Raw genomic sequence first — 47,342 nt, forward strand, 5'->3', positions numbered from 1 at the left:
CGTGGTCAAGGTCGGCGAAGAAATCGAAATCGTCGGTATCAAGATGGACGGCGACAAGCCGCACATCGACAAGACGATCTGCACGGGCGTTGAAATGTTCCGCAAGTTGCTCGACCAAGGTCAAGCAGGCGATAACGTTGGCCTGCTGCTGCGCGGCACGAAGCGTGAAGACGTCCAGCGTGGTCAGGTTCTGGCCAAGCCGGGCTCGATCAAGCCGCACATGAAGTTCACGGCCGAAGTGTACGTGCTGTCGAAGGACGAAGGCGGCCGTCACACGCCGTTCTTCAACAACTACCGTCCGCAGTTCTACTTCCGTACGACGGACGTGACTGGCTCGATCACCCTGCCGGAAGGCAAGGAAATGGTCATGCCGGGCGACAACGTGTCGATCAGCGTCAAGCTGATTGCACCGATCGCCATGACCGAAGGTCTGCGCTTCGCAATCCGCGAAGGTGGCCGTACGGTGGGTTCGGGCGTCGTTGCAAAGATCGAAGCTTAAGCCGGTACCTTAACGGTCCGCGCTTACGGGGGTCAGCTTTTGGCAGCTGACCTCTCTGCTGTTTTAGGGGTATAGCTCAACTGGCAGAGCGTCGGTCTCCAAAACCGAAGGTTGGGGGTTCGATTCCCTCTGCCCCTGCCAAACAACTGTCTGCAAGCTGGAAATGGCGAATTCTCCCGTAGAAACTGTACGTACGACTGGCGATAAGCTGCTGCTGGCTCTGGCCGGCCTGCTGGTCATTGCTGGCGTCGTGGCGTTCTACGCGTTGGAGCAACAAGCACTGTATGTGCGCGTTGCTGCCATCGTCGTCGTTCTGGCCATCGCAGCAGGTGTTGCATTGGCATCGCAAACTGGCAAAGGCTTCCTGGCTTTTGCCAAGGATGCGTATCGGGAAGTGGGTAAGGTCGTTTGGCCGACCCGTAAAGAGGCTGCCCAAACGACCGCGATTGTCTTCGCGTTCGTCATCATCATGGCGCTGTATCTGTGGATCAGCGACAAGACGATTGAGTGGGCAGTGTTCTCTTTGATTCTTGGCTGGAAGTGATATGTCTGATACCGGAGCTGCACCGAGCAAGAAGCGCTGGTACGTCATTCATGCCTACTCCGGCATGGAAAAAAGCGTAGCCAAGCAACTGCAAGAGCGCATTACGCGTGAGGGCATGCAAGATTACTTTGGTCAGATTCTTGTTCCGACCGAAGAAGTTGTTGAAACTACGGCTGGCCATAAGAAGGTCACCGAACGTCGTTTCTTCCCCGGCTATGTGCTGTGTGAGATGGAAATGACGGATGAATCGTGGCACTTGGTGAAGAACACCCCCAAGGTCACGGGCTTTATCGGCGGCACGGGCACGCGTCCGATTCCGATCCGACAAGCCGAAGTCGACAAGATCATGTCGCAAATCAAGGACGGGGTTGAAAAGCCGCGTCCCAAGACGTTGTTCGAAGTGGGCGAGCTGGTTCGAGTCAAGGATGGTCCGTTCACGGACTTCAACGGCTCGGTGGAAGAAGTGAACTACGAAAAGTCCCGCCTCCGTGTCTCCGTCACCATTTTTGGACGGGCAACTCCAGTAGAACTGGAGTTCGGACAAGTCGAAAAGATCTAAGAATAAAATGCGCCGGCGCGACGTCCGGCGCGTTTTTGCGTTGGTGACACCCGTCGCCGAGGAGCGTCAGTAGCCCGTTTTTGGTGAACGCGCGCTATGACTCAACCCCGAATATGCGCCACATATTCGTTCCGGAGTAAACCATGGCAAAGAAAATCATCGGCTTTATCAAGCTGCAGATTCCTGCAGGTAAAGCCAATCCGTCGCCCCCCGTGGGCCCGGCCCTGGGTCAGCGTGGCCTGAACATCATGGAGTTCTGCAAGGCGTTCAACGCGCAAACGCAGAGCCTCGAACCGGGTCTGCCGATTCCGGTGGTGATCACCGCCTTCGCGGACAAGAGCTTCACGTTCGTCCTGAAGACCCCGCCGGCAACGGTGCTGATCAAGAAGGCTGCCAACCTGCAAAAGGGTTCGGCCAAGCCGCACACCGACAAGGTGGGCAAGATCACCCGCGCACAAGCGGAAGAAATCGCGAAGACCAAGATGCCTGACCTTACCGCCTCCGATCTGGACGCCGCGGTTCGCACCATCGCTGGCAGCGCACGTTCGATGGGCATCACGGTGGAGGGTCTGTAATGGCTAAGATCTCGAAGCGTCAACAAGCACTGGCCGCAAAGGTCGACCGCAACAAGCTGTACCCGGTCGGCGACGCTCTGGCCCTGGTCAAGGAATGCGCAAGCGCCAAGTTCGACGAGTCGATCGACGTCGCCGTTCAACTGGGCGTCGATGCGAAGAAGTCGGACCAAGTGGTTCGCGGTTCGGTCGTTCTGCCGGCTGGTACCGGTAAGTCGGTTCGCGTTGCCGTTTTCGCCCAAGGCGAAAAGGCTGAGCAAGCCAAGGCTGCCGGCGCTGAAATCGTCGGTATGGAAGACCTGGCCGAGCAGATCAAGGCCGGCAACATGGACTTCGACATCGTGATCGCTTCGCCGGACACGATGCGTATCGTCGGTACGCTGGGTCAGATCCTCGGCCCGCGCGGCCTGATGCCGAACCCGAAGGTTGGCACGGTCACCCCGGACGTCGCTACGGCTGTGAAGAACGCCAAGGCAGGTCAGGTGCAGTACCGTGTCGACAAGGCCGGTATCATCCACGCCACGATCGGTCGCGCTTCGTTCGAAGCCGCTGCTCTGCAGCAGAACCTTTCGGCGCTGCTGGAAGCCCTGACGAAGTCGAAGCCGGCTTCGAGCAAGGGTGTCTACCTGCGCAAGATCGCCCTGTCGAGCACGATGGGCGTTGGCGTGCGCGTGGACCAGGCCAGCCTGTCGGCCTAAGCGATAAGTATCGCAATCGCAGGGTGATGGCGTCCCCTGCGATGGCTGAGATCCTGGAGATCGACAGCCTGTAGCAAAAGACTTTGGGCGGAAGCGGACTCTTCGGAAGACGCTTCCGGTTATCAAAGACCGTTGGCGGGAATGGGCATTCACTGACGCTCCCTTAATACGCCAGCCAACGCAGATGGCGAACCCGAACAAGTTATGCAGTCACACCGTCGCACGCGGGCAACCGGGCGCGAGGGTTGAAACTCCAGACATGTCGGTAAGCCGTTAGTGGAACGGCATCACCATGAGGTGATGTCAATTTTGGAGGTTAACCGTGGCACTTAATCTTGATGATAAGAAAGCCGTCGTGGCAGAAGTATCGGCGCAAGTCGCCGGCGCTTCGACCATCGTTGTGGCTGAATATCGCGGAATCACGGTTGGCGATCTGACGAAGCTTCGCGCCAATGCGCGTCAGCAAGGCGTCTACCTGCGCGTTCTGAAGAACACGCTGGCACGCCGTGCAGTGGAAAACACTGCATTTGCTGACCTGGCTGAGCAGATGACCGGTCCTCTGATCTACGGTATCTCGACGGATCCCGTAGCCGCTGCGAAAGTCTTGAACGACTTTTCGAAGGGCAACGACAAGTTGATCTTGAAGGCCGGCTCGTACGACGGCAAGGTGATGGACAAGGCAGGCGTGCAAGCGCTGGCCTCGATCCCGAGCCGCGACGAACTGCTCGCGAAGTTGCTGGGTGTCATGCAAGCGCCGGTTTCCGGCTTTGCTCGCGTCCTGGCTGCCGTGGCAGAGAAGAAGCAAGCGGAAGCTGCTTAATTCTCTCCCCGGTTACACGATCGCTGACTTCGGTCCGAACACAATCTAGGAGTTTTACAAATGGCAATCACGAAAGACGAAATCATCGAAGCCGTAGGCGCGATGTCGGTTATGGAACTGAACGACCTGGTCAAGGCGTTCGAAGAAAAGTTTGGCGTGTCGGCTGCCGCGATGATGGTCGCTGGCGGTGCTGCTGGCGGCGGTGCTGCTGCAGCTGCTGAAGAGCAAACCGAATTCAACGTCATCCTGGCAGAAGTCGGTGCAAACAAGGTCGGCGTCATTAAGGCCGTCCGCGAAATCACCGGCCTGGGCCTGAAGGAAGCCAAGGATCTGGTTGATGGCGCTCCGAAGGCTGTCAAGGAAGGCGTCGACAAGGCTGCTGCTGAAGAAGCCAAGAAGAAGCTGGAAGAAGCCGGCGCCAAGGTCGAAGTTAAGTAATTCGACTCTGCGCGTAGGGAAGGCTGGCGACGAAATGTCGTCAGCCTTTTTGTGCTTTCAGGAGATGTAAATCCCAAAAGCGGGATTTCAAATTCGAAAGCGGGCTTGAAGCTAAGCCAAGTGGTTGAAATTGAAGTGATTTCGCTGTGTCTGGTGTGACTTGCACGGTTTCAAACGGGTGTTCGCCCAATGAAACGAGTCCAGGGACATGCGATAGCGGCCGACGTGCCGCACTGGGGAAGTAAGCGAGAGGCCAAAGAAAAAATCGCGACGGGAAGCGTATTCGATGCGTTATGCATCGGCCCGTGACGGTTTTCTCTTTGTCTTCTGAAGCGACTGCAGAAGGCAAGTTTGGTCGGGCGACGGGCAACACAGGCATCCGTCGCCGTCAGCCAGCGGTTGGTAGCGGCCAACCACCAAGCTCGTTGCTCCGCGGCAAGCCCGCCGTGGGGGACGTCTGGTCTCAGTCGATGAACACCCGTTGGCGATGCCTGCCGTCGTCGTCAGCGTAGTGATTCGGAGATCGTAATGCACTATTCCTTCACCGAGAAGAAACGCATTCGCAAGAGTTTTGCGAAGCGTCCGACCGTGCACAAGGTGCCGTTTTTGCTGGCCACCCAGCTCGCCTCGTACACATCGTTCTTGCAAGCCGATGCGCTTGCATCGGAGCGGAAGCCGGAGGGTCTGCAAGCAGCCTTCTCCTCCATTTTCCCGATCGTTTCTCACAACGGGTTCGCACGCCTGGAGTTTGTCAGCTATCTGCTTGGCACGCCTGCGTTCGATGTCAAGGAATGCCAACAGCGCGGCCTGACCTTCTGCTCGGCCCTGCGCGCCAAGGTTCGTCTGGTGATTCTCGATAAGGAATCGCCGAATAAGCCGGTAGTCAAGGAAGTCAAGGAACAGGAAGTGTACATGGGCGAAATTCCGCTCATGACCTCGACGGGTTCCTTCGTCATCAATGGCACGGAACGTGTCATCGTCTCGCAGCTGCACCGTTCGCCGGGCGTGTTCTTCGAACACGACAAGGGCAAGACGCACAGCTCGGGCAAACTGCTGTTCTCCGCGCGTATCATCCCCTACCGCGGCTCGTGGCTCGACTTCGAATTCGATCCGAAGGACATTCTGTACTTCCGCGTTGACCGCCGTCGCAAGATGCCGGTCACGATCCTGCTCAAGGCCATCGGCCTGACGCCGGAACAGATCCTCGCGAACTTCTTCGTGTTCGACAACTTCAAGCTGATGCCGGAAGGCGCACAGATGGAGTTCGTGCCGGAGCGTCTGCGCGGTGAAGTGGCTCGCTTCGACATCACGGATCGCGAAGGCAAGGTCATTGTCCAGAAGGACAAACGCGTCAACGCCAAGCACATCCGCGACCTCGAGAACGCCAACACCAAGTTCATCTCGGTGCCGGAAGACTATCTCCTCGGCCGTGTGCTCGCGAAAAACGTGGTCGATGGCGACACCGGCGAAGTGATCGCCAACGCTAACGACGAAATCACCGAAAGCGTGCTGCTCAAGCTGCGCGAGTCGGGCGTGTCGGACATCCAGACGCTGTACACGAACGATCTGGACCAGGGTTCGTACATCTCGGCCACGCTGCGTATCGACGAGACCGCCGACAAGACGGCTGCGCGTATCGCGATCTATCGCATGATGCGCCCGGGCGAGCCGCCGACCGAAGATGCGGTCGAGGCGCTGTTCAACCGTTTGTTCTACAGCGAAGAAGCGTACGACCTGTCGAAGGTGGGGCGTATGAAGTTCAACCGTCGTGTCGGCCGTGACGAAGTGCTCGGACCGATGACGCTGGACGACGACGATATTCTCGCGACCATCAAGATCCTCGTGGATCTGCGTAACGGCCGCGGCGAAGTCGACGACATCGACCACTTGGGTAACCGTCGTGTGCGTTGCGTCGGCGAACTGGCAGAGAACCAGTTCCGCGCCGGTCTCGTGCGTGTCGAGCGCGCTGTGAAGGAACGTCTGGGTCAGGCCGAGTCGGAAAACCTGATGCCGCACGACCTGATCAACAGCAAGCCGATTTCGTCGGCCATTCGCGAATTCTTCGGTTCGTCGCAGTTGTCGCAGTTTATGGACCAGACCAACCCGCTGTCGGAAATCACGCACAAGCGTCGTGTTTCCGCACTGGGCCCGGGCGGTCTGACGCGCGAGCGTGCGGGCTTTGAAGTTCGCGACGTGCACCCGACCCACTATGGCCGCGTGTGCCCGATCGAAACGCCGGAAGGTCCGAACATTGGTCTGATCAACTCGCTGGCACTGTACGCTCGCCTGAACGAATACGGCTTCCTCGAGACGCCGTATCGCAAGGTGGAAGACGGCAAGGTCACCGACCAGATCGACTACCTGTCGGCCATTGAAGAAGGTCGTTACGTGATCGCCCAGGCGAACGCGTCGATCGGCGCCAGCGGCGAACTCACCGACGAACTCGTGTCGTCGCGTGAAGCCGGTGAAACGCTGATGGTCACGCCGGACCGCATCCAGTACATGGACGTGGCACCGTCGCAGATCGTCTCGGTCGCAGCCTCGCTGATTCCGTTCCTCGAACACGATGACGCGAACCGCGCATTGATGGGTTCGAACATGCAGCGCCAGGCCGTGCCTTGCCTGCGTCCGGAAAAGGCGGTCGTCGGTACGGGTATCGAACGTACGGTGGCCGTTGACTCGGGTACGACCGTGCAGGCGTTCCGTGGCGGTGTGGTCGACTACGTCGATGCAGGCCGTGTGGTGATTCGCGTGAACGACGACGAAGCCGTTGCCGGTGAAGTCGGCGTGGACATCTACAACCTGATCAAGTACACGCGTTCGAACCAGAACACCAACATCAACCAGCGTCCGATCGTGGAAGTGGGCGATAAGGTTGCGCGCGGCGATGTGATCGCCGACGGCGCGTCGACCGACCTGGGTGAGCTGGCGCTGGGTCAGAACATGCTGATCGCGTTCATGCCGTGGAACGGCTACAACTTCGAAGACTCGATCCTGATCTCGGAACGTGTCGTCGCGGAAGACCGTTACACGTCGATCCACATCGAAGAACTGAACGTTGTCGCTCGCGACACGAAGCTCGGACCGGAAGAAATCACGCGCGACATCTCGAACCTGGCGGAAGTGCAACTGAGCCGTCTGGACGAGTCGGGCATCGTGTACATCGGTGCAGAAGTCGAAGCCGGTGACGTGCTGGTGGGCAAGGTCACGCCGAAGGGCGAAACCCAGCTCACGCCGGAAGAAAAGCTGCTGCGCGCGATCTTCGGCGAGAAGGCTTCGGACGTGAAGGACACCTCGCTGCGCGTGCCGTCGGGCATGAGCGGCACGGTCATCGACGTGCAAGTGTTCACGCGTGAAGGCATTCAGCGCGACAAGCGCGCTCAGCAGATCATCGACGATGAACTGAAGGGCTACCGCCTCGACCTGAACGACCAGTTGCGTATCGTGGAAGGCGACGCATTCCAGCGTCTGGAGCGTTTCCTGGTGGGCAAGACCGCCAATGGCGGCCCGAAGAAGCTCGCCAAGGGCACCAAGATCACCAAGGAATACCTGGCCGATCTGGATCGCTACCACTGGTTCGACATCCGTCTGGCAGAAGACGAAGGTGCGCAACAGCTCGAACAGATCAAGGAATCGATCGAGCAGAAGCGTCACTCGTTCGACCTGGCTTTCGAAGAGAAGCGCAAGAAGCTTACGCAAGGCGACGAACTGCCGCCGGGCGTGCTGAAGATGGTCAAGGTGTACCTGGCGGTCAAGCGTCGTCTGCAGCCTGGCGACAAGATGGCCGGCCGTCACGGTAACAAGGGTGTGGTCTCGAAGATCGTGCCGATCGAGGATATGCCGTACATGGCCGATGGCCGTCCGGCAGACATCGTGCTCAACCCGCTCGGCGTGCCGTCGCGGATGAACGTGGGTCAGATTCTCGAATCGCACCTCGGCTGGGCAGCGAAGGGTCTGGGCTGGCGTATCGGCGAAATGCTGCAAGCGCACACGAAGGTCCAGGAGCTTCGCAAGTTCCTGACGAAGATCTACAACGAGAGCGGTCAGCAAGAAGATATCGACAGCCTGTCGGACGACGAAATCATGTCGTTGGCACGCAACCTGCAGAACGGTGTTCCGTTCGCGACGCCGGTGTTCGATGGCGCGCATGAAGAGGAAATCCGTCGCATGCTGGATCTGGCGTTCCCGGATCACATCGCGAAGGAACTCGGCATGACCAAGTCGAAGAACCAGGTCACGCTGTTCGACGGTCGCACTGGCGAAGCCTTCGAGCGTACGGTCACTTGCGGCTTCATGCACATGCTCAAGCTGCACCACTTGGTCGACGACAAGATGCACGCACGTTCGACCGGTCCGTACTCGCTGGTGACGCAACAGCCGTTGGGCGGTAAGGCTCAGTTCGGTGGTCAGCGCTTCGGTGAAATGGAAGTGTGGGCACTGGAAGCTTACGGCGCATCGTATGTGCTGCAGGAAATGCTGACGGTGAAGTCGGATGACGTGACGGGTCGTACGAAGGTGTACGAGAACCTCGTTAAGGGCGATCACGTGATCGATGCCGGCATGCCGGAATCGTTCAACGTGCTGGTCAAGGAAATCCGTTCGCTCGGTATCGATATCGACCTGGAGCGCGGTTAATCGCGTTCAGGCAACAGGAGAAAGCAATGAAAGCTTTGCTCGATCTATTCAAGCAAGTCCAGCAGGACGAACAGTTCGACGCGATCAAGATCGGTCTGGCTTCGCCGGACAAGATCCGCTCGTGGTCGTTCGGTGAAGTGAAGAAGCCGGAGACGATCAACTACCGGACCTTCAAGCCCGAACGCGACGGTCTGTTCTGCGCCAAGATCTTCGGTCCGATCAAGGACTACGAGTGCCTTTGCGGCAAGTACAAGCGCCTGAAGCACCGTGGCGTGATCTGCGAGAAGTGCGGCGTTGAAGTGACGCTGGCCAAGGTGCGCCGTGAGCGCATGGGCCACATCGAACTGGCTTCGCCGGTCGCGCACATCTGGTTCCTGAAGTCGCTCCCGTCGCGTCTGGGCATGGTGCTCGACATGACGCTGCGCGACATCGAACGCGTGCTGTACTTCGAAGCATACGTGGTCCTCGAGCCGGGCATGACGCCGCTTAAGCGTTGCCAGATCATGACCGAGGAGGATTACTACAACAAGGTCGAGGAATACGGCGACGAATTCCGTGCCGAGATGGGCGCGGAAGGCGTGCGCGAGCTGCTGCGCTCGATCGACATCGACGCACAGGTCGAGCATCTGCGCGCCGAGCTGCAAGCCACGGGCTCGGAAGCCAAGATCAAGAAGTACGCCAAGCGCCTGAAGGTTCTTGAGGCATTCCAGCGCTCGGGCATCAAGCCCGAGTGGATGGTGCTCGAAGTCCTGCCGGTGCTCCCGCCCGAGCTGCGCCCGCTGGTGCCGCTCGACGGTGGCCGCTTCGCGACCTCGGACCTGAACGATCTGTATCGCCGCGTCATCAACCGTAACAACCGTCTGAAGCGTCTGCTCGAGCTCAAGGCCCCGGACATCATCGTGCGCAACGAAAAGCGCATGCTGCAAGAGTCCGTGGACTCGCTGCTCGACAACGGCCGTCGCGGTAAGGCGATGACCGGTGCGAACAAGCGCCCGCTCAAGTCGCTGGCCGACATGATCAAGGGTAAGAGCGGTCGTTTCCGTCAGAACTTGCTGGGTAAGCGCGTTGACTACTCGGGCCGTTCGGTGATTACCGTGGGCCCGACGCTCAAGCTGCATCAGTGCGGTCTGCCGAAGCTGATGGCGCTCGAACTCTTCAAGCCGTTCATCTTCCACAAGCTGGAAGTGATGGGCGTGGCCACGACCATCAAGGCCGCGAAGAAGGAAGTCGAGAACCAGACGGCGGTGGTGTGGGACATCTTGGAAGAGGTGATCCGCGAGCATCCGATCATGCTGAACCGCGCACCGACGCTGCACCGCCTGGGTATTCAGGCGTTTGAACCGGTGCTGATCGAAGGCAAGGCAATTCAGCTTCACCCGCTGGTTTGCGCGGCGTTCAACGCCGACTTCGACGGTGACCAGATGGCTGTCCACGTGCCGCTGTCGCTCGAAGCGCAGATGGAAGCGCGTACCCTGATGCTGGCCTCGAACAACGTGTTGTTCCCGGCTAACGGCGATCCGTCGATCGTGCCGTCGCAGGATATCGTGCTGGGTCTGTACTACGCGACGCGCGACAAGATCAACGGCAAGGGCGAAGGCCTGTCGTTCATCGACGTGTCCGAAGTGCTGCGTGCGTACGACAACAAGGAAGTCGAACTGGCTTCGCGCGTGAACGTGCGTATTACGGAGTACCTGGTCGACGCGGAAACGGGCGAGAAGACGCCGAAGATCACGCTGTATCCGACGACCGTCGGCCGCGCGATCCTGTCGGAAATTCTGCCGCCGGGCCTGCCGTTCTCGGTGCTGAACAAGTCGCTCAAGAAGAAGGAAATCTCGAAGCTGATCAACACGGCGTTCCGTCGTTGCGGTCTGCGCGAGACGGTGATCTTCGTCGACAAGCTGATGCAGTCGGGCTTCAAGCTCGCCACGCGTGCCGGTATCTCGATCTGCGTCGACGACATGCTCGTGCCGACGAAGAAGGAAGAGCTGATCGGCGAAGCGTCGAAGAAGGTCAAGGAATACGACCGTCAGTACATGTCGGGTCTGGTCACGTCGCAAGAGCGTTACAACAACGTCGTGGACATTTGGGGTGCTACCGGTGACGCCGTGGGTAAGGCGATGATGGAGCAGCTCTCGAAGGAAAAGACCACGGATCGCGATGGCAACGTCGTCGATCAGGAGTCGTTCAACTCGATTTACATGATGGCCGACTCCGGTGCTCGCGGTTCGAGCGCCCAGATTCGCCAGCTCGCCGGTATGCGTGGCCTGATGGCCAAGCCGGACGGCTCGATTATCGAGACGCCGATTACCGCGAACTTCCGCGAAGGCCTGAACGTGTTGCAGTACTTCATCTCGACCCACGGTGCACGTAAGGGTCTGGCCGATACGGCACTGAAGACGGCAAACTCGGGTTACCTGACGCGTCGTCTGGTCGACGTGACGCAGGATCTGGTCGTGGTCGAAGACGATTGCGGCACGAGCAACGGCGTGGCGATGAAGGCGCTGGTCGAGGGCGGTGAAGTGGTCGAAGCCCTGCGTGACCGTATCCTGGGTCGCGTGGCTGTGGCTGACGTCGTGAATCCGGAAACGCAAGAGACGGTGTACGAAGCCGGTACGCTGCTCGACGAAGACATCGTCGAGAACATCGAAGCGCTGGGTATCGACGAAGTGCGCGTGCGCACGCCGCTGACCTGCGATACGCGTTTCGGTCTGTGCGCACTGTGCTACGGCCGTGACCTGGGTCGCGGTACGCGTGTGAACGTCGGCGAAGCTGTCGGCGTGATCGCAGCACAGTCGATCGGCGAACCGGGCACGCAGCTGACGATGCGTACGTTCCACATCGGTGGTGCGGCATCGCGTGCGGCAGTGGCCTCGTCGATCGAAGCCAAGTCGAACGGTACGGTTCGCTTCACGGCAACCATGCGTTACGTGACGAACGGCCGCGGCGAGCAGATCGCGATCTCGCGTTCGGGTGAAGTCCTGATCACGGACGATCACGGTCGTGAGCGCGAGCGTCACAAGGTGCCGTACGGCGCGACGCTGCTGCAACTGGATGGCGCACAGGTCAAGGCCGGTGCCCAACTGGGTACGTGGGATCCGCTGACGCGCCCGATCATTACCGAACACGGCGGTTTCGCCAAGTTCGAGAACGTCGAGGAAGGTGTCACGGTTGCCAAGCAGATCGACGATGTGACGGGTCTGTCCACGCTGGTCGTGATCGATCCGAAGCGTCGTGGTCCGGCGTCGAAGAACGTGCGTCCGCAGGTCAAGCTGCTCGACGAGAACGGCGTGGAAGTGAAGATCCCGGGTACGGATCACCCGGTGACGATCGGCTTCCAGGTCGGCGCACTGATCACCATCAAGGATGGTCAGCAAGTGCCGGTGGGTGAAGTGCTCGCACGTATCCCGACCGAAGCGCAAAAGACTCGCGACATTACCGGGGGTCTGCCGCGCGTGGCCGAACTGTTCGAAGCGCGTGCACCGAAGGACGCCGGCATTCTGGCCGAAGTCACGGGTACGACGTCGTTCGGTAAGGACACGAAGGGCAAGCAGCGTCTGGTCATTACCGATCTGGACGGCAACCAGCACGAATTCCTGATTCCGAAGGAAAAGCAGGTGCTGGTGCACGACGGTCAGGTGGTGAACAAGGGCGAAATGATCGTGGACGGCCCGGCCGACCCGCACGACATCCTGCGTCTGCAGGGTATCGAAGCGTTGTCGCGCTACATCGTCGATGAAGTGCAGGACGTGTACCGCTTGCAGGGTGTGAAGATTAACGACAAGCACATCGAGGTGATCGTTCGCCAGATGCTGCGTCGTGTGCAGATCACCGACAACGGCGATACGCGCTTCATCATCGGCGAACAGGTCGAGCGTTCGGACATGCTCTACGAGAACGACGCCATGAATGCCGCGGACAAGCGTCCGGCGCAGTACGAGAACGTGCTGCTGGGTATTACGAAGGCGTCGCTGTCGACGGACTCGTTCATCTCGGCTGCATCGTTCCAGGAAACGACGCGCGTGCTGACCGAAGCCGCCATCATGGGCAAGAAGGACGACCTGCGTGGCCTGAAGGAAAACGTCATCGTTGGCCGTCTGATCCCGGCAGGTACCGGTCTGGCGTATCACAAGGCCCGCAAGGCCCGCGAATCGTCGGATCGCGAGCGTCACGACCAGATCGCTCTGGAAGAGGCATTTGCCCCGATCCCCACTTCGGTGGAAGAGCCGACGGCAGAGTAAGCCGGACGCAGGCGGCGCTGGCGCAAGCCGGCACCGCCGGTTCGGCACTACGCCGTATCGCTGTACCGTTGTACGAAAGCGGCACCCTTTGCGGGGTGCCGCTTTTCTTTTGCGCGACGGTAAAACGTGGCCCGGACGCCCATCCGCGGCCAACTTCCGTCATCGCAATGTCGTTTTAAGTCTTTGAAATGACGATATAATTTTTGCTTCCCTAAGCGATGTGGCGTAACTTTCTACGAACCGGAATATGGCGATATCTCCTGTAATTCTGTGCGGCGGTAGTGGTACCCGTTTGTGGCCTTTGTCGCGAGCCAGCTATCCAAAGCAGTATCTCGCGCTCGCCGGTTCGGACACATTGCTCCAGCAGACGGTCAAGCGCGTCGGTGCGCTCGACGGCGTGGCTGCACCGCTGATCATCTCCAATAACGAGCAGCGCTTCCTCGTGGCCGAACAGCTGCGCGCGATCGACACGACGCCGGGCGCTATCGTGCTCGAACCCGTGGCACGCAACACCGCACCGGCGGTCGCGGCGGCGGCGCTGGTTGCCCTGCGTCAGGACGCCGACGCCACGTTGCTCGTGTTGCCCTCCGATCACGCCATCGCCAACGAGGCCAAGTTCCTCGAAGCGGTGCGTGCGGCCAAGACACTCGCCGACGACGGCTATCTCGTCACCTTCGGCATTCCGCCGACGTCCCCGCACACCGGTTACGGCTACATTCGTCGCGGTGCCTCCACGCAAGTGTGCGCGAGCGGTTTCAACATCGACCAGTTCGTCGAGAAGCCGGACGCCGACAAGGCCGCAGCACTCATCGCCGCGGGCAACTGCTACTGGAACAGTGGCATGTTCATGTTCAAGGCGTCGGCGTATCTCGACGAACTCGAACGTCTCGCCCCGGCGATGCTCAAGCAGGTGAAAGCGGCGGTGGAGCGGGGCGCGGTGGATATCGACTTCTTCCGTCTCGACAAGGCGAGTCTCGAAGTGTGCCCGTCGGACTCCATCGACTATGCCGTCATGGAGAAGGCGAAGCGCGCCGCCGTGGTGGATGCCGACGGTCTGGGATGGAACGACATCGGCTCGTGGTCGGCGGTTGCGGAGATTGCCGAGCGTGACGAGAACGGCAATAGCCTGATCGGCGATGTCGTGACGCACGGCGTGAAGAATAGCTATGTGCGTGGCGAGAGCCGGATGGTCGCGGCCATCGGTGTCGAGAATCTCGTGATCGTGGAAACGCCGGACGTCGTGCTGGTCACATCGAAGGATCACGTGCAGGACGTCAAGCGCGTGGTCGAGACGCTGATCGCCGAAGGCCGCTCGGAGTCGGTATTCCATCAGCGCGTGTTCCGGCCGTGGGGCGACTACGAAGGCATTTGCGTGGGCGACCGCTTCCAGGTGAAGAAGATCGTCGTGAAGCCGGGTGCTTCGCTGAGCTTGCAGATGCACTTCCACCGTTCGGAGCACTGGATTGTGGTCAAGGGCACGGCGCGTGTGGTGAACGGCGACACGACGACGCTGCTGACCGAGAACCAATCGACGTACATTCCGCTGGGCACGACGCACCGCCTGGAAAACCCCGGCCGCGTGCCGCTCGAACTGATCGAAGTGCAGTCCGGCGCGTATCTTGGTGAAGACGATATCGTCCGCTTCCAGGACGACTACGGCCGCACGAAGTAAGTAGGCAGGAAGTATGTAGGAAGCACGCAGGAAGCACGCAGGAAGCACCAAGCAGTCCCGCTCGCCCCGATGAAGGGGCGAGCCGCACGACGAAGGCACGCGCAGCACAGAAGCCGTTGTTCGATAAATGCACGAATGACACGGGGCAGCGATGAGCGAGGGGGCGAAGGCACGAAGGCCAGCGGTGAGTGTGCGCCAGGAGGGCGTGCCGGTCGTCGGTGATGCATCCGCCGCGACGCCCGCACTCGTCGATAATCGCCCTATCAGCCGCGCTCACGCGCAAATGCGTACCACCATCGACGCCAGCCCGCGCACCCGCGCGGTGGCGCAGCGGCAAGCGCTCGCTTCGCCGCCCCCGCCTTCGTCAGCGCCTGCGCCCATCCAGCGCGTCATCAATTTTTCGGCCGACGTCGAGCGCCAGTACACCAAAGACGCCTTTCTGACGAAGCTCAAGCACGTCAGTGCGCTGACGTTCGACGAGATTCGGCGGACATGGATCGCTGCCGAAAACGCCACAGAGCAGATCACACTGCCGGACAACATCGAACTGGCCTGGGCCATGCTGGCGCCGTTCCGGCCGAAGCCGCCGAGACGCCGGGGTGCCAAAGCGCCTGTTCTGCCTCAGTACCCCGAGAACGATGTCCGTCTGCTCGATCAGGCCGCCAGGGCCATTCCGATGACGTCGCGCTTCGACGTCGGCAAACATCAGGCCGCCATCAGTAGCCACTTTCAGACGATTTTTCCGCCTGCGAAAGAGGAGTCGGAGCAAGCGCAGCAGCCCTGGAACCCTGAGGAACCGGGCGAATTCGAGGAGCATTTGTCCACAGTCGACTTCACGACGTGGGACAACCTCGTGCCCGGACAGAAGCGGCTGCTACTGCGGAACCGGAACAATCCGAAGGTGCTGATGCGCGAGCTGAAAGACCTCGTCACCCACACCTCGGACGCCACGAACGACTACCTCATCGCGCTTTACAGTCATCTCGCCGCGTTGCGGGGAGACGCCCGTGCCATAGGCGAGGAGGCGGGGCTGCACGATAAGGGTGAATACCTTCAGACGATCGTCGACATCCGAAGCGGGAAGGCGCTCGGTTCTGAACCGTACAAACCGCCGAAATACAGTCAGGTGTCGTCCATCGACTGGACCGACAGGGACGAACTGGTCGAGGATCATCCGTTCCTGCGTCAGCGAAGCGAGCAGCTCTATAAGCATCTGGATGCGCGGCGCGACAGGAATGCGCTGGACGTTCTCACCAAGTGGGCGTCGCCGGCTACGGGGGTGCAGAAGAACAACGTGGGCATGGATATCGGTCTCTCGGCCAAGAGCCACGACCCGGGACACGCTGGCGACGACATCGCGTTGCTGGATTCGACGCTCGCACGGATTGCGCCCATCGAAGGCACCCTTTACGCCGCCTATCCGAGAAACGATTCGCTCCAGCCGGGCAGACTTTTTACTCAGGGGACGCCACTGAGCGCAAGCGAGTCCGCCGGCGGTACGGTCGCGTTTTCGAAGGGCGGCATGAAGAAGAAAGGCGATCCGATGGATCGCTATCGCATCTACGCCAAGGGCATGAACGGTATTCCGATCAGCCCCGTCGCACCGGATATCGGGCACGGACAACGGGAGGTCGTCTTCCGGGCGAGTGCGACGTTCAAGGTGCTCACCGTTGAGGAGGGCAACTACGGGGCGGGCGTCACACGGCTCGTGACGATGGTCGAGCAAGGCGAGTCGACCTCGCAGATCGATGCCGTCAAGCAAAGTCAGGAAGCGCTGCTCAACAGCAACGACCGGTGGCTCACACGGCTCGGCGACGTTGACGTGGATCAGCGCACGCAGTCGTGGTTCATCTCCAACAGTACGGGCGGCACCGTGGAGGGGCAGCGCGACGCCAGCTTTGCGTTCCCGTACGGGAAGAAGACCGCGCAGGCATGGCACGACGTCATTACCGACAATGGCATCGATATCTGGTCGATCGACGGATTCCGTACGGTGGCAGCGCGTCTGGCGGGAGAGACCCGCAGCGAAGTCGAATTCATCACGCAGGACGACGACCCTTCATTCTGGGGCGCACCGGTGCGACTGACGTCGCCGGAGAGGAAGACGCTGACCGGCCACGGCCTCTCGGTGACGAGCGCGAAGGGTAAAGGCAACAAGGGCCTGTTCAATGTGAGTTACCAGCAGGAAGACAAGGCATCGGCACTCGGTGATCTGCTCGCGCAAAGCAAGGAGGCGTTCGACGCCATTCTTGCCCCGAAGCCCAAACCGAAAGGACGTCGCCGGATCGATCCCGAGACGGAAAAGGAAAACGACATTGCCCGGCTGGCGGCGCGGGTTCAGCAGCAAATCAGTGTGCTGCATCCGCTGCACGATACCAACGGGCGCGTGAGTCGCGCCTATGCGTATCTGATTCTTCGTCGTGCGGGATATGGCGACAGGCCGCTACGGTTGTTCGATCAGGACAAGGATCAGACCACGTCGCGCGCGGATTGGGAAAACCAGTTCGCCAGCTATCAGCCGGAAGAAGATGAAGAAGACGACTGGTTGTCGAGTGCCGGTCCGGTAACGGACATGGGCGGCGCGCGTACTTTTATCGGCACGTTAGCGGGCGGCACCATGCCCCGACGGCTATCGGAGGTCGAGAAGGAGGAAAAGACGCTCAGCGCTGCGCAGGACGTCGAAGACGACGATTTGTGGGTCGAGCGCGAGATGTTGGCGTTTGCGTCGCACCGGCCGCCATGGCTACCGCCCGAGTTGGGGTTGGAGATGGACGCCTTCGTCGCGTCCGACCTGAAGCGCAGGGAGGCGGAGGAGGAAGAGGAGCCGGAGAAGAGGGGTAAGAAGAACAAGAAGAAGCGGGTACGCGCGACGCCGCCGACAAAGCCCAAACGCTATGCCGATGCGGTGGCGCTTCAGCATCGCGTGACGATTGCGATATCGAACAGGATTCAGACCAGTCTTAACCGGAAGCGAAACTTCGACGAGGTCGACGAGCAGGGTGCGTCGGAGGAAGACGCTTCCGACCGGGACGACAACGCGTCGGATATCGAGGACGATGAAGAGACGCACTTCTCGGCGCGTCGTGTGCATGTTGGCAGGCGTGGCCGACGTGGCGGTCGTGACCTTCCGGAGGAGTCGGAAGACACCGATGACGACGCATACGAAGTGGACCACGACGAACAGGACGAGGACGACGAGGAGGAGGACCCGGACTACCGGCCCGGCAACCAGAGGACGTACAAGAAGCCGAGGCACCGTTGACAAAAAAGCCCCGCCGTCGAATCGAAGGCGGGGCTTTGTGCTTACGTCGGCAAACGTCGATCAGAATCCGAAGTGCCCTTGCACGTAGACCATGCGCGGTGCGCCGACCATACGGCCCGCGTTGCCATCGACGTTACGCGTGTAAAAGCGCTTGTCGAACACGTTGTTCAGACCCACGGTGACATCGGCGTTCTTGTAGAACGGGATCTTGTAGCTCGCCTGCAGGTTCCACACGCGGAAGCCCGGCACCTTGCCGTTGCTGCCGTCGGCGGATTCCGCTTCAGTGTTCGCCAGATCCGAGTACTGCGAGCTTTGATGCGTGGTGGAGACGTTGAACGTCCACTGGCCGATCGCGTAGCGCGCGCCAAGGGTGTCGGTGAAGCGCGAGTAGAACGGCACGTCCATACCCGAGGTCGCGCCGGACTTCTGAATTGCCCGCGTGAACGTGAAGTTGGCGTAGACGTTCAGGCCGCGCAGAACGCTGTCGCGATCGAACGTGTAGTCGATGGCGGTTTCGATGCCGTCGTGGTCCGTCGCACCGATGTTCTGGAAGACGGCCGGGTTTGAGCCGGGCACCTGCAGAATCTGGTTGTCGAACTTCATCTTGAACGCCGTCAGTTCAGCCTTCCAGCGATTGTCCGTCCAGCGCGTACCGATTTCATACGTGCGCGCCAGTTCCGGCTCCAGCGGGTTCGTGGCCGACATCGAGTTCAACTGTGTGTTCTGCACCGGGCCGAACGACGTGCTGTAGTCTGCGAACACCGTCCACGCGCTGTTCACGAGATACGACAGGTTCACCGACGGCAACGCCTTGTTGTTGTCCGAACGGAAGGTCGCCCCCGAGGCGTTGTCGACACGTTGCGAATTGATGAATTCGTAACGCAGACCCGGCGTGAAGCGCCAATTGCCCCACGCCATGCGGTCGTCGATGTAGAACGCGTTCGCGCTGGTGTAGTTGTTGAACGTTTGCGTGGCCGAGTTCTTGCCGGTGGCGAGCGTCGTCGTCCAGTTGTTGTCGTCGCCACGCTCGTGGATGTAGCGATAACCCACGGTGACGTCGTGCGCGGTCGGGCCGAAGAACAGACGCTGCGTGAAGCGCGGCTCGATGCCGAACGTCTCGTAGTTGCGCGGCTGATGCGTCGTCGACGTACCGGCTGCATTGATGAGCGTGCTCTGACGGTAGCTCGAGTTGTAGAACGTGCGAATCTCGAATTCCTGCGTCTCCGAGATCGTATTCAGATAGCCGAAGTCGAGCCCCGTGCGATTGCCGCTCCAGTAGTCGTTAGGACGCGTGTTCTGGAACGGATCCGCATTGAACTGCGCGACGCTCAGGCCGCCCGGCGTCTTCGATTTCACGTCGTAGTACGAGAGCTTGCCGTACACCTGCTGGCTGGGCGTGATGTCATAGCGCCACTTGAGTGCGACGTCGTTCACGTGCTCGTCGCTGCCCTTGCGCCAGTCGCGTCCGACCATGCCCGAGTACAGCAACGCCAGACCGAGGCCATTGTCCATCTGCGTGCCGAGGAACGCACCGTACTGCGTATTCGCGCCGCCACCCGCCGTGTAGATGTTCTCGCGCACGGTGGCGTCGGCGGTCAGGCCCGGCGTGTTCGGAATCGAACGCGTCTTGAAGTTGATCACGCCGCCCACGTTTTGCGGGCCGTAGCGAACGGCACCGCCGCTGCGCACGACGTCGATGCTCTCAATGTTGAACAGGCTCACCGGCGCGAACGACAACTGCGGCTGACCGTAAGGCGCGACGGCCATCGGAATGCCATCGAGCAGCACCGTCGAGCGCGGCGAGTATCGGCCGGTGAGGCCGCGTACCCCGATGTTCAGCGAGATGGCGCTGCCCGCCGTGCCGGAGTTGTCGCTCGCTTGCACGCCCGGGATGCGGCGCATGACGTCGCCGATGCTCGTCGCACCGGACTCTTCGATTTGCTCCTTCTTCACGACCGTGCGTGCGCCGGGGAAGGTCTTCGCACTGTTGTCGAGGCCGGTGCCGAGCCAGTCGCCGGAGACGTTCACTGCACCGAGTTCGACGTCGGCCTTGGCTTCGGCCGCCGACGTGGCTTGTTGCGCGTGCGCTGCACCCAGCGTGGTCATCAGCAATGCGGCGGCGCAGGCGGTCGCGCGGGGCAGGCGTTGCAGACGACGGGAGGGAACAGTGGCAGAAATAGCGGCAGGAACAGCGGCACGGCGACTAGCAGACATCTTCATCTTGGCAGACCTTCGTAACTTCGGGCGGTGGCGAGCGAGGCCGCTGAGCGATGTGCGCGTGACGACAAGCACATCTGCGGCGTGCGGATTGTTATGAGTAAGACGTTGTAATAAAGCGACGCGGATTATAAATGCAAATCACTCTCATTTTTAATGGGTGTCGGCGAACGTCTGTCGGTATTGGCGGAAAGGGATTGCGTAGCGACGCTGGCAGTCGGGGAGGCAGCGAGAAATGCGCGACATTGTGCCGAGATATCGTGCAATGTCGGACGGAAACGGGAAGAAGCGATGACAAACACCACCTCCGTGTTTGCTTCAACGGTCGGTTGAGACTGTGGCTTCAGCACCACAACCGCACGGTAGGTGGGGGTTAAAGGGCGATATCGGATTATCCAGTTTTGCTTATCAATCGCCCAAAATCGATTGATTGTTCGTGGCTCGCGTGACGGCAAGAATGGGGGACTATTCAAGACGATGCCGACAACGGAGACCCCCGCGATGCCGAAGCTCGACGCCTCGACCCATCAGGCCCTTGCCCGCGAACTGCACGAAGCCGAGCGTAGCCGCAAGCCGGTGATGCAGTTTTCCCGCCGTTATCCCGAGATGACGATTGCCGACAGTTATGCGATTTCGCAGGCGTGGCTCACGCTGAAGTTCGCCGAGGGGCGTCGCGTGATCGGGCACAAGATCGGGCTGACGTCGCGTGCCATGCAGGTCGCCGCGCAGATCACCGAACCCGATCACGGCACGCTGCTCGACGACATGCTTGTCGCCGACGGCGCAACGCTGGAGGCGTCGCGCTTCATCGTGCCGCGTCTCGAAGTGGAGCTGGCGTTCATTCTCGCCAAGCCGCTCAAAGGCCCGGGCGTGACGCTGTTCGACGTGCTCGACGCCACCGCCTGGGTGACACCCGCGCTGGAACTGATCGACGGTCGTATCGAGCTGTTCGACCGCGACACCAAAGCGCCGCGCAAAGTCTTCGACACGATTGCCGACAACGCGGCGAACGCCGCCGTGATTCTCGGCGGGCGCCCCGTCAAACCGGATGCCATCGACCTGCGCTGGGCGGGCGCGCTGCTGTATCGCAACGGCGTGATCGAAGAGTCCGGGTTGAGTGCCGCCGTGCTGAACCATCCGGGCAACGGCATTGCATGGCTCGCCAACAAGCTGGGCGCATTCGACGAAGGGTTGCAAGCGGGCGAGATCGTGCTGGCGGGCTCGTTCACGCGACCGGTGGCTTGCACAGCAGGCGACGTCTTCCATGCGGACTACGGTCCGCTCGGCGCCATCGGTGTGCGCTTCATCTGACGCTTCTTTTGCACTCGGATGCGGCCATTCACTACATCCGAGCGCCCCTCACATCAGGAATCCCCCGTCATGAAAACACCTCCGAATACCTTTCGTCAGGCGCTCGCACGAGGCGAGCGTCGGATCGGCCTGTGGATGGGACTCGCCACGCCGTACGCCGCTGAATTGTGCGCGGGCAGCGGGTTCGACTGGCTCGTGATCGACGGCGAGCACGCGCCCAACGATCTGCGCACGATGCTGGCGACGTTGCAGGCCATCGCACCGTACCCCGTGCACCCGGTCGTGCGTCTTCCGCACGGCGATGCGGCCCTCATCAAGCAAGTGCTGGAAATCGGCGCAACGACGGTGCTCGTACCGATGGTCGAGTCCGCCGCGATGGCGCGCGATCTCGCGAGCGCCACGCGTTATCCGCCGCAGGGCATGCGTGGTGTAGGCAGCGGGCTGGCGCGCTCGTCGCGCTGGAATCGCTACGAGGACTATCTGCACGCGGCGAATGACACGACGTGCCTGCTCGTTCAGGTGGAGACGGCCGATGCACTCGCGCAGGTCGAAGAGATTGCTGCCGTCGACGGCGTACACGGCGTGTTCATCGGTCCGGCCGACCTCGCCGCGTCGATGGGCTATCTCGGGCAGGCCACTCACCCCGAAGTGCGCAAAGCCATCGAAGATGGCATCGCACGCATTCGTCGCGCAGGTAAGGCGGCGGGCATTCTGTGTGTCGACGAGACGCTGGCGAAACATTACCTCGACCTCGGGGTGACGTTCATCGCTGTCGGTATCGACACCACGTTGCTCGCCAACGCGAGCCGCGCGCTGGCCGCGAAGTTTGGAGACAAGGCATGAGTGATACCCGTTTTGACGTCGCCGGTGTGTTGGTGTCGCCCGACCACTACATCGATGGCCGCCGCGTGGCGTCGGCGGAGACGTTCGAGTGCGTCTCGCCCATCGACCAAACGCATTTGGGCAATATCGCCAGCGGCAACCTCGGGCATGTCGATGCGGCGGTGACGTCGGCCTCGCTGGCGTTTCCCGCATGGGCGGCGCTGAGCGCGGCGCAACGTCAGCCGTATCTTCAGCGCTTCGCCGACGCCATCGGCCGACGCGCCGACGCGTTCGCCACGTTGGAGAGCGCAGACGCTGGCGTGCTGCGCTCGCGTATGGCACACGGCGTCGTGCCGCGCGCCATGCAAAACATCACATGGTTCGCCGAGCACGCGCTGACGTTGCAGGACCGCGTGATCGAGACACCGCAGGCACGCCACCTCGTGCGTCACGATCCGGCCGGTGTCGTGGCCATCATCACGCCGTGGAATTCGCCGTTGATGCTGGCGACGTGGAAGATTGGCCCGGCGTTGGCGTCCGGCAACACGGTGGTGCTCAAAGCGCCCGAGTGGGCCCCGCTGACGTCGTCGCTGCTGGCGGATTGCGCGCATGAGGCAGGATTGCCGCCGGGGGTCTTCAACCTGTTGCAGGGCTCGGGCGCGCAGACCGGGGCGGCGCTGGTCAGCGATGCAAGGCTCGCGCGTATCTCGTTCACCGGGTCGGTGGCCACGGCCAAATGGATTGCGAAGACGGTCGCCGACAACTTGGTGCCGTGCAGCCTCGAACTCGGTGGTAAGTCGGCGTTCATCGTGCTGGCCGACGCCGATCTCGATGCCGCTGCCGCCACCGCCGCACTGATGTACCGCAACGCCGGACAGGTGTGCCTCGCGGGGACGCGTCTGCTCGTGCATGCGGACGTGGCTCCTGCGTTCATCGAAAAGCTGCGCGAGGTCGTCGGGCGTCTCGTCGTGGGCGATCCGCGCGACGCCGTGACCGAAGTCGGGCCGATCATCCATATGCGTCAGTTGGAGCGTGTGCAGGGGTTCGTCGAACGAGCGGTCGCGGGCGGCGCTCGCCTGCTGTGGGGCGGCACGCGACATGACTTCGGTGCGCAGTACTTCGCGCCGACCCTGCTCACCGATCTGCGCCAGCACGACGAGATCGTGCAGCAGGAAGTCTTCGGCCCGGTGCTCACGCTGCAAACGTTTGCGAGCGACGATGAAGTCGTTGGCATGGCCAACGGCACCGACTACGGGCTGGGCGGCGTTTGCTACGGCGAGGAGGCGCATGCCATTGCGATTGCCGAGCGTGTGCGCACGGGTTTCATCTGGATCAACAGCTTTGGCATTCGCGATCTGGCCGCGCCGTTCGGCGGCATCAAACGCTCGGGCGTCGGACGCGAAGGCGGCGACTGGAGCTTTGAATTCTTCTGCGACGTGAAGGATGTCGTCGTGCCGAAACAGCCGTTCAAGGCGAGCTTCAGCCATCGCTGATGGCGCGCGGTCACATCGTCAAAACAATCAGCAAGACAACGGGACAAGAGGAGAGCAGCATGGGACAGATCGTTGGCGCGGCGCTGGTGTCGCATCACCCCGGCCTGATGCAGTGTGAGGAGTTTCGCGTGTTGCAGGGCGCGGGTGCGGATTCGGACCTGATTCCCGGTTATGCGCGGGTTCGCGAACGCATTGAAGCGGTGCGTCCGGACGTCGTCATGATTTTCGATTCGCACTGGTTCACGACCGGCTATCACCTGGTCGACGGCGGCGCGCGTTACTCGGGCATGTACACGTCGGACGAGATGCCGTGGTATCTGCACGGCGTGCCGTACGACTATCGCGGGCACCCGGAGCTGGCACTCGCCATCGACGGTGTGGCGCGTGAGCGTGGCGTGCGTGCGCGCGCAGTACAACATCCGGATCTCGCGCGGCATTACCCTACGATCAACGTCATCAAACAGATGCGTCTCGACGCATGGCCGATCGTCACCGTGAGCTCGTGCCAGAACTGCGAGACGCAGCATTTCCTGCAATCGGGCGAAGTGATCGGCGAGGCGATTCGCCGCAGCGATCTGCGGGTGGTGATGCTCGCGTCCGGTGCGCTGAGTCACAAGTTCAACGGCATCGACTGGAAGCCGAATCATCCGCGCATCTTTCACGAGAGCAATGTGTCGCGTCCGGAGAACATCGAGAGCGACAAGCGCGCCATCGAAGCGTTTCGCGAGGGACGTCACGACCGGATTCTGGCGGACTGGGATACGGACTACCGGAAGCGTCCGTGGGAAGCGCACGGCGCGCACTACTTGCAGATGGTCGGTGCGCTCGGCGGGGCCGAATGCCGTAGCGCGGGCACGGTGCTGTCCGACTACGAGAACGCGCGCGGCACGGGCAACGTGCATATCTGGTTCGATACGATCTGACGAGGCGACATCATGGATTTCGAATTTCCGTTGCGTGAATTGCCTGCGGTGATGCGCGGGCCGCGTGTCGAGCGTCGCCATATTCTGCTGGGTGGCAGCGCGTACTGGGGCACGATGGTCGAAGAGACGGGAGAAGCGCAGGGCATGCTCCGGCTCGACGATGGACGTCTTGTCGACCCGCAAACGGTGACGCATCTGCCGCCGGTGAATCCGTCGAAGATCATCGCCGTGCACATCTCCTATCGCTCGCGTAGCATGGAGACGCGCAACAAGCCCAAGCCCACCGACACGCCGACGTACTTCATGAAGCCGACGACGTCGCTGAACGGCCATGACGGCCAGATTCTGAAGCCGACGGATTGCCGGTATCTGAACTACGAAAGCGAGTATGCCGTGGTGATCGGGCGCACGTGTCGCAACGTGCTGCCGGACGAAGCATGGGATTACATCGAGGGCTTCTGCCCGGCGCTGGACATGGGCTTGCAGGACTTTCGCGACACCGATCAGGGGTCGATGCTGCGGGTGAAGGGCGCGGACACACTGCTGCCCATCGGACCGGGTATCGTGCGAGGCGTGAATCTGTTCGAACAGACGTTGCGCACCTATCGCAACGGACGCGTCGTGCAGGAAGCGCATATCGGCGACGAGACGATCTGGGGCCCGCATTACGTGATTGCGGACATTGCGCGTCACATCACGCTGATGCCGGGCGACGTCATTCTGATGGGCACGCCGTGCCACTCGCGTTCGGTGGATGCGGGCGATCTGGTGGAGTGCGAGATTACGGGATTGGGAAGGCTGTCCGGGCGGGTCGTGCAGATCGATGCGCCGCGTGCGGCGGCGCTCGGTGTGGGACATCCGCCGGGCGACAGTCCGGAAGTGCGCCGTGTGGCGCTGGGTTTTGACGAACGTGTGCCGGAGCGATTCAAGGAGAACTATCGTCTCGCGGCACATCAACCGGAGTGAACGGATGAAGGTGACGATCATTGGCGCGGGCGCCATCGGTGGACTGATCGGGCAACGACTCGCGGCGACGGGCGAAGCGCAGGTCAGCGCGCTGGCGCGTGGCGCGACGCTGGCCGCATTGCGCGAGCGGGGCTGGCGGGTCAGGCAGGGCGACAAGCAGGGCGAGACGCTGGCGACCGGCCCGGTGGCGGCGGCGCATCCGTTGGAAGACGCTGCGAAGCTTGGCGAGCAGGATCTGGTCGTGATCGCGGTGAAGGGGCCGGCGCTGGCGCAGGTCGCGGCGTCGGTGGTGCCGTTGCTCGGCCCGCAAACGCTCGTATTGCCCGCGATGAACGGCGTGCCGTGGTGGTTCTGTCAGGGCGTACCAGGGTTTGGCGATGCGACGCTGACGAGCATCGATCCGGACGCCGCAATCGGTGCGGCGATTCCGCTGGCGAACGTGATCGGTTGCGTGGTGCACGCGAGTGCTTCGACGCCGGAGCCGGGGCTGGTCGACCACAAGATGGGCCGCGGGCTGATCATCGGCGAGCCGGGCGGCGGTGCGAGCGATCGCGTGCAGCGTCTGGCGGCGTTGCTTGAGCGCGCGGGGTTCGAGGCGAAGGCGTCGGAGAACGTGCGTCTGGACATCTGGTACAAGCTCTGGGGCAATCTGACGATGAATCCGGTATCGGCGATCACGGGCGCGACCATCGACCGGTTGCTCGACGACCCGCTGGTGCGCGATTTCTGCTCGGCGGCGATGCGTGAGGCAGCGGCCATTGGTGCGAAGATCGGATGCGCCATCGACCAGTCGCCGGAAGACCGGCATCAGGTGACGGCAAAGCTGGGGGCGTTCAAGACGTCGATGTTGCAGGACGTGGAAGCGAATCGTCCCATCGAACTCGATGCACTGGTTAGCGTTGTGCGCGAGATCGGCCAGCGGGTGAGCGTTCCGACCCCGAACATCGATGCGCTGCTGGGCCTGACCCGATTGTTCGGTCGGGTGCATGGGTTGTACCCGCAGTAAGTCGTTCGTCGCTAGCAGGGCATAAAAGAAGGGGCACCTCGGTGCCCCTTTCTTATGGGTTCGGATGACGCGCGCTGATCAGCGCACGCCCGTGTGGCGGTACACCTGACTCAGCGCCATCAGTCCCACGGCGGCCGCGGCCATCATGTAGAAGCTCGGGGCCAGTTTGCTGCCCGTCGCGGTGATCAGCCAGGTCAGAATGAACGGGGCGAAGCCGCCGAAGAACGTCACCGACAGGTTGTACGACAGCGACAGACCCGTCGTGCGTGTCTTCACCGGGAAGATCTCCGAGGCCAGTGCAGGGAGCGGCGCGAAGTACATCGTCATCAGTACGCCCAGCACCGTCTGCAACGCCAGCATCACGCCGAAGCTCGGGTGCGTCGACAGCAACCAGAACATCGGCCAGATCGTCACGAGCAGAAGCGCGGCGGCGATCATCATCGGTTTGGCGCGTCCCACACGGTCCGACCACGCGCCGACAACCGGCGACAGGAACATCTGCACGATCCCCGTTGCCACCGTCGCCGCGAATGCCACTGACGCAGGCAGGCCCAGTTGCTTGATGGCGTACGTCGGCATGTACAGCACCAGATACGTCGAGACCGTGGCGACGACGACCGCGCCGACCGCCAGCAACAGACGCATCTTCTGATGACTCAGGGTGTCGCGCAGCGGTGTTTGTGTCGGTTCAGATTCCAGAAACTCCGGCGTCTCGCTCACGTGACGGCGGATGTAATACGCCACCGGGCCGATCAGCAAGCCGAACAGGAACGGCACGCGCCAGCCCCAGCTCATCATCTGATCCGGGGTCAACGTGCTCGTCAGCACTGCACCGAAGCCCGCTGCCAGCAGCGTCGTCAGCCCCTGACTCGCGACCTGAAAGCTTGCGAAGAAGCCGCGCCGTTGCGGTGCGTGTTCGGCGAGGAACGCGGTGGCACTGCCGAACTCACCGCCCGCCGAGAAGCCCTGAATCATGCGCGCCAGCACAATACCGGCCGGTGCGAGCAAACCGATGGTCTCGTAGGTCGGCATGAAAGCGATGATCGCCGTGCCCGCCATCATCAGCAAAATCGTGAGCGTCAGCGCTTCACGACGTCCCCGTCGATCTGCATAGACGCCGATCACAATCGCGCCCAGCGGCCGCATGAAGAACGACACGCCGAACGTGCCGAGCGTGAGTAGCAGCGAGGTCGTGTCGTCGTGCGTGGGGAAGAACAGTTTCGAAATCGTGACGGCGAAGAAACCGTACACGACCAGATCGAACCATTCGAGCGCGTTACCGATGGACGCCGATATCACCGCGCGCCAGGTGTGGGAAGTCGAGTGCCCGCGAATATGGGCGTCGGCAGCCGTTGCAGTGTTCATGAAGTCTCCGTTCGTTGTTTTATGTGTTGCGCATGCTTTTTGGCGTTCTTCGGCGAGCATGCGCGCCGCGCCAATGCCCGGTCAGCGCTGCGTGAGCACCTGTGCGATGGCGTGCGCGACGGTGTCGACGTTGCGCGTGTTCAGGCCCGCGACGCACATGCGTCCCGAGCGCAGCACATAGACACCGTGCGTCTCGCGCAATGTGTCCGCCTGCGCGGCCGACAGGCCCGTGTATGTGAACATGCCGCGCTGCGCGATGTAGCGCGACAGTTTCTCGCCGGTCACGTGCGGTGCCAGACGCGCATGAATCTGCTCGCGCATCGCTGCGATGCGCGTGCGCATGCCGTCGAGTTCGGTCTGCCACGCACTGCGCAGCGACGGCGTCGTCAGCACTTGCGCAACGAGCCGCGCACCATGCGTCGGCGGATTGCTGTAGTTCGCGCGCACGGTGCCCATCAGCTGGCCGAACACACGCGAGGCTTCGTCTGCCGTGGCGCAAACCACCGACAACGCGCCGCAGCGCTCACCGTACAGCGAGAAGTTCTTCGAGAAGGAGTTGGCGACGACCGTCGGCACACCTGCGTCGGTCAGCGCGCGAACTGCGAAGGCGTCGGCGTCGAGCCCGTCGCCGAACCCCTGATACGCCATATCGACAAATGCGATGAGCCCGCGCTCGCGCAGCACCGGCACGAGTGCTTCCCACTGCGCCTGCGACAGGTCGACGCCGGTCGGGTTGTGGCAGCACGCATGCAGCAGCACGATGCTCTGCGGCGGCAGCGAGGACAGTTTGTCCATCATGGCGTCGAAGCGCAGGCCGCCAGTGGCGTCGTCGTAATAGGGGTAGGACTGCACCGGGAATCCGGCGCTCTCGAACACCACGCGATGGTTGTCCCAGCTCGGATCGCTGATCCAGAGGGTGCTCTCGGGGAAGTAGCGTTTCAGAAAATCGGCCCCGACACGCAACGCGCCGCCGCCGCCCAGCGTCTGCAAGGTGGCGATGCGCTGTTCGCGCCGTGCTGCGTTCTGATCCCCAAAGACGAGCGCTTGCACGGCGTCGCGGTACGCCGGGGTACCCGCCATCGGGAGATAGGGGCGCGGGCCAATGTCGGCGAGCACTGCCGACTCGGCATCGCGCACGGCCTGCATGACCGGCAGACGACCGTTGTCGTCGAAGTAGATGCCGATGGACAGGTTGACCTTGTGCTGGCGGGGATCCTGACCGAAGGCTTCGTTCAGGCTGAGGATGGGGTCGCCAGGATAGGCGTCGACATGGGAAAACATGAGGCTCGCTCCGTCTCGATCTTCGGTTCACGGGGGAATTTTGAAAATCGATTGTGGGCGACGCCCCTTTACGGAACAATCAATCGATTCTGGTCCATTCGTAAGTGAAACTTGATAATCGAAACGCCATGCCCCTGACCCGTGTCACGCTGCGCCAGTTCGAAGCACTGGTGGCCATCGCCGAATTGCATAGCTTTGCCGAGGCGGGCAATCGCCTGGGACTCACGTCCTCCGCCATCAGTCAGTTGGTCGCCGAGCTAGAGTCGGTACTCGGTTTTCGCATCTTCGACCGCACCACGCGGCGCGTCGCGCTTTCCAGCGCCGGGCGCGATTTTCTGGCGTCCGCCGAGTCGGTGCTGCGTTATGTGCAGGCGGCCGAGAAAACGGCCGACGACTTGCGCAACCGCGCCGCAGGCATCGTGCGTGTCGGTGCACCGCTGGTGCTGGCCAGCATGGCACTGCCCGCTGCGATTCGCGAATACGCCGCCTCGCGGCCGAAGGTTGTGGTGCGTGTGGTCGATACCCCCGTCGATGCGCTCATCGATCATGTCGCCAATGGCGATCTCGACATTGCCATCGGTCCGAATCGCGCGACGGGGGCGCATGTGGCCGGTACGCCCGCGTTCGATAGCCCGTGGGTGTTGTGGTGCGCGCCGGAGCATCCGCTTGCGCGTCGCAAGCGCGTGCGATGGACTGACCTGCGCGACACGCCGCTCGTCGCCGCCGGTCGCGATCACGAGCGCAGCGTCGCGCAGATGCGTCAGTCTGCGCCGCCCGACGCGCGCATCACGTCCATCGATGTCGTCGACAACGTGACGACGGCGCTCGGCGTCGCCTCGCAGGGATTGGCCGCGACGCTGACACCCGGCTATGTGGCGGCGCTTGCCCATCCGTTCGGTTTGCTGATGCGTCGTGTGATCTCGCCCGAAACGATTCGGCAAGTGTGTGTTTACCGACCGGTGTCGCGCGCGCCGTCGCCAGCGGCGGAAGGGTTCGCGCAATTTCTGCTGGAGTGGCTGCCGCAGTGGAATGCACGGATCATGGAGACCGCCAAGACGTGATTCACGACGTGGGCATGACGATGTCAGGCGCACCACATGCGCGAGAAAGCAACATTTCGGTAATTAAAATTACGAAAAGAAAACCGGATTCGATGATTTAAATAGTTAGTTCTCGATACGCGCTGAAATGTCGGCGTATCGATGCGTGAGCGTGTTGTAGTTTTCGATGCGATTGGTTTAGTGTTTACTCAAGCGTCCTCTGAGATGCTGCGCTTCCAATGCTTCGTATTGCTACTGATGTGTCTGCTTGACTCCATCCCCCAGGAGGTAGAGTGACTCACGCCAAGCACGAATGCTTACCCCGTCGCCGTTCCCTCGCGACGGCGGTTTCTCTGGTCTTTCTTCTCGCTGGTGCTGCCCACGCGCAGACCTATCCGCTGCCCGAAATCGTCTCCGGCACCACGCTCACTTACGAGCAGTATTACGACGGCAATGTCGTGCCGGTCGGTGTGATTCAGGGGAGTGTGACGATTCACCCTGTGCCGCCGTATCCGGCACAACTCGGCGGTGCCGGGATCTCGGTGTTTCGCGGCGCGAGCGTCACGATCAATCCGAATCTCGGTGTTCCCGGCGTCGTGGCGGTGACATCGGACTACCGCGCGGGTGCGCCGAACGACGCGCTTTACATCGCGAACGGCACCGTCAATATCGTGGCGAGTCAGGCGGGCGTGCTGCTGACCGGTGTCGGCGAGCAGGTGCACGGCGTCTACATGCCTGAATCGTCGCAAGGCAGCTCGGTACTGACCGGTGCCAATGTGACGATTGTGACCACGGGCCTGAAGGCCGACGGCATGCGCCCCTACGGCGCATCGTCGACCATCAATCTGAGCGACACGTCGATCACCGTGAACGGTCAGGACAGCTGGGGCGTGCGTTCCTGGGGCGGCAGCAACATCACGCTCACGAACTCGACGGTGACGTCGAACGGTGCGGTCGGTACGGGCACCGGGGCAGGCGCGGGCGGTGTGCAGGTGTACAACGGCTCTATCGCCAACATCAATGGCAACTCGACCATCACGACTGCGGTGGCAGGCAATCTCGGACTGAACGCAGAGTCGGGCGGCACGCTGAACACGAACACCGACCCCAACACACCCGGCACCGTGACCGTCAGCACGACCGGCGCGGGCAGCCACGCCGTGCGCATCGGTACGGCGAACGGCAATCTGAACCGGTTGAGTCTTTCGACCACGCAGAACTCGACCTACGGCTTGCTCGTGAACGGCACGTCGACCGTCACTGGATCGCAGGTCGCGGTGAACACGCAAGGCACCTCCGCCTATGGCATGTGGATCTCCGGCAGCACGACGGCCACGCTGAACGGCGGTTCGATCACCACGCAGGGACAAACGGCCTACGGTCTGCTTTCCGGCAGCGGCGCGGCGACGGTGAATCTCTCCGACTTCGCCATCGCCACGCACGGCACGCAGGCCTACGGCATTTATGGGTGGACGGGTAGCACGACCAACTTTGCCGGTGGCGCCATCACGACCGATCAGGCGAGCACTTACGGCATCTACGCCAACGCGGGGACGGTCAACCTGCTGCGTAGCAGCGCGACCGGCGCGGGGACCTCGATCACCACGGCTGGGACCAACGCGTACGCCGTGCGCATCCAGAACGGCGGCATATTCAATGCGACTGGCGCGACGATACGTAGCACAGGCGCTGGCACGGCGGCCATCGTGTTCGACGCCCCGCAGACGCTAAGCGGTGTCCTGATATCGGCCCCGACGCCGGGCCTGCCGACGCTGCCCGCGACGACCCCGTTGCTCCCGTCGTCCGATCCGGCACCGCCGTTCGCCATCGACACACCGGTCCCCGCTGCGCCGACGGATCTCGGCAGCGATGTTCCATCGCCCGCGCTGACCGCCGTGTCGCGCGCAGGCATCGCCGCCCCGTTGCGCGCGGGCGGCTACAACATGACCTTGCAGGACACGACGGTGACGTCGGACAACGGCGTCGCGTTGTGGATCTACGGCGGCATCGCCAACGTCAATCTGACGAACTCGACGCTGAGTGGCGGTGGTGGTGCGATCAATGCATCGGCCCGCTCCGGTTTGGGCGCGACGCTCAATCTCGACGCCAGCAACTCGACCATCACGGGACGTATTTACACGGACAGCAGCAGCACGTCGGTCGTGAACCTGAGCAACAACAGCGTCTGGCATGTGACGGCGTCGTCCAACGTCACCGAGCTGAACAATGCCAACAGCCTGATCGATTTTCCGGTGACGGCGTTGCTCACCTCCGCGCCGACCAGCCAGGGGTCGTATCGCAATGTGACGATCGGCAACGGGTACACCGGCGGTAGTGGCGCGGTCGCGCTCAACACGTATCTGAACGAAGGCGGCGCGCTGTCGAATCAGTACACCGACCGTCTGCTCATTCAGGGCAGCGCGATCGGCACGACGACGCTGCGTATCAGGCCGACGACGGGCAGCCCGGGCGCGCTGACGTCGCCCAGCGGGGTGATTACCAACAACGAAGGGATTTCGCTGGTGCAGGTGGCAGGGACATCGACGTTCAACGCGTTCAGTCTGCCGGGTGGCTACGTGGTCGCACCGAATTCGCCGTACGAATACCGGATCTACGCCTACGGTCCCGGTTCGGCACATGGGGCGGCCGACCCGACGCAGAACCTTGTCAGTACTGGCGCGGGATATTGGGACTACCGGTTGCAGAGCGCTTACGTGTCGCCTGGCGGTGGCGTCGACCCCGAGGAGCCGGGCAACCCCGGGGGCGGTGTCGACGAGCCGGTGCCCCCGGACGCGCGGCGCGAGGTGGCGCCGCAGGTGGCGTCTTATCTGAGCGCACCGGCGGCCTTCCTGCAAGCGGGGATGACGGATATCGATTCGTTGCACCGACGTCTGGGCGAAGTGCGCGACGACCGGATCCTCGGCCGCGATCGCGGACCGGGTGAGATGTTCATGCGCGGTTACGGCGGCAGCTTCAAGTACCGCTCCAACCAGAGCTTTCAGGCGTTCGGCTACGACATGAACGCCGACTACGGTGCGATTCAGATCGGCGGCAATCTCTTCAAGCATTTCACCGACAACGGCACGTGGCGCTTCGGTGCGGCCGGCTCGATGGGATGGCTGCATTACGAGCCGAACGCCATCGACGGACCGAGTACCACGCGCGCGAGCGTTTATCGTCTGTACGGCTATGGGACGTATCAGAGCCAGCAGGGCTGGTACGTGGACGGCATTGCGTCGGTCGGCTGGTTCAACGGGCGCACCACGACCGAGGCGCGCGGCGATGTCGCGCCGATGCGGGGCAATAGTTACGCGGCGTCCATCGAGGCCGGGTATCCGCTGGCGCTCGCGTATGGCATGAATCTCGAACCTCAGTTGCAGTTCGTCGGCCAGCACCTCGGCTTCGACAACGTGACCGATGCCGATGGACTCTCCGTCAACATCGGCTCACAGAACCAGTTCACCGGGCGGCTTGGCGTGCGGCTCACGCGTCCCTTCGATGTCAGCACCGGACGCATCACGCCGTACTTCGGGTTCGACGTCATCCACGCGTTCGTGGGCGGCACCAGCGTTCAGGTCAGCGACGCGATGTTCCAGACCGGAAGGTACGGCGATTCGATGATGTTCTCGCTGGGGGTGAACAGCGTGCAGGGCGCGAGCTTCTCGCTGTACGGTCGTGTGTCGTATCAGAAGAGCTTCGGCACGGGCGGCATGCGCGGCGTGCTGGTGAACGTTGGCGCGAAATACGCCTTCTGAGGCGCGAGCGGCGCACCCGTCGACGCAGTGTCGCCGGGTGCGGTGAACGTCGGAACTTAGCGACGCTTGGCGTCGGGCGACGGGAGTGCCGCGAGGTCTTCGCTCAGTTGCGCGCGCAACGTGGCGATGGCCGCAGTGGTGTCGGCGGGCTTCAATTCCTCACGCGCAATGGCCTCGCGCAAGTGGTGCCGCAGCATTGGATCGCGCGTTTGCGTCAGCGTCTCGCGATAGAACGGCAGGACGTTCTCCGGGTGGCCGCCGATGCGATAGAGATGCGCGATCTCCTCGGTGGTGCGAACCGCAGCGAAGCCCGGACCGCCGTGACCGGCCGGACCCATAGGGCCACGCGGTCCGGGGCCACCGAAATGCGGGCCCATGCCCGGCGGCGGTGGCGGCATCTCGCCCGGCGTAGCGGCTTGCGTGCGGGCAGGGGGCGGGGCGTCGGTGGCGGCCGCAGCGGGCAGGCTGACGCCGGTAGCCGTCAGCGCGAGCATCAGCGCAAGCCCGCTGACGGTCTTACGCATCGAAATCTTGATCATATGGACTCCATATCAAATGCGTTCACTGAATTGTCGAACGACGGGGCCAAGCGTAACGCGCCTCGAATGGCGGACAGCGGAGCGGTAACGACGTGTAAGGCGGCTAGCGGGTGTGAAGGTCGGTGCGGGTGGCTGGCGAAGACGATAGACGCCCGTGGTCGGCGCTTCTTTGAGGGGATGATGCGCACCGGAGTGCGGCGGTACACTGGCGCGGCTGCCCGGCAAACTTTGCGTGGGCGTTGTTGTCTATCTCGCCTCAGCGTTCGAGGAGCCTGTATGACCACCGAAGCCACCCAAGCCAACGAATCTGCCGCATCCACCGGCCATGCGCATCCAGCGAGCGTTACGTCGCTACGCAGCCCGGTCGACTTCTACGCCACGCTCACTCGCGTGATCGACACGCTTAAGCAGCACGGCATGACCATCTTCGCCGACATCGACCAGAGCGCGGCGGCGGCCTCGGCGGGGACATCGCTGCGTCCGACCCGGCTGGTGCTGTTCGGTAATCCGAAGGGCGGTACGCCCGTGATGGCCGCAAACCCCCACGCAGGACTGGAACTGCCATTGAAAGTGATGGTGTGGGCAGCGAGCGCCGACGACGTGCGGGTGGATTTCCTGAATCCCGGACCGTCGCTGAGCGCGCTGTACGGCATCGACTCCGCGCAAGTGGCGGGGTTCGGCGGTGTGGTGAAACTGCTGGAAGCGGCGCTCACGAAAGCGACGGGATGAGCATCAGTGGGTTCGGATGTCGAAACGACGTATAGCGCTGGACGGACGACACGCGTGATTTCTACGTCAGGAGGTCGCGGGGCGCATCGCGTGAGGAGGCTTCGAGCCTTATCTGGTGGGCTTTCCGACGCGCTGTGAATCGTCTCAAAAGTCCCTATACTGATTCGGCCTAACTGCGTCTGGCCAGTTCGAACGTGTCGAGTGGCCGCGCCCGATCCCCCGCGGGCGTTGTTCGATGTCAGGGCGCAGGCATTTCCCCCTTTTTGATGGAGCAACTTCCGTGTCGAACAGTCAATGGATCCGTGTTGAAACCGTGGATGGCGCCTTCGATGCCTATCTGGCATTGCCGCCGAATGGTAAGACGGCCAACGCCCAGGGCGTCGTGCTGGTGCAGGAAATCTTTGGCGTGAACGAGCACATTCGTGGCGTGGCCGATCAGTACGCGATGGACGGCTATGTGGTGCTCGCGCCGGACATTTTCTGGCGCTCGGCACCGCGCATCGAACTCGGCTACTCCGGTGACGACTGGGGCCGTGCGATGGAACTGCGCAAGGCGGTCGACGTCGAGAAAGCGGTGAAGGACGTCGAAGCGACGGTGAAAGCGCTGCGCGGCAAGCTGGATGCGGGGGCCAAGGTCGCTGCCATCGGCTACTGCTTCGGTGGTCTGCTGTCGTACCTGAGCGCTGCACGCGGTCTGGTCGACGCTGCCGTGCCGTACTACGGCGGCGGCATTCACAACTATCTGAGCGAAGCGGCCAACCTCGACGTGCCAACGCAGTTCCACTATGGCGCGCTCGACAGCCACATCACGCCGGACATCGTCACGCAGGTGAGCGAAGCCGTGAAGTCGCGTCCGAACACCGAAGTGTTCGTGTACCCGAACGCCGATCACGGCTTCAATTGCTGGTCGCGCGAGTCGTACCACCAGCCGTCGGCCGCGCTGGCCCACGGCCGTGCGCTCGAATTCCTGGCGAAGTCGTTCGCGAAGTAAGGCGTTGTTTTCCCCTCGATGGCCATGTGCGGCCATCGAGTCGGTCAACGCAAAGAAGCCCGCCGATGCGGGCTTCTTCGTTTTCGTACGTCCTGCTTCATCGACCTACTTCCGACCTGCCGTCGGCTTTTAGCGGGTGGCGTCCCGGCTAAAAAAGCCCGTCGCCGAAGCGACGGGCAAAGTCCTGTGCGTCGAACCGCTACGCACAGCGACAGGAGTCTTAGGTCGGGAAAGACCGGAGATCACACTGAGCACCGGCAACCGGTGCGTCGTTATGCGCAGAACGCGCGCCGCGCCGCGGCCTCTCGTCAGGCAAGAGGTCCGCAGCGCGGCGAGTTACATTACGAACCGAAGTAGGTCGTGCCGGCACGTTGCTGGCCGCCCACCGAACCCATCGTGATCGGGGCGCTGGCTGCAACCGGCTGTGCGCTCGGCGCTGCCTTCGGGTAGACGGCGTCGTGTTGCACCACGAGACCGGCTTGCTGCGCCTGAACGAGTTCTTCACGAACCTGGGCGCGGCTCAGGGCGCTGGTTTGCGGAACCCACGAGAATTCCGAGGGGCCGTCGAATGCATCGCTGGCGAAAGCCGAACCGGCCGAAACAGCCAGCATTGCAGAAACCAGAGCCGAAGTAATAAGGGTGCGCTTCATGATATTTCTCCTGTCTTTTGAAGGGGGCGATGTTCAATTCATCGTCGACAGTTGAAGTGTATTAATGCGACCCTTCGCGATAAAGGCGACTTATTACAAGCAACTATTGCTTAAATAGAAATAATCGTTCGGACCTTATAGGAGACACCCGATGCTCTATCTCTGGATCAAGGCGGTGCACCTGATCGCCGTCATCACGTTCATTGCGGGGCTTGTGACGATGGCGCTGGGCGGGCGTCTGGCGCAGCCCGAGTGGCGTCGCGTGGCGCGACGGGCGGACTACGCACTCGCGTCACCGGCATTGATCGTGGTGTGGATCACGGGGCCGACGCTCGCCATCATGGCCAACTGGTGGCACGCCCCCTGGCTCATGGCCAAGCTTGTGTTCGTGATCGTCGTGTCTGCATTACACGGTCGGCTGTCGGCCACGTTGCGACGTCTGGAGCGCGACGGGGGCACGCAGCCACCCGCCGTGTTCGGACGTGCGCTGCCCGTCACCCTCATTTCCATGGCGATCATCGTCGCGCTCGTGATCGTGAAACCGTTCTGAGCGGTGCGAGGATTGCAATGACGCGGTAAGGGATTCGACCCGGATTCGGCCGGGTTGGGGCTTGGTAGGGGCGTGTGGGCGGTGTTACGCTGACGACGTCGCCAAATACGTCCCAAATTTCGCCTTTTTTGAGGCTTGGTCCCAATGCCGATCACCAGTGCGATACCCCTGGAGTTTCAGGCTCACGACCGCCCTGTCGGCGCGTTGGCGAAAGATTACCCCGATGGCCATGTAGTGCGCCCTCACAGTCATCGACGCGCGCAATTGATGTATGCGAGCGCCGGTATTCTGGAAGTCCGCACCGATACGTCGTTTTGGGTGATTCCGCCGCAGCGCGCGTTGTGGATTCCGGCTAACGTCACGCATGAAGTGCGCATGCGCGGCAAGGTGGAGATGCGCACGATCTATGTCGATGTCGAACGACTCGGCATGGCAGCCTCCGAGGTGCCCGTCGTCATTCGTGTCTCGGCACTGCTGCGCGAGCTGATTCTGCGTGCGATGACGTTGCCGCCCGACTGGTCGACGCAGGGCAAGGATGCGCTCGTAGTTGCGTTGCTGCTCGAAGAGGTCGAGTGGAAAAGCGATTCGCCGCTCCACCTGCAGGTGCCGCGCGATGCGCGTTTGCGCAAGATCTTCGACACCTATCTGACAACACCCGCCGACCCCCGCAGTCTTCAGGACTGGGCCGTGGAGGTGGGGGCATCGAGCCGTACGCTGGAGCGTCGCTTCATGACGGAGTTCGGTTTGCCGTTCCGGGAGTGGCGTCAGCAGATGCGCTTGCTGGGTGCGTTGCCGTTGCTGGGAGCCGGGCGGCCCATCACGCAAGTGGCGCTCGAAGTCGGTTACGACACGCCGAGCGCCTTTTCCACCATGTTCCGCCGCTTTATGGGCGTGACGCCAAGCGAGTACCTGACGCGCGCCCGCGGCCCGGAGTGAGCCAGTGCATGGCGTCCCACATGTCGTCGTAGACCGGGACGCCTTCGTCGAGCAGCGGCGAGCGCTGACGTTTCGAGCCGATGCCGACGAAGTCGATGCCGAGCTTGCGCGCGACCTTCAGATCCCACATCCCGTCGCCAATCGAGACCACCGCCCGCGGGCGCGTAATCCCGTAGCCCGCCTGCGCCCGTTTGATCGCCTCGGCCACCAACTGGTCGCGTGAGCTGTATTCGGACGCTGTGATGAGCATCGCATCCGTGTAATCGATGGCGACGGAGCGCAGCTTGCGGTGACTGACCTGCCGGATGCCGCCCGTGGCGAACACCACACCCCAGCGCGAGCGGTGCGCGGCCTCGACGAAGGCGCGCGCACCGGGGATCTCGGCCAGCCCGTGCGCATTGAGCAAGGCGGTGAAGCGCTCGTCGATTTCATGCTCGAAGCGGGCAAGATCGTGCGGCTGCGGCAAGGCGCGGCCGTTCTCGGCGTGGGCGTGAATCAGGATGCCGGTGTCGGTGTGATGCGGATAACTTCCCCAGTCGGTGTTCAATTCATCGAACGCCAGCGATTCCATCGCACCAAGCAAGGCGCGTTGATGGATGCGCACCGAGTCGGTCAGCGTACCGTCGACATCGAGGACCAAAATACTGTCTTTCTCGAAACTTGCCTGCATGGCGGGTAGTGGACTCGTGTCAGGGCGGAGTGGGGGAGCTGCCGCCGAAATGTGGGAGTGTACGAATTCGCCAGAGTAAGTAAAACGTGCCGAGTGACAGTGGCTACGCCTGATGCGACAGATCGGGCTACGGGAAATGATAGCTTGACGTCATCCCGTCATTTTCCGAAGCGGGGTCGGCCAAGCTGGCGGTACTTCCGATCCAACTGCTCAAGCATCGCGACGGCCTTGGCCATGTCATCGAGCGACACGCTATTGCTACGCGACGTACGGCGCTTAGGCAGAGGGCCGGGAGGTTCGATGGCTTGCGTTGCTTCTGCCGCTTCTGCGGGTGTCAGGGGCATCGCGGGTGCCGGCTCGGGCGCGCGGCGCGAGCGCATCATTTCCGACGATGTCGACTCGCTCTGTGGGGCGTCGCGATGCTCCGCGTCCGGAGGCGCCTCTTGCCCGCGCTGCGCGCAGAGCGGTTGCCTGACGTCGGCGTGCGATATCGGTGCGAGCGACTCACGGGTCGCGCCGTAGGCGAAGTCGTGATAACGCCGATGTCCGTCATGAAGATGCTTCGCGAGGGTCCGGACGAGATTGGGGCGTCGCAGCTCAGCATGCATCGGTAACGGCGTTGCATCGAAATTCCCGGGGATGTCGCCGAACAACTGCTGCTGGTGCCGGGCGGCGTGGGTTTTGACGTCCTGATCGACCCATTCGACCGTATCCGGCGTGGCCAGTGAGACGAACAGGAGCAACTGCCGGTCAGGGGCAGGAATGCGAATGTACGCGCCTAGCGTGGCGCGTTGGATCTCCGGTGCACCCAGAGGCAGACGCAGATCGGCCTGTTGGAAGGGGATGTCGATGCCATGCCGCCGGGCTTCCGGCACGCTCGTGACCAACCGCGTCACCGATAACTGCGGAATTTCGATATAGGCCCCGGCGTCCTTCAGCAGACGTCCCATGCCGGGCAACAACTGGTTCAGCCGCTTAGTCAGGCGCTGCTCGATGGAGCGAACGGAATATTGGCCTCGCGACTCCGCAGCACGGGCCCTGGAGAATTCGCGTTCCAATGTCGCGCTGTTACGCCGCTCACGCGACAGGGTGTTGCGCATCTCCGGTCCCAATGACGCCTCACAGCCCGCGAGCAGCAGACGGCTTGCGTCGACGTCGACACGAACGTTAGGGGGCAGATCGAGCAGGCAATTCTGTGCATCGTCGCGCGCACCGACAACGCACACCGGCCGCACGTCGGCCAGCCGCTGCGCGAAGACGCGAGCCCGTGTGACCGGCGGTTGCGACCAATTGGAGGTCGCGGTGTTTTGTTCGACGCGCCAGTCCCGGACGACCGGCGCGATCATGGTGGACGAGATCGGCGCGGACGTGGCGCGTGTCAGGTCGGTTGCGACGCTTAGCGTGTGGGCTTGTACGTGCAGTCCCGGGAGCGCCTTGGCTGCGCTTGCGGCCGACGTCAGCCAATCGGACATTGAGGTGAGGATCATCGTCACTCCAGTTGAGGTCACGGGGATTTCCGTGAACCGGAGTATTCCTGCTGAGGCAAATCGGATTGTCGTGTTGAGGCCGGGATGTTTGCAGATGCGGATCGGCGCTTTCGCCGCGCATGCACGACGTCGGCGCCGACCATCCGGTGGAGCCCCTCGTCGGGGGCGGCGCATGGTGGCCGTCAGGCGCTCTGCTCCTTGTCCATCCAGCGACGCATGCGCTCGAAGACCTGTGCCCGTTGTCGGGGACTGAGGCCGTCGAACGTGCCCGCGTCACATAGCGCCTGACGGGCGTTGCGGTGACTGTTCCGGGCGACGCGCTCCCGTGGACCGGCTGCGGCGAACCGGTAGTAGCGCTTCACGCCGTTGTGCAGGTATCTGGCCAGCGTCTGTTCGATGCTGCCCTTGCGGGGAATGGTGTGAAAGGTGGTGGCTTCGGGGGATTCCGCCAGATAGTTGGGACGGTGACCGAACGTATGCCCGGAGTGACGAAAGAAGTGTTCATGCAGGGCCCGGAATTCGACCTGAGAATCGGGATACGGTCCCGAATCGGCAAGCCATTCCTCGTAGCTGTTATCTGCTGGCGGACGCGACGGTCGGATGTCGTCGATGAGGTAGAAACCCGCAAGCGAAACGATGAACGGCTGCACGGGGTGATCCTTCGGTGGCACGACATACGCGCCCAGCATGGCGTTGCGAAGGAAGCCAGGCCCGTCCATCACGAGCGAGGTGGCATCGGGAGGATTCGGTTTCACGCCATTGCGGCGGGCCTCGTCAACGCCGGAGTAGAAGCGATGAAAACTGTGACGTGGCACCACGATCTTGGTTTCGCTCAGGCGAAACGCCTGCTGGACGTTGGCCGGCATGGCGCGAAGCGCGTCTTTGATCTGCGTCTCCAATGTCGCAATCGAATACTTGCCACGTAAGTCGCGGCTGTATTGCTTTCGATACGCTCGTGCGAGTTGCCAGGCTTCGCGGTCCGTGCTGGCCAGCTCGCACGCAATCGCCGGTGGCAGAGACCGGCTGCATCCCGACTCGATCATGCGGCTGACCGGCACGATGCTCGGCTCGCCTGGGGGCAGGTCGAGCAGGCAGTTCTTTCGGTCGTCGTGGTTACCGACGACGCACACGTCGACCAGATCCGCCAATCGGCTTTTCAGGAAATGGTGATAGGTCTGCGGTTCGAGCCCGATCGTCGGCAAAACCGGTTTGGGTACCTCGCGTGTTACGTGGGGGCATCGCGAGCCGGACGTGATATTGCGTGCGCTCTCGAAGGTCTGGCCGGGGCGATCCCCCGCTCCGGCGAACCATGTCAGGCCGCTCGCCGCCGCCAACACCTGCGTCGCAATATGGCTGATGTGCATGCGCTTGCTCCGGTAGATGGCGCGCGCAACACGGCGCGCCCGACCGGACTTTGCGCGAGCCCGTTGGCGTGGGCTTCTGCCGCGCGTGCTGACCCTGTCGGTATCGGGACGGAAGCAGGACGGAATCAGGGGCAGGGGCAATGCGCCCCGTGCCCGCTGCCAACGGCAAGTCTCAGACGATCGCGGCGCGCAGGCTCGGCGGCGCTTCGCGCAGCAGCGACCGGAGACGCTTGAGCGCACTCGCCAGACGCTCCGGATCACGCACGCCACCCAGTGAGATGCGGATCGCGTTGGGCGCATCGGGCGACAGGCAGAAGGCGTCCGCAGGCGTGACGGCGAGTCCCTCGGCGCGGGCGGCCATCGTCAGTTCGCGGGCCGTCCACGGGGCGGGCAACTCATGCCAGAGGTGGATGCCCTGAATCGACGGGGCGTTCGCGTCCCCCAGAATCTCGGCAGCGATGGCCTGACGCTGCGCGGCGGCTTCCTTCACACCGTCCATGAGACGGTCGGCCGTGCCGTCGTGGATCCATTGCGTTGCCAATCCCGCCATCAACGGCGGCGCCATCAACGCGAACGAATGCAGCGTACTGAGGAAGACGTCGCGCTTGCGTCCGTCTGCCAGACGGACATACGCGGTGCGAAGGCCCGGCGTCAGACATTTCGACAGCGTGGACACATAGTGCACGCGATGCGGCGAGAGGCGGGCGAGCGGCGGCGGGGCGTCCGGCATCAAACGCCAGTAAGGATCGTCTTCGATGAGCGTCAGATCGAGCTTGTCCGCCACGGCGAGCAGTTCCTTGCGGCGGCGCTCGGGCATCGTACGCGTGGTCGGGTTCTGCAGCGTGGGGTTCAGATAGACGAGGCGCGCGCGGTGCTGGCGGGCGGCAGCGGCCAGCGCATCGGGGAGCATGCCGTCGGCGTCGGCGGCAACGCCCTCCAGACGGCGGCCGAGCGAGCGTGCCGCGCTGCGTACCCCTGGGTAGACGATCGGCTCACACAACACCGTTTCGTCCCGTTCGGTCTCGGTGAGCAGCAATGCCGCCAGCGTGGCCTGTGCACCGGGGCAGACAAGCACGTCCGTCGGGTCGAGGGTGCCGAGCATGGGCGCGAGCCAGAGCGTACCGGCCTGACGGTCGGCAACGCCTCCGTCCCCCAATTGGTACGCCATGAGCATCGAGGCATCGGTATGCCGCAGGACTTCGTCGATCCCCTTTTGCAACAACTCGCCAAGGAACTGCCCGGCCGGTGCGGGCGGAATGTTCATGCCCAGATCCAGCACCTGATCGAGCGCCACGCGCGGCTTGCTGACGAAAGTGCCGAGCGGGCCGCGTCCCTCGATGGCGCTCCGGTCGCGCGCCCGGTTGTAGGCGCGCGTGACCGTAGTGAAGTCGATGCCCAGCCACGACGCCAGCTCGCGTTGCGCGGGCAGGCGGTCGCCGGGGCGCAGGCGGCCGTCCGCGACCGACTGCTCGATGAAACTCGCCAGTCTCAGATAACGGGGGCCTTTGCCCGCGGTGAGTGCAGGTTTCCAGAAGGTGGCGCGAAGCGTGTCGTGAGAAGTGTCCATAGCGATGTCGGTGTTATGTATGGAAATTCGTACGTAAATCAGCTTTGTATGCAGTGTAGTTTGCATACATGTGAGTCGCAAGTCTTGAATTTGGGAGGGGGAGACGCATCTTGAGGCGGTGCCTGCGGCGGCGTGATCCGTGGTGACGAAGACCATGATCGTTAACAATCAACGACTTACGGCGAGAATTTGCGCGAGAGTGCGTTGACACTTGCCAAGAGCGGGGGTATAGTCGCAGGCTCCGGTTTTTCCGGCGGCATGCCCGTGCCTAATGCAAAGTGCTTATGCATCAAGCGTTTAGATGCGGGCTATCCGCAAGAGCAGCCGGGGAGTACGCAGTAAAGTCGCATGACGGCCCGCCTTGGCTTTCATGCTTTTGACACGTTTAGGAAATCACAATGCCAACGATTAACCAATTGGTCCGCAAGCCGCGCACCTCTGCTCAAATCAAGAGCAAGAGCCCGGCCCTGCAGGACTGCCCGCAGCGTCGCGGCGTGTGCACCCGTGTGTACACCACGACGCCGAAGAAGCCGAACTCCGCACTGCGTAAGGTTGCCAAGGTGCGCCTGACGAACGGTTTCGAAGTCATTTCGTACATCGGCGGTGAAGGCCACAACCTGCAGGAACACTCGGTCGTGCTGATTCGCGGCGGTCGTGTGAAGGACTTGCCGGGTGTGCGTTACCACATGGTGCGCGGTAGCCTCGACACGCAAGGCGTCAAGGACCGTAAGCAAGCCCGTTCGAAGTACGGCGCGAAGCGTCCGAAGGCCTAAGCGGCTTAGCGGATATACGTTCGGTGATGGTGGTACATCGTCACTGAGTAAGTGGTCACTCGGCCAACGAATGGCTAGTAGGTGGCCTGGAGCTCTGCTCCAACTGAATTGATTAAGGAAGAAATCATGCCGCGTCGTCGCGAAGTCCCCAAGCGCGAAGTGTTGCCCGATCCGAAGTTCGGCAACGTTGAAGTCGCTAAATTCATGAACGTGCTCATGCTTGCCGGCAAGAAGTCGGTTGCAGAGCGCATCGTTTATGGTGCTTTCGAGCAGATCCAAACCAAGGCGGGCAAGGATCCGCTGGAAGTCTTCAACACGGCTCTCGGTAACGTGAAGCCGGTGGTTGAAGTCAAGAGCCGCCGCGTTGGCGGTGCAAACTATCAAGTTCCGGTCGAAGTGCGTCCGTCGCGTCGTATGGCATTGGCGATGCGTTGGTTGCGTGAGGCCGCGAAGAAGCGTAGCGAGAAGTCGATGGCTCTGCGCCTGGCTGGTGAGCTGATTGAAGCCTCGGAAGGTCGTGGCGGCGCCATGAAGAAGCGTGACGAAGTTCACCGCATGGCTGAAGCCAACAAGGCCTTCTCGCACTTCCGCTTCTGACGCTGGCAAGCAGTACCTAGAGCAGAAACCGGGGCGGGTGCGCATGAGAAATTGCGCCTCGCCCGTTTGTGTTAGTAGCCCCCTCAAAAATGGCGGCTACATTGAAAGAGGCTTAAAGTGGCTCGTACAACCCCTATCGAGCGCTACCGCAACATCGGTATTAGCGCTCACATCGACGCAGGTAAAACCACGACGACCGAGCGCATTTTGTTCTACACCGGTGTGAACCACAAAATCGGTGAAGTGCACGATGGCGCGGCGACGATGGACTGGATGGAGCAGGAACAAGAGCGCGGCATCACGATTACGTCGGCTGCCACGACCTGCTTCTGGTCCGGCATGGCCAACAACTATCAAAAGCACCGCATCAACATCATCGACACCCCGGGTCACGTCGACTTCACGATTGAAGTCGAGCGCTCGATGCGTGTTCTCGATGGCGCGTGCATGGTGTATTGCGCTGTGGGTGGCGTGCAGCCCCAGTCGGAAACCGTGTGGCGTCAGGCCAACAAGTACGGCGTGCCGCGTCTGGCGTTCGTCAACAAGATGGACCGTACCGGCGCGAACTTCTTCAAGGTCTACGACCAGTTGAAGAACCGTCTGAAGGCCAACCCGGTGCCGGTGGTGGTGCCGATCGGCGCTGAAGAAAACTTCAAGGGCGTGGTCGACCTCATCAAGATGAAGGCGATCATTTGGGACGAAGCTTCGCAAGGCATGAAGTTCGACTACGTCGACATTCCGGCCGAGCTGCAAGCAGACGCCCAGAAGTGGCGCGAAGGCATGGTCGAGGCCGCTGCCGAGTCGAGCGAAGAGATGATGAACAAGTACCTCGAAGAGGGTGACCTCTCCGAAGCTGACATCATCAAGGGCATTCGTCACCGTACCATCGAGTGCGAAATCCAGCCGATGCTGTGCGGTACCGCGTTCAAGAACAAGGGTGTGCAGCGTATGCTGGACGCCGTGGTCGACTTCCTGCCGTCGCCGGTGGACATTCCGCCGGTCACGGGCACGAATGACAAGGAACAGCCGGTCGAGCGCCGTGCTTCGGACGACGAGAAGTTCTCGTCGCTGGCGTTCAAGATCATGACGGACCCGTTCGTTGGTCAGTTGGCGTTCTTCCGCGTCTATTCGGGCGTGGTGAACAAGGGCGACACGGTGCTGAACTCGGTCAAGGAAAAGAAGGAACGCCTGGGCCGTATTCTGCAGATGCACGCGAACCAGCGTGAAGAAATTGACGAAGTGCGTGCGGGTGACATCGCCGCTGCTGTCGGTCTGAAGGATGTGACGACCGGTGACACGCTGTGCGATCCGTCGGCACCGATCGTGCTCGAACGCATGGTGTTCCCGGAGCCGGTGATTTCGCAGGCTGTCGAGCCGAAGACCAAGGTCGACCAGGAAAAGATGGGCATCGCCCTGAACCGCCTGGCGCAGGAAGATCCGTCGTTCCGCGTGCAGACCGATGAAGAATCGGGTCAGACCATCATTTCGGGTATGGGCGAGCTCCACCTCGAAATTCTGGTCGATCGCATGAAGCGCGAATTCGGCGTGGAAGCCAACATCGGCGCTCCGCAGGTTGCCTACCGCGAAACCATTCGCGCGACGGCTGCCGATGTGGAAGGCAAGTTCGTCAAGCAGTCGGGCGGTCGCGGCCAGTTCGGTCACGCTGTCATTACGCTTGAGCCGAGCGAGCAAGGCGCTGGTTACAAGTTCTTCGACGAAATCAAGGGTGGTGTGATTCCGCGTGAATACATTCCGGCCGTTGATAAGGGTATCCAGGACACGCTCAAGAGCGGTGTGCTCGCTGGCTTCCCGGTCGTCGACGTGACGGTCCACCTGACGTTCGGTTCGTACCACGATGTGGACTCGAACGAAAACGCGTTCCGTATGGCTGGTTCGATGGCTTTCAAGGAAGCTATGCGCCGTGCCAAGCCGGTCATCCTCGAGCCGATGATGGCCGTGGAAGTGGAAACGCCGGAAGACTACATGGGTAACGTGATGGGCGACTTGTCGAGCCGTCGCGGCATTATCCAGGGCATGGACGACATGGTCGGCGGCGGCAAGATCGTGCGCGCTGAAGTCCCGCTGTCGGAAATGTTCGGCTATTCGACGTCGCTGCGTTCGGCTACGCAAGGCCGCGCCACGTACACGATGGAGTTCAAGCACTACGCTGAAGCTCCGAAGAACGTGAGCGAAGCCATCATCAGCAACAAGAGCAAGTAATTCATTTGTAGGGTGTCCGCATCATCCGGTGCGGCACCCGACACACTGTTTAATCGTCTATTCAGTATCTGAGGATTCGGAAATGGCAAAGGAAAAATTCGAGCGGACTAAGCCGCACGTGAACGTCGGTACCATTGGCCACGTTGACCATGG

The 47,342-nt window shown here is 62.1% G+C and carries 35 protein-coding genes, 1 tRNA gene and 1 pseudogene; 28 read left to right on the forward strand and 9 right to left on the reverse strand.

Features of this window, described 5'->3' with window-relative positions:
* The 12 genes from PCO31010_RS25990 to PCO31010_RS26045 form a co-directional block, all read left to right on the forward strand.
* Nucleotides 1-499: EF-Tu C-terminal domain-related protein (locus tag PCO31010_RS25990; protein ID WP_246184781.1), on the forward strand; the 499-nt coding region annotated here is incomplete at its 5' end.
* A 65-nt stretch (nucleotides 500-564) separates the two neighbouring features.
* A tRNA-Trp gene (locus PCO31010_RS25995) sits at nucleotides 565-640 on the forward strand.
* A 22-nt stretch (nucleotides 641-662) separates the two neighbouring features.
* Nucleotides 663-1,043, forward strand: a complete 381-nt coding sequence (secE, locus tag PCO31010_RS26000) for a preprotein translocase subunit SecE (protein ID WP_039393786.1) — start codon at nucleotides 663-665, stop codon at nucleotides 1,041-1,043.
* Between the two features lies 1 nt (nucleotide 1,044).
* Complete coding sequence (gene nusG, locus PCO31010_RS26005) at nucleotides 1,045-1,602, forward strand: transcription termination/antitermination protein NusG (protein ID WP_039393784.1); 558 nt, start codon at nucleotides 1,045-1,047, stop codon at nucleotides 1,600-1,602.
* 143 nt (nucleotides 1,603-1,745) lie between these two features.
* On the forward strand, nucleotides 1,746-2,177 hold the full coding sequence (rplK, locus tag PCO31010_RS26010) for a 50S ribosomal protein L11 (protein WP_039393782.1): 432 nt from the start codon (nucleotides 1,746-1,748) through the stop codon (nucleotides 2,175-2,177).
* Nucleotides 2,177-2,872, forward strand: a complete 696-nt coding sequence (gene rplA / locus PCO31010_RS26015) for a 50S ribosomal protein L1 (protein WP_046290063.1) — start codon at nucleotides 2,177-2,179, stop codon at nucleotides 2,870-2,872. Before rplK ends, rplA begins: the two co-directional genes overlap by 1 nt.
* A 322-nt stretch (nucleotides 2,873-3,194) precedes the next feature.
* Nucleotides 3,195-3,692, forward strand: coding sequence for a 50S ribosomal protein L10 (rplJ, locus tag PCO31010_RS26020; protein ID WP_046290062.1), 498 nt, complete (start codon nucleotides 3,195-3,197; stop codon nucleotides 3,690-3,692).
* 60 nt (nucleotides 3,693-3,752) lie between these two features.
* Nucleotides 3,753-4,130: a 50S ribosomal protein L7/L12 gene (gene rplL, locus PCO31010_RS26025; protein ID WP_150666799.1), complete on the forward strand. Its 378-nt coding sequence runs from the start codon at nucleotides 3,753-3,755 to the stop codon at nucleotides 4,128-4,130.
* Between the two features lie 528 nt (nucleotides 4,131-4,658).
* Entirely contained in the window at nucleotides 4,659-8,765 is a 4,107-nt protein-coding gene (rpoB, locus tag PCO31010_RS26030; protein ID WP_150666800.1) for a DNA-directed RNA polymerase subunit beta, read from the forward strand.
* 26 nt (nucleotides 8,766-8,791) lie between these two features.
* Nucleotides 8,792-13,003, forward strand: coding sequence for a DNA-directed RNA polymerase subunit beta' (rpoC, locus tag PCO31010_RS26035; protein WP_150666801.1), 4,212 nt, complete (start codon nucleotides 8,792-8,794; stop codon nucleotides 13,001-13,003).
* A gap of 247 nt (nucleotides 13,004-13,250) precedes the next feature.
* Nucleotides 13,251-14,675 carry a mannose-1-phosphate guanylyltransferase/mannose-6-phosphate isomerase gene (locus PCO31010_RS26040; protein WP_150666802.1) on the forward strand — a complete coding sequence of 475 codons (1,425 nt, stop codon included), beginning with the start codon at nucleotides 13,251-13,253 and terminating at the stop codon, nucleotides 14,673-14,675.
* Nucleotides 14,676-14,859: 184 nt separating this feature from the next.
* A complete protein-coding gene (locus PCO31010_RS26045) occupies nucleotides 14,860-17,937 on the forward strand; it encodes a Fic family protein (protein WP_150666803.1) in 3,078 nt (1,025 codons plus the stop codon).
* A gap of 60 nt (nucleotides 17,938-17,997) precedes the next feature.
* Here PCO31010_RS26045 and PCO31010_RS26050 read toward each other — a convergent pair whose 3' ends face one another.
* Nucleotides 17,998-20,157 (reverse strand): TonB-dependent receptor family protein, encoded by a 2,160-nt coding sequence (locus PCO31010_RS26050; protein WP_150666804.1) that lies wholly within the window; start codon nucleotides 20,155-20,157, stop codon nucleotides 17,998-18,000.
* A 498-nt stretch (nucleotides 20,158-20,655) separates the two neighbouring features.
* Here PCO31010_RS26050 and hpaH point away from each other — a divergent pair, with 498 nt between their 5' ends.
* From hpaH to PCO31010_RS26080, 6 genes are all read left to right on the forward strand, one after another.
* Nucleotides 20,656-21,465, forward strand: coding sequence for a 2-oxo-hept-4-ene-1,7-dioate hydratase (gene hpaH, locus PCO31010_RS26055; protein WP_150666805.1), 810 nt, complete (start codon nucleotides 20,656-20,658; stop codon nucleotides 21,463-21,465).
* A gap of 69 nt (nucleotides 21,466-21,534) precedes the next feature.
* Nucleotides 21,535-22,308 (forward strand): 4-hydroxy-2-oxoheptanedioate aldolase, encoded by a 774-nt coding sequence (gene hpaI, locus PCO31010_RS26060; RefSeq protein ID WP_150666806.1) that lies wholly within the window; start codon nucleotides 21,535-21,537, stop codon nucleotides 22,306-22,308.
* Nucleotides 22,305-23,780, forward strand: a complete 1,476-nt coding sequence (locus PCO31010_RS26065; RefSeq protein WP_150666807.1) for an aldehyde dehydrogenase family protein — start codon at nucleotides 22,305-22,307, stop codon at nucleotides 23,778-23,780. The genes hpaI and PCO31010_RS26065 overlap by 4 nt, the downstream gene beginning before the upstream one ends.
* 59 nt (nucleotides 23,781-23,839) lie before the next feature.
* Nucleotides 23,840-24,703 (forward strand): DODA-type extradiol aromatic ring-opening family dioxygenase, encoded by an 864-nt coding sequence (locus tag PCO31010_RS26070; protein WP_150666808.1) that lies wholly within the window; start codon nucleotides 23,840-23,842, stop codon nucleotides 24,701-24,703.
* Between the two features lie 12 nt (nucleotides 24,704-24,715).
* Nucleotides 24,716-25,669, forward strand: a complete 954-nt coding sequence (locus tag PCO31010_RS26075) for a fumarylacetoacetate hydrolase family protein (RefSeq protein ID WP_150666809.1) — start codon at nucleotides 24,716-24,718, stop codon at nucleotides 25,667-25,669.
* A gap of 4 nt (nucleotides 25,670-25,673) precedes the next feature.
* Nucleotides 25,674-26,675 carry a 2-dehydropantoate 2-reductase gene (locus PCO31010_RS26080; protein ID WP_150666810.1) on the forward strand — a complete coding sequence of 334 codons (1,002 nt, stop codon included), beginning with the start codon at nucleotides 25,674-25,676 and terminating at the stop codon, nucleotides 26,673-26,675.
* A 78-nt stretch (nucleotides 26,676-26,753) separates the two neighbouring features.
* On the opposite strand, the gene PCO31010_RS26085 is transcribed toward PCO31010_RS26080, so the two are convergent.
* Nucleotides 26,754-28,040, reverse strand: coding sequence for an MFS transporter (locus PCO31010_RS26085; RefSeq protein ID WP_150666811.1), 1,287 nt, complete (start codon nucleotides 28,038-28,040; stop codon nucleotides 26,754-26,756).
* An 81-nt stretch (nucleotides 28,041-28,121) separates the two neighbouring features.
* Nucleotides 28,122-29,321 (reverse strand): amino acid aminotransferase, encoded by a 1,200-nt coding sequence (locus PCO31010_RS26090; protein ID WP_150666812.1) that lies wholly within the window; start codon nucleotides 29,319-29,321, stop codon nucleotides 28,122-28,124.
* 128 nt (nucleotides 29,322-29,449) lie between these two features.
* Between PCO31010_RS26090 and PCO31010_RS26095 the strand changes: the two genes are divergently transcribed.
* Together PCO31010_RS26095 and PCO31010_RS26100 are read left to right on the forward strand one after the other, a co-directional pair.
* Nucleotides 29,450-30,382: a LysR family transcriptional regulator gene (locus tag PCO31010_RS26095; RefSeq protein WP_150666813.1), complete on the forward strand. Its 933-nt coding sequence runs from the start codon at nucleotides 29,450-29,452 to the stop codon at nucleotides 30,380-30,382.
* A 272-nt stretch (nucleotides 30,383-30,654) separates the two neighbouring features.
* A complete protein-coding gene (locus tag PCO31010_RS26100; RefSeq protein WP_150666814.1) occupies nucleotides 30,655-34,116 on the forward strand; it encodes an autotransporter family protein in 3,462 nt (1,153 codons plus the stop codon).
* A gap of 56 nt (nucleotides 34,117-34,172) precedes the next feature.
* On the opposite strand, the gene PCO31010_RS26105 is transcribed toward PCO31010_RS26100, so the two are convergent.
* Nucleotides 34,173-34,655 (reverse strand): hypothetical protein, encoded by a 483-nt coding sequence (locus tag PCO31010_RS26105; RefSeq protein WP_150666815.1) that lies wholly within the window; start codon nucleotides 34,653-34,655, stop codon nucleotides 34,173-34,175.
* A 276-nt stretch (nucleotides 34,656-34,931) separates the two neighbouring features.
* Here PCO31010_RS26105 and PCO31010_RS26110 point away from each other — a divergent pair, with 276 nt between their 5' ends.
* Complete coding sequence (locus tag PCO31010_RS26110; RefSeq protein ID WP_150666816.1) at nucleotides 34,932-35,384, forward strand: DUF302 domain-containing protein; 453 nt, start codon at nucleotides 34,932-34,934, stop codon at nucleotides 35,382-35,384.
* A gap of 235 nt (nucleotides 35,385-35,619) precedes the next feature.
* Entirely contained in the window at nucleotides 35,620-36,375 is a 756-nt protein-coding gene (locus tag PCO31010_RS26115) for a dienelactone hydrolase family protein (RefSeq protein ID WP_150666817.1), read from the forward strand.
* A 341-nt stretch (nucleotides 36,376-36,716) separates the two neighbouring features.
* Here PCO31010_RS26115 and PCO31010_RS26120 read toward each other — a convergent pair whose 3' ends face one another.
* Nucleotides 36,717-37,025, reverse strand: a complete 309-nt coding sequence (locus PCO31010_RS26120) for a DUF4148 domain-containing protein (RefSeq protein ID WP_150666818.1) — start codon at nucleotides 37,023-37,025, stop codon at nucleotides 36,717-36,719.
* 151 nt (nucleotides 37,026-37,176) lie between these two features.
* Here PCO31010_RS26120 and PCO31010_RS26125 point away from each other — a divergent pair, with 151 nt between their 5' ends.
* A complete protein-coding gene (locus PCO31010_RS26125) occupies nucleotides 37,177-37,575 on the forward strand; it encodes a CopD family protein (RefSeq protein WP_150666819.1) in 399 nt (132 codons plus the stop codon).
* Nucleotides 37,576-37,719: 144 nt separating this feature from the next.
* Nucleotides 37,720-38,511, forward strand: a complete 792-nt coding sequence (locus PCO31010_RS26130) for an AraC family transcriptional regulator (protein ID WP_150666820.1) — start codon at nucleotides 37,720-37,722, stop codon at nucleotides 38,509-38,511.
* Here PCO31010_RS26130 and PCO31010_RS26135 read toward each other — a convergent pair.
* From PCO31010_RS26135 to PCO31010_RS26150, 4 genes are all read right to left on the reverse strand, one after another.
* Nucleotides 38,459-39,181 (reverse strand): HAD family hydrolase, encoded by a 723-nt coding sequence (locus PCO31010_RS26135; RefSeq protein ID WP_150578287.1) that lies wholly within the window; start codon nucleotides 39,179-39,181, stop codon nucleotides 38,459-38,461. The genes PCO31010_RS26130 and PCO31010_RS26135 overlap by 53 nt on opposite strands.
* Nucleotides 39,182-39,339: 158 nt before the next feature.
* Nucleotides 39,340-40,668: a hypothetical protein gene (locus PCO31010_RS26140; RefSeq protein WP_150666821.1), complete on the reverse strand. Its 1,329-nt coding sequence runs from the start codon at nucleotides 40,666-40,668 to the stop codon at nucleotides 39,340-39,342.
* Nucleotides 40,669-40,850: 182 nt separating this feature from the next.
* Nucleotides 40,851-42,032, reverse strand: a complete 1,182-nt coding sequence (locus PCO31010_RS26145) for a hypothetical protein (RefSeq protein ID WP_150666822.1) — start codon at nucleotides 42,030-42,032, stop codon at nucleotides 40,851-40,853.
* Between the two features lie 172 nt (nucleotides 42,033-42,204).
* Nucleotides 42,205-43,599 (reverse strand): aminotransferase-like domain-containing protein, encoded by a 1,395-nt coding sequence (locus PCO31010_RS26150; RefSeq protein WP_150666823.1) that lies wholly within the window; start codon nucleotides 43,597-43,599, stop codon nucleotides 42,205-42,207.
* Between the two features lie 398 nt (nucleotides 43,600-43,997).
* Between PCO31010_RS26150 and rpsL the strand changes: the two genes are divergently transcribed.
* From rpsL to PCO31010_RS27240, 4 genes and pseudogenes are all read left to right on the forward strand, one after another.
* Nucleotides 43,998-44,372, forward strand: coding sequence for a 30S ribosomal protein S12 (gene rpsL, locus PCO31010_RS26155; protein WP_010804142.1), 375 nt, complete (start codon nucleotides 43,998-44,000; stop codon nucleotides 44,370-44,372).
* A gap of 126 nt (nucleotides 44,373-44,498) precedes the next feature.
* Nucleotides 44,499-44,969 (forward strand): 30S ribosomal protein S7, encoded by a 471-nt coding sequence (gene rpsG / locus PCO31010_RS26160; protein ID WP_023593821.1) that lies wholly within the window; start codon nucleotides 44,499-44,501, stop codon nucleotides 44,967-44,969.
* Nucleotides 44,970-45,086: 117 nt separating this feature from the next.
* On the forward strand, nucleotides 45,087-47,189 hold the full coding sequence (gene fusA, locus PCO31010_RS26165; RefSeq protein ID WP_150666824.1) for an elongation factor G: 2,103 nt from the start codon (nucleotides 45,087-45,089) through the stop codon (nucleotides 47,187-47,189).
* An 82-nt stretch (nucleotides 47,190-47,271) separates the two neighbouring features.
* Nucleotides 47,272-47,342 (forward strand): annotated as a pseudogene (locus PCO31010_RS27240) (GTP-binding protein); the annotation flags it as partial.

Origin of the sequence: Pandoraea commovens (assembly GCF_902459615.1) — a bacterium.
Classification (GTDB): domain Bacteria; phylum Pseudomonadota; class Gammaproteobacteria; order Burkholderiales; family Burkholderiaceae; genus Pandoraea; species Pandoraea commovens.

Bases quoted from the DNA above. Each gene is read 5' to 3' on its own strand.
- secE (WP_039393786.1), top strand. From the start codon at position 663: ATGGCGAATTCTCCCGTAGAAACTGTACGTACGACTGGCGATAAGCTG.
- nusG (WP_039393784.1), top strand. From the start codon at position 1,045: ATGTCTGATACCGGAGCTGCACCGAGCAAGAAGCGCTGGTACGTCATT.
- rplK (WP_039393782.1), top strand. From the start codon at position 1,746: ATGGCAAAGAAAATCATCGGCTTTATCAAGCTGCAGATTCCTGCAGGT.
- rplA (WP_046290063.1), top strand. From the start codon at position 2,177: ATGGCTAAGATCTCGAAGCGTCAACAAGCACTGGCCGCAAAGGTCGAC.
- rplL (WP_150666799.1), top strand. From the start codon at position 3,753: ATGGCAATCACGAAAGACGAAATCATCGAAGCCGTAGGCGCGATGTCG.
- rpoB (WP_150666800.1), top strand. From the start codon at position 4,659: ATGCACTATTCCTTCACCGAGAAGAAACGCATTCGCAAGAGTTTTGCG.
- rpoC (WP_150666801.1), top strand. From the start codon at position 8,792: ATGAAAGCTTTGCTCGATCTATTCAAGCAAGTCCAGCAGGACGAACAG.
- PCO31010_RS26040 (WP_150666802.1), top strand. From the start codon at position 13,251: ATGGCGATATCTCCTGTAATTCTGTGCGGCGGTAGTGGTACCCGTTTG.
- PCO31010_RS26050 (WP_150666804.1), bottom strand. From the start codon at position 20,157: ATGAAGATGTCTGCTAGTCGCCGTGCCGCTGTTCCTGCCGCTATTTCT.
- hpaH (WP_150666805.1), top strand. From the start codon at position 20,656: ATGCCGAAGCTCGACGCCTCGACCCATCAGGCCCTTGCCCGCGAACTG.
- hpaI (WP_150666806.1), top strand. From the start codon at position 21,535: ATGAAAACACCTCCGAATACCTTTCGTCAGGCGCTCGCACGAGGCGAG.
- PCO31010_RS26065 (WP_150666807.1), top strand. From the start codon at position 22,305: ATGAGTGATACCCGTTTTGACGTCGCCGGTGTGTTGGTGTCGCCCGAC.
- PCO31010_RS26070 (WP_150666808.1), top strand. From the start codon at position 23,840: ATGGGACAGATCGTTGGCGCGGCGCTGGTGTCGCATCACCCCGGCCTG.
- PCO31010_RS26075 (WP_150666809.1), top strand. From the start codon at position 24,716: ATGGATTTCGAATTTCCGTTGCGTGAATTGCCTGCGGTGATGCGCGGG.
- PCO31010_RS26080 (WP_150666810.1), top strand. From the start codon at position 25,674: ATGAAGGTGACGATCATTGGCGCGGGCGCCATCGGTGGACTGATCGGG.
- PCO31010_RS26085 (WP_150666811.1), bottom strand. From the start codon at position 28,040: ATGAACACTGCAACGGCTGCCGACGCCCATATTCGCGGGCACTCGACT.
- PCO31010_RS26090 (WP_150666812.1), bottom strand. From the start codon at position 29,321: ATGTTTTCCCATGTCGACGCCTATCCTGGCGACCCCATCCTCAGCCTG.
- PCO31010_RS26095 (WP_150666813.1), top strand. From the start codon at position 29,450: ATGCCCCTGACCCGTGTCACGCTGCGCCAGTTCGAAGCACTGGTGGCC.
- PCO31010_RS26105 (WP_150666815.1), bottom strand. From the start codon at position 34,655: ATGATCAAGATTTCGATGCGTAAGACCGTCAGCGGGCTTGCGCTGATG.
- PCO31010_RS26110 (WP_150666816.1), top strand. From the start codon at position 34,932: ATGACCACCGAAGCCACCCAAGCCAACGAATCTGCCGCATCCACCGGC.
- PCO31010_RS26115 (WP_150666817.1), top strand. From the start codon at position 35,620: ATGTCAGGGCGCAGGCATTTCCCCCTTTTTGATGGAGCAACTTCCGTG.
- PCO31010_RS26120 (WP_150666818.1), bottom strand. From the start codon at position 37,025: ATGAAGCGCACCCTTATTACTTCGGCTCTGGTTTCTGCAATGCTGGCT.
- PCO31010_RS26125 (WP_150666819.1), top strand. From the start codon at position 37,177: ATGCTCTATCTCTGGATCAAGGCGGTGCACCTGATCGCCGTCATCACG.
- PCO31010_RS26130 (WP_150666820.1), top strand. From the start codon at position 37,720: ATGCCGATCACCAGTGCGATACCCCTGGAGTTTCAGGCTCACGACCGC.
- PCO31010_RS26135 (WP_150578287.1), bottom strand. From the start codon at position 39,181: ATGCAGGCAAGTTTCGAGAAAGACAGTATTTTGGTCCTCGATGTCGAC.
- PCO31010_RS26140 (WP_150666821.1), bottom strand. From the start codon at position 40,668: ATGATCCTCACCTCAATGTCCGATTGGCTGACGTCGGCCGCAAGCGCA.
- PCO31010_RS26145 (WP_150666822.1), bottom strand. From the start codon at position 42,032: ATGCACATCAGCCATATTGCGACGCAGGTGTTGGCGGCGGCGAGCGGC.
- PCO31010_RS26150 (WP_150666823.1), bottom strand. From the start codon at position 43,599: ATGGACACTTCTCACGACACGCTTCGCGCCACCTTCTGGAAACCTGCA.
- rpsL (WP_010804142.1), top strand. From the start codon at position 43,998: ATGCCAACGATTAACCAATTGGTCCGCAAGCCGCGCACCTCTGCTCAA.
- rpsG (WP_023593821.1), top strand. From the start codon at position 44,499: ATGCCGCGTCGTCGCGAAGTCCCCAAGCGCGAAGTGTTGCCCGATCCG.